Below are 57,671 nucleotides of genomic sequence, written 5' to 3'. Positions count from 1 at the left end.
GCTGACCTTTTCCGATCCGGATCACGGCGACATCATTGTTTTCGAATTTCCCGAAGACAAGTCCAAGGACTTCATCAAGCGTGTCATCGGCATTCCCGGCGATGTCATTGAAATCAAGGACAAGGTCGTTTACCGCAACGGTGAGAAACTCGACGAACCCTATACCAAGCACACCGACCCCACGGTCCGCAGCGGCCCGCGTGACAATAAACCCGCCTTTACCGTGCCAGAGGGCAAATACTTCGTCATGGGCGACAACCGTGACGAGTCCTATGATTCCCGATTCTGGGGATTTGTGGACCACAGTCTCATCAAAGGCAAGGCGTGGGTCCTCTACTGGTCCTGGAACGGCATCACCGACATTCGTTGGGACCGCATTGGCGATATAATCCACTAGACCATGCACGCTGCCATTCGCCCTTTCTTCTTCGCCCTGTTGCTGCTTTCTGCGCTCCTTGTCACCGCAAGGGGCGCTGCAGCCGATGAATGGAACGACAGCTTTACAGAGCCGCACCCGTACAAGCTGCTCCGCGGCATTGCCGTGCGCGGCGGCCCCGGCAACGACACCTCCCGGCTGGGTGCGCTCTCAGAGGGCGATGTCATCCAGGTCTCCGAAATAATCAACGGCTGGCACAAATTCGACTTCCAAGGCCAGGACGGCTGGATATTCAAACGCTATCTGCGCCCCATGGCGGCAGGTGAACCCGGCTCAGAAGCTGCCGCCCCCAAAAAGGACGACGCCGCTGCAAAGGACGCCGTGGCTGCAGCCTTAAATGAGCTGGAAGAACAGGTGGCGGAAACACCCCCCGCGGAAGAGCCTCTGGTGAGGCCAGAATCCGAGGTATCTACCGAAGAAACACCCGAGGGGTCTCCCGTCGTGGAAGAACAGCCCTCGCCTCCTGCTCAGGAAAACCCAGAAATTGCGACACCGGAGCAAGACGAGCCGCCACAGACTGCTGCGGAAGAGGATGATATTTCCGCATCAGCCAAGACGGCTCCGCAACCCGAGCCAGAAGAGCGCAAACGGGTGGCGCGCACCCCGACAGAAAGCATCACTCCGGATGATTGCCCGCGCTTTACCTCTTTGCACATCAAGCCCGATTCCAATGAGGTTGTTTTCGAAGGCAACCTGCGGGCGGACAAAAAAGCCTGCTTCCGGTTGCTGACGCTCAAGGACTGGATTCTTGAAATCACCCTGCGCTCCGAACCTGACCAGGCCCGTTTCGATGTCTTCACCCCACAAGAGGGGCGTTTGGCGCAAGCCATGTCCGCCTGGGCGCAAGCCTTGAAGATTAGCGGGGACAAGCAGATAGTTCTTTACAACACGCCTGCTTCCGGCAAGGAAGCAAACACCCGCTACAGTCTGCACGTTCTGGTGCGCCAACCATAGGGATTCCCATGTCTGCGCGGAACGAGCCCCTGTTGTCCCCAATACGAACAAGGAGGTGCTCGTGATCGCCAAAGCTGCCTGCGCCGCACTCTTGGGCATAGACGCCTACCGCGTCAATCTGGAAGTGGATTTCGCACGGCAAGGGCTGCCGGCCTTCACCATGGTGGGGTTGGCCGAAGGCGCCGTGCGCGAGAGCAAGGAGCGCGTGTTCGCGGCCCTCAAAAATTCAGGATATCGTCTGCCGCCGGCGCGCATCACCGTGAACCTGGCGCCGGCGGACATGCGCAAGGAAGGCAGCGGGTATGACCTGCCCCTCGCCGTGGGATTGCTGGCTGCAGCAGAGGTGCTGCCCGAGGACTGTCTGGACGGGTGGTTCTTTTGCGGTGAGTTGTCCCTGGATGGTCAGGTGAAAGGCGTCCCCGGCGTATTACCAGTGGCGGTGCGCGCCCGTAACGAGGGCGCTAAAGGGTTGCTCTGCTCTCCGGAAAATGCGCCCGAAGCGGCCGTGGCCGAAGGGCTGGACGTCTACCCCGTGCAGGATCTGGGGCAGGCCGTTGCTCTACTGGCTCCGGACCGTGCAGGGGATACGCCCCTTGTCTCCCCCATTGCCAGCCGGCTGGATACCATCTGGGAGGAGAGCGAAGCCTTCCCCCTGGATTTCGCCGAGGTCAAAGGGCAGGAGCACGCCAAGCGCGCCATCGAAATAGCAGCGGCCGGAGCCCATAACCTCCTTTTTATCGGTCCTCCTGGCAGTGGCAAAACCATGCTGGCGCAACGCATTCCTTCTGTGTTGCCGCCTCTTGATTTCGAGGAAGCCCTGGAAGTCACCAAAATCTACAGTGTGGCGGGGCACCTGGAATCGGGCAAAGCCCTGGTGGTGCGTCGCCCTTTCCGCTCGCCCCATCATACAATTTCTGACGCCGGGCTTGTGGGGGGCGGGCATCACCCGCGGCCGGGCGAAGTTTCCCTTGCCCACCGTGGGGTGCTGTTTCTGGACGAGCTGCCCGAATTCAAGAAACACGTGCTGGAGGTGATGCGCCAGCCCTTGGAAGACGGGTGCGTGTCCCTTTCCCGCGCGGCCGTGTCCCTGAGCTACCCGGCGGACCTGATGCTGGTTGCGGCCATGAATCCCTGCCCATGCGGGTACCAGGGGGATACGCGGCACGAGTGCACCTGCTCGCCCCAGAGCGTTGCGCGCTACCGGGGCAAAGTCTCAGGGCCGCTTCTGGACCGCATAGACCTGCATGTGGAGGTGCCGGCCGTGCCGTACAAGGATTTGCGCCAAAGCCGCCCCGGCACGGATTCGACCACCATGCGGGAGCGCATCAAACAGGCCCGCTCCATCCAGGCGGAACGTTACGCCACCCTGCCGCCAGCCACCAACAGCGACCTCTCAGGCCGCTGGCTGGAGCAGTTTTGCAAGCTGGGCGACCCTGAGCACGCCTTTCTGGAGCAGGCCGTCAAAACCCTGGGTCTCTCGGCCCGCGCCTATACCCGCATCCTGCGCATCGCGCGAACCATCGCCGACCTGGAACAGGTTGCCTCCGGCGCACCCACAGATCAATTGAATACAGGACACCTGGCCGAAGCCATCAACCTGCGCACTCTGGACAGGGAGCGGTGACACCCAAATCAAGGAGACGCCATGAGCCTTGCCGTCGTGGTCATTGATATGCAGCAGGCCCTTTTCCAGGATGCCCCCAGACCGTTTGAAGCGACTGAGGTGGTGGCGCGGATAAACGCCCTTACCGCCAGGGCCAGGAGCACCAGAGTGCCGGTGGTCATGGTGCAGCACGAGACGCAGAAGCCTCCCATGCTCCATGGCAGCGCGGGGTGGGAACTGCTTCCGGACATTGTCACCACTGCGCAAGACATCCTGATACGCAAGACCACACCTGATTCATTTCTGCGCACCGGCCTGGACGCCACCCTAAAAGACAGGGGCGTCTCGGAACTGATCGTGTGCGGCTACGCCTCGGAATTCTGCGTGGACACCACGGTGCGCAGCGCCGCGGCCCACGGCTACCCTGTCACCCTGGCGGCGGACGCCCACACCACCCACGACAAGGCGCATCTCAGGGCCGTAGGCATTCGAGAGCACGAGAACAACACCCTGCCTGACATCACGAGCTTCGGCGTTCCCATCTCGGCCATCCCTGTTGTGGCGGTCCTGCAAAAGCTGCAAGGGTGAACTATTTGCCGCCTGTCGGCGAAGGTGCCGCGCCGTCGCCCCCTGCCTTCAGGCGAATGCGTCTGGGCTTGTAGCGTTTCAGATACTGTCCGTGCTTGAGCATGAAGAGCACGCCTGTCAGCGCAGCGGCGCCGCCTGATGCCGCAGCTACCCCCATTGCCCAACGTGGGCCGAACAAATCCGCCACCCAACCGACAATGGGCCCGCCGATGGGCGTGCCGCCCATGGCCACGGCAAACAGGATGGCAATGACACGCCCCCGCATTTCCGGCGCGGTGGAAAGCTGCACCAAGCTGTTGGTGGAGGTGGTGAGAATCTGCGCAAAGATGCCGATCAACACCAGCGAAAGCCCGAACAAAAGGTAATTCGGCATGATGGCGGCCAGGGCGCAGCCCACGCCAAACAGTGCGGACGTTGTGACCAGGATGGTGATCTGCGGCCGGCCTCTGCCTGCGGTGATGAGAGCGCCGAGCACCGAACCGACCGCCATTATGGATGTCAGCATTCCGTATTCACCCGCGCCGGTGTGGAATACGCTGACCGACATGGTGGAGATGAAGAGCTGAAAATTCAGACCGAACGCGCCCACAAGAAAAAACATCACCAGGATGACTTTCAGGTCGGAACGCCCCCATACGTAGCGGAAACCTTCCACAAGACTCTTGCGCGCCTTTACGGCCCGCTTTTCGCGGAACAGCTCGCCTACGCGTATTAGGGAAAGGGCGATAAGCACAGCGCCAAAGGAGACGCCATTGATGAGAAAGACCCACCCCGTACCGATGGTGGCGATCATCACCCCCGCCACGGCCGGCCCCAGCATGCGTGCGGAGTGAAACGACATGGAATTGAGCGCCACGGCGTTGGCCAGGTCTTCTTCACCCACCATTTCCGCAACAAAGGTCTGTCTGCTTGGGATGTCAAACGCCGTGACGCAACCGAGCAAAAACGCGCAGACATAGACATGCCACAGCTGCACCAACCCAGTGATGGTGAGCAGCCCCAGAATTATGCCCAGCACCCCCAGACCGCCCTGTGTGAAGTACAGGATTTTGCGACGGTCAAAGGTATCGGCCACAAAACCGGTGAGCGGCAACAGAAACACCTGGGGTCCGAACTGCAACCCAGTGACGATGCCCACGGCGGTGGCGTTGTTATTGGTCAGATGCGTCAGCACCAGCCAGTCCTGGGCGGAGCGCTGCATCCAGGTGCCCACATTGGAAACCAGGGCCGCGCCGGCCCAGAGCTTAAAGTTATACCCTTTCAGGGAGCGGAAGACGCCTAGCATGAGACGCCCCCAAAAAGGGAATGGAATACTGCAGATTGTAAAAATGCGTTCATTTGCGACAGCTTTGGATTGGATGGTGACAGGCCCGGAAAAAGACGGGTCAGGAGTCGCACAGGCGCTTGATAAGAGCGGTGGCGGATAAAATTGTCTGCTGCTCTTCAGGGGCGAGCTTCTTCATGGCATGTGTCAGCCACTCGCGCTTGAGCAGCCTTCTGCGTTGCAACGTTTCCGTACCCTTTTGCGTGATGCCGAAAAGCACCTGCCGCCCGTCCGTGGGGTGCGGCGTTCTGGCCACAAGCCCTTCTTTCTCAAGTGCAGCCAACGTTGCCCCCATGGATTGGGGGCGTACCGACTCGAGCCGTGCAAGGTCGGCAATGCTCGTCTTGCCACCCTCGTTCAAGCGGGCAAGCGCCACAATCTGTGAAAGGGGCACTTCATCAGGATTGGACTCTGTGCGTAAACGTCGCTGCAACTGGCAGGTGGCCAGCATCAGCTCATCTACAACACCGACCGAGGCTAAAAAGGATGGGGAATCGTTGCTCATGGATGTATACTAAAACTCAACAGGCAAACTTGCAAGTTTCCCTGTCTATTTTTTTGCTTTGCAGGACATGATCCACGTGTGTGCCGCGCCCCTGCCTTGTTGTAATGTTTGCGCTTACGCCCCTCCTTGGATAGTGTTTTCCCAAAACAACTGCCCCTTGTAAAATTTGGGGGGTAAACAATACGATTATCCCAGCATGCAGACATACAAATCCATTTGCCCCTATGATTGTCCGGCCTCTTGCGGTCTATTGGTCACGGTGGAGGGGGGCAAGGTCGTCAAGGTCACGGGGGATGCTGAAGCGCCCCCTTCTTATGGGCTGATCTGCCACAAGATGCGCCGTTACGAGCAATCCATCCATGATTCCAGGCGGATTGTAACGCCGCTTAGGCGGACGGGCAGCAAAGGCGCAGGGCAATTCGCCCCCATTTCCTGGAAAGAAGCCATCGAGATCATTGTGGAGCAGTTGCAACGCACCATGGAGACTGCCGGGCCCGATGCCGTGTTTCCGCTTTTCTATTCCGGCGTCATGGGGCACATCCAGCGCAATTGCGGTGAGGCGTTTTTCAATGCACTGGGCGCTTGCGGGCTGGTGAAAACGCTCTGTTCCTCCGCCAAAGGCGCGGGCTACGCCGCCGTGATGGGCAAGACGGGCTGCCTCGACCCCAGGGAGCTGGCCCACAGCGACATGTACATTGTATGGGGCAGCAACATGAAGGCCACCCGGCTGCAGAGCATGCCCGACATCGCCCGCGCCAGAAAAGACGGCAAGCGCGTTGTGCTTATAGAGACAGACGCCCGGGACATGACACCCCACGTGGATGCGGTGGTATTGGTCCGCCCCGGCACGGACGGCGCGCTGGCCCTTGCCATGATGCATGTACTGGCAGCAGAGGGGTTGGACGATGCAGCGTTTCTGCGGCGCGAGGCCGAAGGCTTTGACGCCTTCAAGGCGACCCTGGGCGCTTACACCCCGGAATGGGGCGAGCGCATCACCGGCGTGCCCGCACAGACCATCGTCACCCTGGCCAAAGAATATGGCGCTGCCAAAGCGCCCGCCATCATCCTGGGCAGCGGCAATTCCCGCTACGGCAACGGCGGCATGACGGTGCGCTGCATCACCATTCTTTCTGCATTTACTGGCGCATGGTCCAAGCCTGGGGGCGGTTTATGCGGTTGTTCCCCCGGGGGCGGCAACTATATTGATCTGGACCGCATCATGCGGCCGGACCTGCGCCCCCGCCCGCCGCGCATGATAAACATCAACCAGGTAGCCTCGGCGCTGGAAAACCCAGGCGTAGATGAAAGCGCCCCCTATATTGAGTATCTACATGTCTGGGGGTGCAATCCCGTGGGGTCGATTGCCCGGCAGCAGGGCATCCGAAACGGACTGCAACGGGATGATCTGTTTATCGTGGTGCATGAACGCTTCATGACCGACACGGCCCGCTATGCCGACATAATCCTGCCGGCGACCTTTTCCGTGGAGCACACTGACTGCCACAGTGCCTACGGGTATTGCACCTTTGGCACGGCATACAAAATCATCCCCGCCCCTGGCGCCTGTAAAAGCAACTGGGATATTTTCAGGATGCTCGCCACGGCCACAGGATACGCCAGAGAGCATTTCGACCGCAGCGAGGAGGACATGCTGGCGGATTTACTGGCCCACCCCACGCCGGCCTTGCAAACCATCACGGACGCGCAATGGAGCACGCTGCGCAAAGGAGGGCTGCTCTCCTTTCCCTTTGCCGACCATACCTGCTGGCAAACGCCCTCAGGCAAAATACAGATTGTAAACGATGCGCTGGCCGCCCCCATGCCGCAATACCAGGAGGCGTATGGCGGCGTATATCCGCTGCGACTCGTTGCCGTGCCCAGCACGCAGACCCTGAACTCCATATTTCTGGAGCGCGATGCCCTCATCAAGAGACGCGGCGCCATGTCCCTGGCCATGCACCCGGACGACGCGCAAACCCGTGGTATTGCAGATGGCGACAGTATCATCGCCCATAATGACCAGGGAGAGGTGCCCTTCACCGCCTGTGTCACGCCTTTGGTGAGCAAAGGTGTGGTGACGGCCGCCGGCGTATATGATTCCAGGCAATCGGCCAACGAGAATCTGGCCAATACACTGCATTACGAGCGTCTGTCGGACATCGGCCAGGCCACGACCATGAATGACAACACCGTGGACGTGAAAAAAGCCTGAGAGCCGGAGTCATACCATGATAACCATTCGCCAGGCGAATGCTGCCGACGAAGCCATTGTCCGCGACATCATCCGGGACTCTTTTCTGGCCAGCTATGTGCTGTTCCTGCCGGAATCATTCACTCGCAAAAGCCTGGAGAACGATCGTTTTGCGGAAATTGCCCGCGAAGATGGCTGCAACTGCGTCTTGGCAGAAGTGGACGGCGCTCCCGCCGGGGTGATGTTGCGCAAAGAAGACTACATCGAGCAACTATGGACGCACCCCTGCTTCATGGGCAGAGGTGTTGGCAGTGCGTTGCTACGCCATGCCGCGCAGCAGGCCGCACAGGCGGGGCACAACCGCCTCACTTTGAACTGCTTTGAAAAGAACGCCAGGGCTTTGAACTTTTACCTGTCCAGAGGATTCACCGTGGACACAATATATACGGCTACAGAATACGCCCCTGGCGAACGCGTCTGCTTTCTCATCATGCAACTGTAGTCGGATTACCGCACGTTCCACACGCTGCCAGCAGCGCTCTCCTTCTGCCTTTGGCAGCTATTTTCTCCCCTGTGCATGGGCACACTCCTCGTTGCGGGCAGCGGCCCACCCTGATCATTATACTGGTGGAAAAGCCTTTGTTTCAGGCTACTTACTATTTAAGCCTACACCCTCACCCCTAATTCCTTTACCTTTCCCCCCACGCCGCCGACTACACCCCGCTACGCCACAGTCCTTCATCGCATCTCTGGACATGCATATCTGACGCTTTTATATCGAAAACACGGGGAGTTTTGTTATAATCCCCTTGCTTGGACGCCTTCAAACTAGTATTGTTGTATGTAATATTCTTTTTAGTGGAATGAGTTTTCCCTTTTTTATGTATAGTTTTTTACTTTTAGACCCGCACGAGGGCATTGATGCCAGCACATCGCCACTATCCACAAACAGCATGTGTATCACTGCATATTCTTTCTTGCTCATCATTCTTGTTAAACGCTAGGCGTAGCATCCCTTTTCCCATTATAATCCAGCCGTATTCTCGAACGCCTGCAGGCTTGTGTGACAACCCAAAAAGAAGGGGGGCCACGACGCTACGTTCCTCTTCCACGGCACCGATGGAGGGAGCGGTATGAAAATTTCGATTATGGGCAAAATCCTGATCATGACTTTTTTCATCGTGATAGCGACCTGCGCTTCCATTTACTTCACTGCGAATCACTTTTTATCCAAGGGATTTGAAGAAAATGCCGAAGAGAATATCGTCACCATGTACTCCATCGTTGACGAGTTCATAGACAACCTGCTTTCGGAATATGAAACGGAAATCACGATTTTCACGAAAGGCGAAGAACTGGGCCAGGTGCTTGCTGCTGGAGACCAAGCCAAGGTCAAGGAACTTGCCCGCACGTTTCAAAAAGAAACCGGGGTTGATTTTGTCACCATCACCGACGGGACAGGAAAGGTTATAGCACGCGGGCACTCCGAACGACTCGGTGAAGACGCTTCACAACAACCGGATATTGCCGCCGCCCTTGCTGGCGAAGTGTATGCCGGTGTCGTTTCCGGAACCGTTGTAACTTTCAGCCTGCGCGCAACAGCCCCTGTCAGAAGCAACGGCGCCGTCGTAGGAACGATTTCCCTTGGCACATCCCTGGTATCGGAAAAATTCGTCGACTCCCTTAAAGAGCTTTTGAACCTCGATGTCACCGTCTTCAAGGGCGACACCAGAGTGATGACCACCATCATGAAGGAAGGCAAACGCGCCATAGGCACCAAGCTGGCCAATCAGGAAATAGTACGCACCGTTCTGCATGAGGACAGAACCTTCCTGCAACGCAACAATATCCTGGGGACCGATTACCAGACAGCGTACTGGCCCATAAACACCAAGGGCACAACCGTTGGCATGTGGTTCATCGGCGCTCCCTTGAAACAACTGGCCCAAACGCAGAAAGCCGTGTCCAATTCAACACTTTTCGCAGCTCTTGTCATAACAGTCATCATGCTTGCGGTTGGTTACCTTCTGGCTCGTTCCTTGAGCACACCCATCCGCAAAACCACGTCTTTTGCCACAGGCGTAGCAAGCGGCAAGCTCGACTTGTCCCTGGACGTGAAGACCAAAGATGAAATCGGCACCCTGGCTGAAGCCTTGCGCACCATGGTGACTTCGCTGAAGGGCAAAATTGCGGAAGCCGAAGAGCAAAGCAAGCGCGCCGCTCAGGAAACCGAAAGGGCCAGGGAGGCCACACGGCAGGCCGAAGTAGCCCAGGCCAGGGCGGAAACAGCCAAAAAGGAAGGAATGCTCGACGCTGCGGAACAATTGCAGGACATAGTTGAAATAATTTCCTCCGCTTCAGAAGAATTGTCCGCCCAAATCGAGGAGTCCGCCAGTGGTGCGGAAAAACAAAACCAGCGCACCGAGGAAACCGCCACTGCCATGGAAGAGATGAACGCCTCGGTACTGGAGGTGGCGCAAAGCGCATCCCAGGCCGCCAGCACATCCAATGAAGCAACGGACCACGCCAAGCATGGTTCGGATGTTGTTTCCGATGTCATAACAGAAATCGGCAACGTACATACGCTTTCCGGCGAGCTGGAAAACGGCATGGGCCGTCTTGGCAAACGCGCGGAAGACATTGGCAACATTATGAACGTTATTGCGGATATTGCAGACCAGACCAACCTGCTGGCTCTTAACGCAGCCATCGAGGCTGCCCGCGCCGGAGAGGCCGGCCGTGGTTTTGCCGTGGTGGCGGATGAGGTACGCAAACTGGCGGAAAAGACCATGTCCGCCACCAAGGAGGTTGGGGACGCCATAAGCGGCATTCAGGTGGACACCCGCGCCAACATCGACCAGGTGGCGGAAACCGTAAAAGTGGTGGACATCTCCCGCGACAAGGCCCGGCAAGCCGGGGAAACCTTGCAGAGTATCCTTGAATTGACCCAGAGCACCTCGGGACAGGTGCTTTCCATTGCCACGGCCAGCGAGGAGCAGTCCGCCGCATCCGAGGAAATCAATCAGGCGGTCAGCGAGATCAACCAGATATCCGAAGAGACGAACAGCACCATGGCTGAATCCGCCAAAGCCATTATGGAACTCTCAAACCAGGCGCAACAACTCAAGAATCTCATCCAGCACATGCGCCAGGATAATTCCTGACCGCGCCCCGCACACAGCTTGATACGCCCCGCACAGCCAACGTAACCGGTTGCGCGGGGCTTTTTGTTTTTACCCTTTGGCAGTGCATGGTAAAGAATCGCCACCGTATCGGGCATTGCCAATTAATTTTGCCCATGCCATGTGCTTGGGTATGTATGCAGGCACCACAAAAGCCACATCACCAAGGGCGCACCCATGAAAATCACGGCAGCCGTTCTCCCCGATGACACTGCGGCTTTCACCTCCCGCGAACTCGACCTTGACCCGCCGCGACCGGATGAAGTGCTGGTAAAGGTTTCCGGGTGCGGCGTCTGCCACACCGATCTGTTCATGCGGCCTTCCAGTTCTGGAGTCTCCATGGTGCTGGGGCACGAAACCAGTGGCGTCGTGCTGCAGACAGGCAGTGCTGTTTCCCACGTGCAGCCTGGAGACAAGGTGGTGCAGCACTACACGTACTGCGGCAAATGCCCTCCCTGCACCAAAGGGCGCACCTGGGAGTGCGTCCATTTTTCGACATTCTTCGGAGGTCTCCGCGAGGATGGCACCACGCCGCTCTCCTACAAGGGGCGCGCGGTAGCCCCGCTACTGCGTCAGGGAGGTTTCGCCACCCACACCGTATGCCATGAAAACGGCGTGACCCGGGTGGACGCCACCACCGACATATCCCTTATGGGGCCATTGGGGTGCGGCGTCATGACCGGGGCCGGCTCTGTAATGCACTTTCTGACCCCAGAAAAAGGGCGCGCCCTTGCCGTCTTTGGTGTGGGGTGCGTAGGGCTTTCCGCCATCATGGCCGCAAAAATGGCGGGATGCGCCCCCCTCATTGCCGTGGACCGTTTGCCCCTGCGTTTGGAAATGGCGCGAAATCTGGGCGCGACCCATTGCCTGGACTCCGGAAAAGAACCCAACCTGGCGGCAGCCATCCACGAGATATCGGGAGGGCTGGATTACGCCTTTGATACCTCAGGCGCCAGGAAATTACTCGACGTTTTGCAAACCACCCTCAAGCCGGGGGCACGGGCCTGTGGCGTAGGCATTGGCGGCAGCGTCCAACTCACTATGGAGCAACGTCAGCAGGGCATATCCTGGGAATCAACCGACGCGGGATGGGCACTGCCCCAACGCTTCATTCCCGAACTTCTGCAGCACCACAAAACGGGGCGCTTTCCCTGGGACAAGCTGGTCCAACGCTACCCTTTCGAAGCCATCAACGAAGCATTTGCAGCCCATGAACAGGGAACGGCCATCAAACCCGTGCTTGTGCTGGAATAGACGCTTTTCATTTCTGCCTGCTTACCCCCAAAAAGTAAGCTTTTGAACAGTTTGCCCCTCTGTTCTTTCTGCGTCGCCATGATCTACCCTTGAGAGCTGCCAGGCAACATATTGTGATCGCAGCTAGCGAGATCCATGCCCGCAGGAGCAGAGAAGGCTCCCATGCAATGACGCCTCCAGAACAACAAGTTCCACTAATCAATAATAATACTAATCGAGAACAGACATCTTCATGGCGCCTTTAGGTGTACAGAACAGATAATTGTGTAAACGTATCAGCTCCATACCCATAAAAGTTATACAAATTACATTTTCCCGAGGTTTAAAATAAATATTCTACACGCTTCATGGATGAAAACTGCTTTTTATTATCCCCTTAAAAACGAAGCTACAAACAGATAACCGCCGCTTAGCGTGCATATTCCTTTGCAAACTATTATCCATTTAAATTTGTGCATTATTTACTACTTGACTTTACATTCACACTACGATAATCAAATATTAAAAATAGGGGACATGCATAACTTTTGGGGGAGACTAATGCATCCAAGCAAGAGAGTTTTTGTAATAACCGACTCTTTATCGCTTCCACGTCAATCCTGGGAGAATTGCGAGTGGGATGATATCTATGTTGAACTATTAAAAAATCGTTTCCCAAAAATAAATTTTATTCATCTTGCCATAGGAAAAGCCACCTCAGGGACACTCCTCGAGCAATCCATACGATACTACTGTCATTGCACACCCGACATGGTAATTTTACAGTGTGGCCTTGTTGATTGTGCGCCACGCGCGCTTAAGAGCTACGAACTATTCATTTTCAAAAAATTACGCCTCATGCGTTTTATAAAAAAGCACAAAGAGACATTAAGAAGCATCAGGAAGATACACTATACAATCCCCAAAAAATTTGAAAAAAACATTCAAAGTATGAAAGAAATCTTTCATAGTGCTGCATTTTATTCGATTGCAATATTACCACCACAAAAACAACACACTGCCATAGCGCCGGGAATTGAATCCCAAATCAATCTATATAATGATATTTTGAAAAGCGAGACCAATTTTATACAAGTAGAAGATTTTCCCAATGATGGCTATGCCGATGACAACTATCATATGAACAAAATTGGCCATGCATACATTTATAATAAATTGGAGCCAATTATCGATAGCTATTACAAATAATAACCTAAAAACATTCTACTGACCTTTTTTATCCTTTTTTGCTGCGTCTTTTGCCGCTATCCCAGATTGCAGCAGCCATTACCGCCCTTGTCATTTTCAGTAAAACGCCAGACGCTCATATAACTGTGAAACCAACAAAAAGGCCGCCTCATAGTATGAGACGGCCTTCTTCTTACTATAAAAACGTTGTCTGAGCTCAGGAATCGGATTCCGTCTTGTGCTTGTGGCTATGTGGTTGCTGATTACTGTTCTCTGCGTTGTCAGTTCTTGCATACATCCTGGCGACGCGCAGCAAATCCGTCCCTGCCCCGGTATTGATGGTGAATCGCGCATTATCGCGTGCGCCTTTGCCTAGGCTTTCGATCATGACAGTGTCGTCACCAGCGCCCGTATCCAGGGAAGCCGTGGAATTGTCCCTGTTATATGTGCCAAAATGGCTTGCATACACCGTATCGTCTCCCGTCCCGGTGCTGATTTCTACGCTGGCATTTTCTATAAGCATGGTCGCAATCCAGGAAGAGGAAAGATAATCATCTCCGGCGCCGGTGTTTATACCCACTTTGGAGTTACCCGACATGAACGTGCCTATCCAACTGGCATAGACAGAGTCATTGCCTTCGCCCGTATCCAGATTCACCTGCGCATTGCCACTAAGCGTCGTGCCGAGCCAACTGACGTTTACGTAGTCGTTGCCAGGCCCTGTTGAAATATTGAGGCTGGCATTGTCGGACATGCCGAATCCGCTCCAGGAGCTATTATACCTATCATCCCCTTCGCCCAGAGTAACGTTCACTTCCGCGTTGTCTCGCCCCATTACGCCGACCCAACTGCTGTTGAACGCATCGTCTCCGGTGCCCATGTCCACATTGACTTCTGCATTGCCCTTTGTCATGGCGCCGACCCAGGACGCGGCGAATTTGTCGTTACCGCCCCCCATTGCCAGATTCAGTTCGGCGTTCCCTTCGCCCATAGCACCGAACCAGCTTACGTTTACCCTGTCGTTTCCCCCGCCGGTATTCACATCCACCAGGGCGTTATCGGAGTTCCAGGATCCTATATGCACGCTGGAAAGCCGGTCATTACCATCGCCCATATCCAGGCGAAAAGCGGCATTACCGTATGCATGATTGGCAATTGAGTTGGCCGTCACCCTGTCATTTCCCGCCCCGGTGGAAATATCAATGGAAGCATTACCGCTCATGGCGGTCCCAATGGAGTTGGCCTTTATCTTGTCATTCCCGGCGCCGGTATCGATATGCAGGGAGGTGTCTTCGTCCAAAGCAATGCCCACATTCTCGGCAACAATGACATCGTTGCCGTCTCCAGTCTGGATATCACCACTTCGTATGTTCTTTGCTTCGATACGGTCATCGCCGCTTCCTGTGTTGACGTTGCCGCCAAACAAGCCGGAAAGGATCACCGTATCATCGCCCTCTCCTGTACTGATATTCACATCTGACACTTCGCTGGTAGCCACGACCACATCATCGCCTGCACCGCTCACGATCGTATTTTCAAAGCCGAGGGCGATGATAATATCGTCTCTGGACAGGTCACCGCTCTGCGAATACGCGCCCAGAAACAGCTCTCCAGTTTCGCTTTCATTGATGATGGTGCTGCTGTTCAGGAAGTAACGCTGCTCCTGCTCCCCTTCCTTTCCTGAAATAGAGAGCAGGTACCGGTTGGTAGTCGTTCCGTCTTCATTACCTGTTTCCACGGTATTGACGGTCACATGCCGCCCCCAGCGGGTGGTCAGGTCGGCAATGGAGCTCCCGAGTTCAAGCTCCTGATCAGGGGGCACTGCTTCCGGCCCGACCACATAGTGCTCCCCGTCCAGGTCACCGGTCTCGGGCAATGGAGAAGGGGCAGGCGTTGCGGCGCTCCCATCTATAGTGGGTTGTGCGATCACGGCCAGCGCTTCGGCAGAAATATCCACAGTATCCTGAGGCGCCAGCCCCTCATATGGCGTCTGCTGCGGTGCGATGCTTCCTGCGCCTTTCGATATCAATGAATGCGCGCCCGTTTGCAGGGCGCCTTGAGTGACATCAGAAACGCCATCCATAGTGGGCCTCCGGTCAATTGTTCATGCCACGTTGCTTATCTTATCGACCGGCGAATATCCCTTCTTTAATGGATCCAATTCAATATTCTGCCTTCGCCGCATCATGGGGCAGCCCCCAAGACACAAAAATAAACTCTTTAACGTCAGTAATATATAAAAACATTACCATCTGTTAATGCGCTTTCCATTGTCGGTTTGCCGACAGACGACCGCACACCCCGGCAGTAGGCTCCGGCCATGACAAAGAAGATCACACCTGCAATCTGGCAACGATCCCTCCAGACACTATACGCTGTCACCTGTCTCTACATTGGCTGGCTCTTTTACGAATTCTGTATCTGGGCCATGAGTGGCGATGGGGCGCCAGTCACCAGACCCGCCGGAGTGGAAGGCTTTTTACCCATCAGCGCCTTTATGGGGTTGAAGTATTTTCTGACAACGGGGAACTGGGACCCTGCGCACCCTGCCGGCCTGGCCATTCTTTGCTTTGCCCTGCTCAGCGCGATCTTTTTGCGCAAAGGCTTTTGTGGATATGTCTGCCCTGTGGGGTTGGTTTCCAACCTGCTTTCCTCTTTGGGACGCACTTTAAAGCTGGAACGCACGCCGCCGCGGCTCCTTGGCAAAATTATGCTGGCGCCTAAATATCTGGCCCTCGCCTTCTTTGTCTTCACCATCTGGTTCGGCATGAGCGGCCGCGCCCTGGCTTCGTTTCTTTTCGGTCAATACAACATGACGGCGGATGCGCATCTGATGCGCTTTTTTCTTTCGCCCTCTTCTGTAGCGCTTATGGTCCTCGGCGCACTGGCCATCCTGACGCTCTTTTTTCGCAACGCCTGGTGCCGCTGGCTTTGTCCCCTGGGGGCCCTGCTGGGTATGCTTTCCTGGATTGGCATCACTCGTGTGCACCGTTCAGAAGCCTGTGTGCACTGCGGAAGCTGCGAACGGGCCTGCCCTGCCCGGATAAGCATCCAGGAAAAAAAGAATGTCCGCACTGCCGAATGCGTAGGGTGCACCCGTTGCATTCAGGCATGTGGCAAAAACAGCGCGCTGCAGATCCAAGTATTTGGACGCCCGGTGAACTGGATGTTTATTGGTGCGGCAACGGTGGCGACCTTCACCTGCATCTGGTTGTTGGCCAGGGCCACAGGACACTGGCACTCCCAGGTCCCCCTCGAGATGCTGAAGACAATGTATGCCCGAGCACTGCAATAGGCGTGAAGAACATTTTTTGACACCAGACGCATGCGGCTGCACATTTCCTCGTCCCACGGAATGAAACAGACACATTCGTTGCATTTATGCAATGTTTATGACGTTTTGAATACTTTTTTAAGTTTTAATTCAGTTTTACTTGCCCCCCGGAGACCTCTTGCGTAAAGTTCCCCAGCTCGATGTTGCAGTTCTTTCCTCTCCATCGCATCTCCACATAAGCATACACACCTTTGCCGTATACAAATTCAAGTAAAAAATACCAGACTATATAAAGTGAGGGCACATACCTTGAATAACTTATCTATTCGTTACAAACTTCTTATGCTTTTCTTCATAGCCATGTTTTCAGCAGTGGCAATAATAGCCATAAACATTTATTACTCTTATAAATTGACAGATATTGAAGTTGCCCAGGCGCAAGAGCTCATGCTTCAGGGCCAACGCGAGAAGATCAAAGTAGCCACTGACTCCATAGCTGAAACGCTTTCAAAGGCAGTTGCCTCTACAGAAAATGAACAGGAAAAGATAGAAATTATCCGCAATACGATCAAGGACGCCTTTTTTGAAGAAGACCGCTCCGGGTATTATTACGTTTATCAGGACACCACCAACGTGGCACATCCTGTCAAGCCCGCGTTGCATGGCAAGGACCTGAACAACCTCAAAGGCGATGACGGAGTATACTCCGTGCGTGATCTTGCCAAAGCCGCCAAAAACGGGGGCGGTTTTGTCCAATTCACCTGGGACAAACCCGGCAAAGACGCCCCTGTCGCCAAACTCGGGTACGCAACCATGATTCCCGGCACAAAATACTGGATCGGCACCGGCGTGTACGTCGACAATATCGATGAAAAAGCCGCCGAAATACGCCAGGAAATGATGTCCCACACCAATCGGACCATCTTGTACCAAGGAGCGGCAGCCGGAATTTTGATCCTGCTTTTCCTGCTTCCCATCAGCATGCTGGTCTCTCGCAACATCATAGCCCCCTTGAAGAAAATCAAGGAAGCCGCCCAAAAAATCGCTTCCGGCGACATGAACGTGGAGCTTGAGGCGACCCATCACGATGAACTTGGCGAACTGCAGGAGTCGCTTTCCGCCATGGCGGTGGCCCTGCGCGAAAACATCGCCGGCATGGCCCAAAAGGAACAGGAAGCCGCATACAAGGCCCAGGAAGCGGAACGCGCCAGCAAGGAAGCCAACACAGCCAAGGAAAGCGCAGCGGCCAAGACCGCGGAGCTTGTTCAGGCAGCAGAGCAACTGGACAAGGTGGTGGAATCGGTGACTGCCGCTTCCGAGCACCTGACCGTTCAAATCGAACAATCAAACACTGGCGCCCATGAACAATCCAAGCGCGTGGATGAAACCGCCACTGCCATGGAAGAGATGAGCGCAACCGTTTTGGAAGTGGCAAGAAACGCGGGCAACGCGGCGGAAGCCGTGGACAAGGCCCGGAACATGGCCAAAGAAGGCGCCGATGTCGTCAACCGCGCCGTGTCCGGCATCTCTGAGGTTTCCACGCAATCCACCACCCTGATGGAAGACATGAAGCAACTGGGGCAGCAGGCCGAAAACATCGACGCCATCATGAACGTCATCAATGAAATAGCAGACCAGACCAACCTGCTGGCCCTTAACGCTGCCATTGAGGCTGCCCGGGCAGGCGAAGCAGGACGCGGCTTTGCCGTGGTTGCCGACGAAGTGCGCAAACTGGCGGAAAAGACCATGTCCGCCACCAGCGATGTGGCCAACGCAATCAAGGCCATTCAGGAAGGCGCCCGCAAAAATATCGACAACACGGTCAAGTCGGTGGAGACCACCAACCGGGTTACAGAGCTTGCCAATGCATCGGGCGATGCACTCAGAGAAATCGTGACCCTTGTCAGCGAAGCCACAGGCCAGGTGCAGTCCATTGCCACCGCGGCAGAGCAGCAATCCGCCACCAGCGAGGAAATCAGCCGGAGCATCATCGACATCAACGAGATTTCCAATGAGACCTCAAAAGCCATGGAATACTCGCAGCGTGTTGTGAGCGATCTGACGGGCCAGATAAGGACCCTGAGCGAAATGACAGAGCGGATGAAAGGCTGATCTAAAAGGCCATACAAACAGTACGGCTCCCGTGCGCCTGGTTCAAAGCAGCGCGCGGGAGCCTTTTTTTACTCTTCCCTGTTTCAAGCATCGCACCCTTCTTTCGGCTAGACCCCCTTTGCCGCAACCGTGTCGCCATCGTGCAAATTCTTTGGAGGGGAGACAATGACCTGCTCGCCCGAACGCACTCCATTGGTGATCTGCACCTGATCGTCGTTCATCAGCCCCACATTCACCTGTCTGAGCGCCGCCTTGCCCGCTTGCACCACAAAAAGCTGCCACTGGCCGCTGGTATCCCGAAAAATAGCCAGCCGCGGCACAACGGTGGCATCCTTTACAGCGCCCGTGTAGATACGCACCCGCAGCCGATAGCCAAGCCCCAACGATCTGGCGCGCGCCTTGTTGGCGTCAAATGATACAATGACCGGAACGCGCTGCTGCTCCACACCCAGGGACGAAACCTTGGTGAAGGCCTCGGGTTTGACCTGCTTCACCTTTCCCGCCACAGGCGCGCTGCCCGCTTTCAACCCCAGGATGTCCACCTCCTGGCCTGCACGAATAGGCGCAGCGCTCTGCGTCAGGATATCGGCTGTAATCTGCAACGCATCAAGGTTGCCTATGTCCAGAAGGGGCGCGCCAGCAGGAAGGGCCGTCTCGTTTTCCACATGACGCGCCAACACCACACCATCTATCGGCGCACGCAGTTCGGCACGTTGCAGATCGCTTTCCGCCTTGGCCAGCGCCTGTCGCAGGGCATCGGTTTGCAGGCTTTTGCGCTTGAGCCACTCGTCCACGTACTTTGGCCCCAATTCGGAGGCGATGCGGATCGTATTCATGGCTTCCGCCACCAGCCTGTTCACCGCGGCGTTTACCTTATACTGGGCATTGTCGGCTTCGGCGCGCAGAATGCGCTCCTTGGGGGATGCCCCGCTCTTGACCAGATCTTCAACTGATTTTGTATACCAGTCCGAAAACTTTAGCTGGGCGTCGCTGGCCTTGGTCATGGTTTCTGCTGCCTGGGCGGTCTGGCTCACGGCTTCTATCCAGCGCTGGAATTCTATGGCGGCCGTCTGCTCCAGTTCATTGAACTGATTGATCTCCAACGCAGCCTTTGCCTTGGCTTTGGCGGCCAGAAGCGGCGTGGTGTCCAGAGAGGCGACAAGCTGCCCCTTCTTGACCATTTCTCCAGCTTCTATCTCTATGGGGAATACGCGCCCGTCAATGGGCATGGTCATCTTATACACCCGGGGCAGTGAAGTACGCGCGCGCTCCTCCACCCAGGTGCGGATTTCTGCTGTTGTTGCCTCTTCCGTCAGCACTGGCGCGCCCTTTTCCATATATTGCATCGCCAGAACTGCCCCCCCAGTGATACCCAAGGCGACAATCAGCCATTTCACCCACGCTTTTGCGCCCTTGGCCATGACTTCCTCCTCTGTAAAAAATCAATATCCTCCGCGGACATGCCGCGTTTATTCTTTCATGCTCAAGGCTTCATTCCACTGCAGTTTGTTAATGATGCGCTGAATCACCAGCTGGCACAGCAACACGAACAGCAAGGCGAGTCCCACGGAAAAGGCCCACCCTGCATTGCTGATAACAGCCGGCATGGCGTATATGTCGTTTCTGTATTCCATGGCCATACCCTCCAGCATCCACGCGCCCAGAGGCAACCCCAGAGCGATGCCCACAAGATTCACCACGAGATTTTCCCGGAGCAGCAGGTTGCCTACTTCCAGGGGAGTGTACCCCAGCACCCGATATGTGGCGATTTCTCGCTTGCGCTCAATGATGCTGATGAGGCTTGCATTGAGTATGGCGCCGAAAAAAATGATGGCGCCGAACAGAATGAGTGGAAACGCCATGGCGCCCAGCTTGTCCACAAAGGATACCTGCATCAGCCGGCGTTGCAGGGTCCTGTCCCCGATGCCGGTCAACCCGGGGTATGTCTTGCACTGGCGCAGAAAGGCCTCGCGCTGGCGGGGGGTCATCCGCGTACGCAGCAACAGGGACGAAACCGCCTGCGCCTCGTGTATCTGCGTGTTCAAAAAGCTGTAGTCCGCATAGGCTTCCATGCCGAACATGGTGTCGATCACCTGAACGACACGCACCTTTCGCGGCTCCTGCAACCCTTTGGTGGGTATCATCACCACGCTGTCCCCGGGATTCAGGTCCAGGCTTTCGGCCAGCCGCCGGGAAAGCAAAAGTCCGGCGGTTGGCACGCTCGCATACGCACCGGACGCATCGCGGGGGCGCAATAATTGCGCATCAGGCGTTACCCCCTTGATCACCGCCTTTTTGCGTCGAAAACCATTTGCAAGGTCGCACGTCACTTCCAGCACGGGCTCCACCCGCTCCACACCGGGGGTGGCGTGCATCTCATACACAGCCCCGTAATCCAACTCGTCGTGAAAACTGAGCGTATAGTCGGCCAGAATCACTTTTTCGAACTGGAAATCCACCATGTATTGCAGCGAATCCACCATGCCAAAGGTGGAGACAAGCAGAGCCGTACCCATGGCCGCGGCAAACACGCCCACCAGGGTACGCACCCGATTGCGAAAAATATTACGCAGGCTGAGCTGCCAGCGGAATCCCAGACGCCTCCAGAACCATGGCAGTCGCTCCAGGGGAACGCTTCCCCCTTCCATGGGCGCTGCCGGCCGCATGGCCGCAGCAGGCGCGAGCCGTGTCACATTGCGCACCCCCCTGATGGTGCCAAGCACGCCGAAGAGCAACGCCGTGAGCACAGACACGGCCATAAGTTCAGGGTAGAGGCGGTTCTCCAAGGCAGGAAACGTAAAAAAACCGCGATAGGTTTCGGTGAGTCCCGCCGCAAGCAGCCACCCCAAAACACACCCCAGCACCCCGCCGGCAAAGCCGACAAATCCCCCAACATAGAGAAAATGGACCATGATCCGCCAGTTGTCATACCCCAGGGCCTTGAGCGTCCCCACTATGGAGCGCTGCTGCTCCGCCAGACGCGTCATCAGCACATTGAGCACCAGTGCCGCAACGGAAAGAAAGACCAGGGGCAACATCACCGCCATGGTGGACAGGCCCGAAAGTTCGGATTCCAGCGCCAGGTTTGAGCTTTGCAACGCAAGCGGCGTGGTGGCGAACACCCCATAAGGCTCCAGCTGACGTTGCAGCCTGTCCAGTACGAACTGGGGCTGTTCGCGCGCTTCGGGGGTCAGCACCCCCACCAGGCTGTTGCACGCGCCCTCAAACCCCATGGCGTCCTCGGCCAGGTTGCGCGGCACATAAAAGACGCCGTAATTTGCTGGCTGTGGCGCAAGGCTGCCCGGCGGCATCAGGTACACGTATTCCGAAGAAATGGCCGTGCCCACAATGCGCAAAGAGCGTCGCTCCCCCTGGATGACGAGATTGACCACATCACCCGGCATCAGCCCCCGGGCAGTGGCAAAGCCGGCGTCCACCAGTACCTCGTCCTTGCCCCCCGGCGTAAACCAGGCGCCGCTGGTCAGCAGCAAGTTGTTGATCACGTCCTGCCGTCTTTCCGGCATCGAAAGCAGCATACCCGACAAAGGGCGCGCCAGGTCCGGCATATCCACGGTCACAGACGCCATAAGCCGGTTGCGGACACTGGCCACCCCCGGCACAGACGCAAGGCGCATGGCTTCCGAAACGGGCGCTTTTTTCAGGTCCACCCAAAAATCCGCCAAAAAGGTGCGCTGATAATAGTCACGCTTGGCCAGTTGCAGATTCTGGGACGTGGTCAAGAAGCCGACCAGACACCCCACCCCGACCATGACGATGGCCACCACGGCGGCCAGCATGCTCCTGTTGTGCCACAGGTCGCGCCGCAGTTTGACGTGCAGCACGCTCACCAGGAAATATCCCCGGCGCGGGCGCGTTTTTCATTTGTCTGGGAGGTTGCGCCTTCCATGGTCAAACGCACAATCCGCGTTGCCAAAGACGCAATAGGCGCCGCGTGGGTGATGATCACAATCGTCGTGCCCAACCGGTCGTTCAAACCGGTGAGCAGCTCCAGCACCATGCGCCCTGTTTCTGCGTCCAGCGCGCCTGTGGGCTCGTCGCAAAACATCACCCGCGGGTTCTTTGCCAGTGCGCGGGCAATGGACACGCGCTGCTGCTGCCCCCCGGAGAGCTGTGACGGAAAATGGTTCTTGCGATCAGCCAGCCCCACCAGTTCCAGGGCTTTTTCCGGGTCCATTGGCGCGTCCGCCACCTCTGTGGACACAAGCACGTTCTCCAGCGCTGTCAGCGTGGGCACTAGGTTGTAGAACTGGAACACGAACCCCACATTTTTGCGGCGATGTTCGGTCAGCTCCCGGTCGCTCATCTGCGCTATGTCGCGCCCGGAAAAAAGCACCTTCCCCGAAGTGGGGTGGTCAATACCGCCGATGATGTTCAGAAGCGTGGTCTTGCCGGAACCAGAAGCGCCCAGCACCACGGACAATTCGCCCCCGTATATATCTACGTCAATGCCCCGCAATACGGGCACTTCCACTTCCCCCATGACGTAGGTTTTGTGCAAATCCCGACACTGTATCGCGGCGTCTGGCTTTTCCATTGATAGGCTCGCTGCTGACAGGGGTGATATCCAATCTTCCTCTCTATACATCTTCTGGCAGCACCCTGGCGAGACGTCAAGCACACCCCCTTGAGGTTTTTTTCAAGAGAGCAATTTTGTCCAAGCGCTGTCCGATGCCTTCTGCTAGGGTATTTCCATGGCACTCAGTTGGAGAAAGACCATGCAGCAGCCCAACAATTTCATATATACACCCAGCAGGCACCTGCCCGGAGTCACCGCCCTGCATGCGGCAATGTCCGACTTTGCCTATGACAAACACGCCCATGAGGAGATGGCCATAGGCGTCACCCTTGCGGGGAGGCAGGATTTCTCCTGCAAAGGCAGCTACATCCGCAGTTACCCCGGACATCTCATTCTGCTGAACCCCCATGACGTGCACAATGGCAATCCCGGTGACGAGCAGGCCCTTGAATACACAATGCTGTACCTGCCGGCCGTGGACTTTTACCACCTGGCAAATTGCGCCAGCGCCAAAAAAATCCTGGAATGGCGCATTCCGGAACACCATTTTCTGGATGATTTGCTGCAATCACAGGTAATGACACTCACCCGCCATATCGCCCTCGATTGGGGAACGGCGCTGGACCACGAGTTGCAACTCCTGGAAATAGTGAAAACCCTGACCAGAAGATTCGGCCGGTTTCAACCCGCCCGCCGGCAGGAAAGAAAAGACGCCCTGCTTTTGCGGGTACGGGATTTCATCCACGACAATATTGCGGAAGAAATAAGCATCAATGATCTTGCAGATGTGGCGCACATGTCCAAGTACCATTTGATACGCATGTTCCGCGCACAATTCGGCCTGACCCCGCACAAATATATTCTGAATTGCCGCGTCAACAAGGTGAAAAACGCCCTTGAGCAAGGCGCTGCGCCCATCGATGCAGCGCAGGACTACTGCTTTTTCGATGTCAGCCACATGAACCGCCACTTCAAGCGCGTGTACGGCCTGACGCCCAGACAATACCAACTTCAATCCGCCAAGTAGCTTTCCATGTTAGGTATCATCCTCTTTTCCATCAGCATCATGTATACCCCTGGTCCGGTGAACGTGCTCAGCCTGAACAACGGGCTGCAAAACAGATTCCGCAACCATGTCCCGTTCTCATGCGGCGTAGCCAGCGGCATGCTGGCCTGGATACTGCTGGTGGGCTACACCGGCAGCTCCGTCATTGACCAGAGCATGCTGCCCTATGTCGCCATAGTGGGGTGCGGCTTCATACTCTACCTTGCGTACAAGATCATCACCGCCAAGGTGGATGTGACACAAAATGCCGGCGCCCCTGCCTTGCTCGACTACAAAGACGGTCTGCTCATGCAGCTCACCAATCCCAAAACCTTCCTGGTTGTGCTGCCTGTCGCCACCGTACAGTTCCCTGCTGCGGGCATATACGGGGTGCGCATTGCCCTGTGGTCCGCCTTCCTCTCCTGCCTCGCATTCGGCGCCCCCATGAGCTACGCCGCGCTGGGTGCATTGCTGGGGCGCAGAGTGAAAGGCCTGGCCATCTTCAAGGTGCTGAACATCATCATGGGGGTGTTGTTGCTGGCGATTGCCGGGGAAATGCTGTGGGAACAGGTGCTGCCGGCCTGGGTGTAAGGTATACTGGGCAGGCATCCAGATTGTAGCGACGACAAGCCGCAACAATCCAGCAGCTACGAGCATGGCGCCCGCAACTGTCGTAAAAACGCCGGACTTAGCCCAACAGCTTGCGCAGGGTGTGCGGAAAATCGGTGATAATGGAATAACACCCCGCGTCCAAAAGCTCCCGGGCGCGGTCCATATCATTCACAGTATAGGGTGAAACCTTGATGCCCCTGCCTGTCAGGTCACGCACCAGCTCCAGGCTGGTTATCTCGTAATCCGGATGGTAGCAGCACACGCCCAGTTCATCGAGATACCTCTCCAGATCTTCGGGGTGGCTGTCCTCCACAAGGGCGCCGAGGGGCAAAGCAGGGTCCACCCGGCGCAGTTCGCGAAGATAGTCATGGTTGAAGGATGAAACCAGGGCCATATCCCTGACGCCCGCTTCCACCAGTGCGGCATGTACTTCCGATACTATACGCAAATCACCGGGCGTATTGAGCTGGTCCTTGATCTCCAAATTGAAGGGCAGCCCACATGCGCGGCTGTACTCCAAGGCTTCCTGCAATGTGGGTATGCGCTGCCCCTGCATCTGCTTCTGATTCTCGGGGGGGACATCCCCTTTTGCTATGCTGCCGTGGGGGTCTTTGCGCATAAACCAGGCGCCCGCGTCCAGTGAGCGCAGTTCTTCCAGAGTAAAATCGTAAATAGACCAAGGAGAGCGCTCGGGAAAACGTTCTGCCGCATCGGTCGTGCGCTCCAAAAAATCATCATGAAACACGACCAGCGCGCCATCCGTGGTCTTTTGCACATCCAGTTCCCAGAAGTCCGCGCCGGATTCAAAGGCAAGACGCACAGCCAGCATGGTATTTTCAGGCGCAAGGGCGCGCGCACCGCGATGGGCGCAAACATAGCCCGCCCCTGGCAGTAGATCGAAAAACATTTAGTCCACTTTTTTGGTGAAATAGAGATTGACCAGCGCCAGGACCGAGGTGCCCACTATCAGCGCCAGGGAAACGGCGTTAATGACTGGGGTGCTCCCGTCCCTGACCTGCAGGTACAGGTTGATAGGCAGGGTCGGCTCAGAGCCCACGAGAAACAATGTGGTGTTGAAGTTCTCGAAGCTCATGAGAAAGGCAACGGCCCCCGCGCCTATAATGGCAGGGCGCAGAAATTTCAGGGTAACGTGCCAGATGACCCCGAAGTGCGTTGCTCCAAGGTTGAGGGCGGCTTCTTCCAGCGACGTGTCGAATTTGCGCAGCCTGGCCGAAACCACCAGCGTCACAAAGGTGGTGATGAACGAAAACTGCCCCACCACCACAAGCCAGAAGCTGGGGCGAAAAAGCGGCACATCAACTCCCAGATGCACATCAACATACGTGCCGGCCGTATTGGACGCGAGCAACAGCGAGATGCCCAGGATGACTCCCGGAATGACCAGAGGGGCCAGCATCAGAAAATACAAAGCGTTTTTGAACCGGAAATTTTCCTTTTCGAACAGAAAACTGGCGCACGTGCCCACCACCACGCTGAGGAGAGCGACGCAGATGGCCGTCTCAAAGCTCGTCACGATGGAGCGCAAAATCTGATCGTTGTGGAACAGCCCTACCCGATCTGGCCCGCTTGCCAAAAACCAATCCAGAGAGAATCCTTCCCACGGCAAAGCCGGAAAGTTGGAATCATTGAAGGCCAGGACGCAGGTGACCACCAGCGGCGAGAACAGAAAGGTAAAATAGAGCAAGATGAACAGGTTGAAGGACCAGTTATACGGTTTGCTTCTGGGCAACGAACGGATCATGAGGCCACCTCCCCAAGCTTCTGGCGTGAAATCTTGAGCCCTACCCAGATGATCAGAGAGCTGAGGCAAAGAAGCAGAAAGCCGAAAGCTGCACCCTGGTTCCAGTTGAAGCTGGCAATGAACTGATTGTAGATTTGCTCCGTGAACCAGAGGGAATTTTTGCCGCCCATGAGATTCGGGGTCAGGTAATTGCCCAGGGCGAGCATGAAGACCACTATGGAGCCGGACGTGATGCCTGGCTTGCAGTGCGGAATGACAATGGTGCGCCAGATGGTGAATTTGCTGGCGCCCAGATCATGGGCCGCCTCGATGAGGCTGTCGTCCAGGCTTTCCATCACGGAAACCAGCGGCACCACCATGAACAGCATGGATGTATACACCAGTCCCATTATCATTGTGGCGTCGTTGTAGAGCATCTCGATGGGCTTATCGAGTATGCCCAGCTTGAGCAGAAAAAAGTTGATGACGCCGGATTCGCGCAGCAAAATCATCCATCCGTATACCCGTACCAACTCGCTGACCCAGAACGGCAGCAATAGAAAAATCAGCAGCGCGCCCTGCAGGCGTTTGCGGGCCAGCTTCGCAATGTAAAAGGAGACCGGCAGGCCAATGATGATGGTGATGAACGTGGTGATGATGGCGTAGGTGGCGGTGCGCACAAATGTGAGCCAGTAAACGGGCTCGGTAAAGAAATTCATGTAGTTGCGCAGTGTCCAGGCCATTTCGCCATAGTCGTTTTCCCCCCGCAGGCTCATCACCAGCAGGTCTATCTGCGGCAACACGATGAGCAGCACCAGCCAACACAGGACCGGCGCCAGAAATACCCACAAAGTCAGCCTGGTGCCTTTCATGATCAGGCTTCCTTCTTGAAAACGATGCCGGATTCCGGGTGCCACCCCAGGCTTATCTTATCGCCACGGGTAATGTGGTCAAACTCGCGATTCTGCGGCAGCGCCACCAAAAGTTCATGCCCCTGATCTGTTGCGGTCAGCAGCCGGCTGTTGGCGCCATCGAAAAGAATGTTTTTTACTGTTACGCCAAAGTTGTTCAGTTCTTCCTTGTTGCGGGGCTCTATGCGCATGGCTTCCGGACGGAGGAACAAGGTCACGTCCGTTCCCACAGCGTGCTCCCCTGCACTGCGGACGGTAAACGCATAGCCCTCGTGCGTGGTGATCTGCACATCGCCCCCTTCCGCCTTGGTCACCTTGCCTTCCCAGGTATTGTTGTCTCCCACAAACTGGGCGACAAATGGTGTGGCGGGTTCGCTGTACAGTTCCTTGGGCGTGCCGACTTGTTCAAATTTTCCACAATTCATAACGGCCACGCGGTCGGACATGACCAGCGCTTCGGACTGGTCATGGGTGATGTAGACAAACGTCGTGCCCACCTCGCCCTGCAATTTTTTCAGCTCCACCTTCATCTGTTCCCGCAGTTTCAAATCCAGCGCGCCCAAGGGTTCGTCCAGCAAAAGCACGGAGGGCTCCAGCACCAGGCAGCGGGCAATCGCCACACGCTGCTTCTGCCCCCCGGAAAGTTGGTGGATCTTTTTCTCACCGTATCCGGGCAACCCCACGCGCTCCAGAATGGAAGTCACCTTCTGCCTGGCGTCCTTTGCACTGCAGCCACGTCGCTTGAGGCCGAACGCTATGTTTTCGGCCACGTCCATCATGGGAAACAACGCCAGGTGCTGAAAAACCAGATTTACGGGGCGGCGGTTCGGCGGCACGCCCAGCATGTTTTTGCCACGAATTTCAATGACCCCGGACGTGGGTTCATCAAAACCGGCAATCATGCGTAAAAGCGTTGTCTTGCCACAGCCGGAAGGACCGAGAATGGAGAAAAAAGTGCCTTCGGGAACATCGAAGGAGACATCGTTCACGGCGGTAAAGCTGCCGAATCGTTTCACAACATTACGGGCGGAAAGATCGTTAGGCATGGTGCTCTTTTACTGGGTGTGGTGGAAAGCAGGCGGTGGGCATCACACCCACCACCTGCATTACCGGTCTGGTTACGAAACTAGTTGGCGGCCTTGATCTTGTCGAGCACCTTGCCTTCCATGCTCTCCAGCTGGGCAGGAACAGGCGGGTACCACTTGATGTTGTCGATGGCAGCCTGGGGGAAGGTGCGCTCAAAGTTGGCGCTCACTTCCTTGTCGGTGAACTTCATGGCGCCCTGGGAAGCAGTGGCGTACTTCTCCTGGCTGGTGAAGTAGCCGGCGTTTTCGGGCTTCATGATGAAGTTGATCCACTTGTAGGCGGCGTCCACGTTTTCGGCCTTGGCGGGAATGGCAAAGGTGTCGATCCAGCCCAGAGCACCCTCTTTGGGAGCCTTCAGGTCGATGGCGGGATTGTCGGCATGCAGCTTCCATCCGCCTGCATCCCAAGCCATGGCAACCCATACTTCGCCAGAGCGCATGGACTCGAGCAGGGAGTCGCCGTTGGCCCAGTAGTTCTTCACAACGGGCTTTGCTTCGATCAGCTTGGCCTCGATGGCGTCAAGCATTTCCTTGTACTTCTCAGGCTGGCTGTAAAGAGCAAAAGGATCGTACCCCAGAGCAAACCCCATGGCGATCAGGGTGGGGCGCTTCAGACGGTAGCTTACGCGACCTTTGTACTTGGTATCGAGCAACGCCAGGTAGGAATCGGCTTCCGGAGCCTTTTCGCTGTTGACGATCAGTGCGGAAGTTCCCCAGCAGAAGGGCACGGCGTAAGAGGCGTCGCCAACCTTGGTGTTCTTTTTCACGGCTTCCAGCATCGAGGGGATGAACAGCGAACTGTCGATTTTGGAGTAGTCCATGGCCTGGTACAGGTTGTACTTTTCCTGAACCGAGGCGATACGATCCTGGGAAGGCTGGGCCAGATCGAAACCGGCGCCGCGAGTGGCGCGCAACTTGGCGATCATCTCTTCGTTGTTGGAAAAGGTGATCTCGACCTTGATGCCGGTTTCCTTTTCAAAATCAGCTACCACCTTCTCAGGGGCGTACCCTTTCCACGTCAACAACTTCAACGTTTCGGCCTGGGCAGTGCTGGCAACTGCAAACATCGCCAACAGCGCAAATACGAGGATCTTTTTCATGGCATGACTCCATCTTTAGGTGATTTGGTGCGGAACGTAAAAATTATATATCTTCCAATTCTATACGTTCAGAGCAACTGCCGTGCGTTACATTCCAGTTACAACTTGATTGCAGAGTGAATAGTCCGCCTGCCACAAGCCATAAGCGGGGTATTCGCTGGCCATGCCCTGTAGATTTTGCACGCACCCAACACTTCCTGGTGGGCAAAAAAGCACACGAAGCTGCGGCAACATGCGGCGCCTGCTCAACCGCCCATTCAAACCAAACGACAAACCGAAAACATTCCGCTAGAATGTAAACGCTTTCATTCCAAAACGGTCTATTTTCGCAAAACGGCTCGGAACCTAAGCAAAATATCCCAACAAAGCAACTGGTTACAATTTTGTCGCCAGATGGAACAATACACCAGACAACTGGTTTAATCCAGCACAGACTAATTCGTAATATCAGCATGTTATAAAATTATAATCCAAAAGTGGAACAACAGGAGGGCACAAAACTCCATACGGGTAAAAAACACAAGCTTATCGTACATACAATTTAGTGCACCCCCAACAGCCCGCAGATTATTGCCGCTTTTTAAGCTGCAAACTTCCGCACTCGCCCAGATAGCGCCTTTTCAATAGTAACCAGGATGTGGACAAGCATTTTGCGTCTTGAAAATAAAAACCCCCTGAACCGCCGTGGGCTCAGGGGGGTGAATGTCAAATATACTGTTAGCGTCGCCTTATTTATCGGCCTCGCTTGCTGCCCAAAGCATGAAGGCGTGGGCCGCAGGCTGGTTTTTCACGGAAAAGGAAGCGTCCTTGCGCAGAGCCTTGGCGCGTTCGGAAAGGTCCTGACGCGAAGCCAGCTTGCCCAAGCGTTCCAGCACCAGGGCGGCCACGGAGTTACCGGAGGGCAGCGCCCCATCGTATAGTTCCTTCGGACGGCAGATGAGTTGCTCGCCAGCGATTGGCGAGGTCATGAAAAGCCCGCCGCGCGCTTCATCCCAGAACAAGGCAAGCATGGCGTCGCATAGTGCGACAGCTTCCTTGAGCCACTCGTCGCCCCCGCCTGCCTGGTACAGTTCAATCAACCCCCAGCAGAGAAAAGCGTAGTCATTCACATGCGCAGGCAGGCCGGCTTCACCGTCACGGTAGCGGTGCAGCAACAGCCGCACGCCATTGGTTTCCGGCACTGGGTCTGTGCGCAGATGCAAAAGCAGCCATTCCGCCGTGCGCCTGGAATCGCGCAACCACCGCTCACCGCCGGGCAAGGTCGACCCTTTTGCAAGGGCGGCAAGCATCAGGCCATTCCAATCAGTCAGTATCTTATCATCCAGCAAGGGGCGGACTCTGCGCTCCCGCAGGCTGAAAAGCGTCTTCCTGGCCGCTTCCAATCGTTGCGCCAGTTTTTCGGGGTCCTGCTCCAGTCGCGCAGCCACATCCGCCAACGGTTCGCTCAGGTGCAATATATTCGTTCCCGTAGGCTTGCCGGTGGCTTCTTCGGCAAAGTTGCCGCCAGGCGCGCAATTAAGCACTTCTGTGGCCAGTTCCGCGTCCTCACCAAGGGCGCTCTGCACTTCCTCCAGCGAAAACACATAGAATTTGCCCTCCTCGCCTTCGCTGTCCGCATCCTCTGCGGAAAAGAAGGCGCCTTCCGGAGAAAGCAAATCGCGCATCACATAGGTCAGCACTTCACGCGCGGTGGTGGCGAAAGCGTCGCGCCCTGTGGCCTGATAGGCCGTTGCGTAGGTATAGGCCAGCATGGCCTGGTCGTAGAGCATTTTTTCAAAGTGGGGCAGCAGCCAGGACGCATCCGTTGCATAGCGATGGAATCCCCACCCCACGTGATCGAAAATCCCTCCCAGACGCATGGCCGTAAGGGTTTTGGAAGCCATTTCCAAGGCTTTGGGGCCATGTTGCGTATCCTTGAGAGAAAGCAGGAACAACAACACATGGGGGGTGGGAAATTTCGGCGCGTTGCCGAAGCCGCCATGTACCGCATCAAACCGCTCTTCCAACTCCTTGAAGCCGCGCTCCATTATGCGGGGGTCGGCATGCGGCGTTATGTCCCCGGCAGGGGCGCCCGTATCTTCACCATCCTCCCGGCAGGCAAGACGCAGGGTGTGGGTGACGGACGCAGCGGAATCCAAAAGATCCTTTCTACTGGTTGCCCACAACTCGTTGACGCGCTGGCAAAGGTCCTTCAGTCCCAGCCGGCCAAACCCGGAATCGGGGGGCAAATAGGTGGCGCTGAAAAAAGGCTGGCCCTCCGGCGTAAGCAGCACGTTGAGCGGCCACCCCCCGTGCCCGTTCATAAGCTGGCAAGCCGTCATGTACACGGTATCGATATCGGGCCGCTCTTCACGGTCCACCTTCACGTTGATGAAGGCCTCGTTCATGGCTGCAGCAGTGGCAGCATCCTCGAAGGATTCGCGCTCCATCACGTGGCACCAGTGGCAGGTGGCGTAACCTATGGAGACAAAGAGCGGCTTGTCCTGCGCTCTCGCCGCTGCAAAGGCCTCCTCCCCCCAGGGGCGCCAATCCACTGGATTGTGCGCATGTTGTTGCAGGTAGGGGCTTTTCTCGTGGATCAGACGATTGGCCGTGCTCATGGTGTCTCCTGGCTCTCTTCAGCCGGGGGCGGTGTGGAAACAAAGCGCCCTCCGAATAAAAAGTATAAATATTTAGCGGATTCCAGCACCAGCGCCCTGGCGCTTTCACGATCGTTCCACCAGTCGCTGGCAAATGGTTCATAGGGCGAACCTACAACCAGATGCTCACAACAGGGCATGTATTCATCCAGAATAAGCCCCGTACGGCGCACGTGATAGGTGGAGGTGACAACAAGCAGGCTGACCGATTGCCCTGCAAAGCGTTTTTGCAGTTCCATGGCCTCCTGGGCGGTGCTCATGTTCCGGTTGCCGAACTGGCTTATGGCGTTTTGGGGCACGCCCTTGGCCCGCAGAATGGCGGTATCCAGTTCCTCGCCTGGGCAATATTCCACGCCCAGCTTGTCCAGCTCCTGCATCATAGGCGCGCGCCACTGGTTGCTCACCAGCACCTGGGGCGCCATATCCCGTTTATACAGGTCTGCCGCGTAAAGCGCCCTGCTTGGGGAACCGCCCATTACCACTATATAGTCGGCAGGCTGCGGGATACCCTCCACTGGAAGCCATCTGCCGCCAAAAAAAAGCAACACGGCCGCGAAAATGGCCAACAGTACGGTGAAAAAGCCAACCAGCTTGAAGAAAAAAGAGAGGAACCTGCGCATGGGTTTGCCGTCCCGGTTAGAGCTGAAGGTATCGGGCTCCAGTCATTTCCCCATTTGTAGTGCCGTCTGCATGCGTCTGCGCCATTTTCAGGCGTTCCTTTTCCCTTGAATTGCAGAACCACCCGAAATCTCTGCTTGCCTCTTAACACACTTCGCGCAGCTTGTGAAAGCGCCCTATTGTCGAGAGCGCCTCCCCACTGGATCCGCCCGTGTCGCATCCTCAAAAAAAGCCGACAACTGCGGCACTGGGCGCCCCCCCGATGCGAGTGCGCTGTAACCATACTACTCGTCGAACATATCCTTATACCTGGCCTTGAGTGCGGCAAAGCGCCCTTCCTGGATGGCCGCGCGGGTCTTGCGCATCATATCCAGGTAGAATGCCAGGTTGTGGATGGTATTCAGTCTGTAGGCCAGCAGTTCCTTGGCAACATAGAGGTGGCGCAGATACGCCCTGGAAAAGGTGCGGCAGGTGTAGCAATCGCACGCAGGATCAAGGGGGGACGGGTCCTCGCGAAATTCCGCGCGCTTGATGTTGATCTTGCCCTGGGAGGTGTACAACGTACCATTGCGGGCGTTTCGCGAAGGCAGCACGCAGTCGAACATATCAAGCCCTGTTTCCACACCCTCCAGAATATCCATGGGCTTACCCACTCCCATCAGGTACCGGGGGTGGTCCGCGGGCATAAGCGAGGTGCAGGAGTGCAGGAACTCATACATCACGTCCATGCGCTCCCCGACGCTGAAGCCGCCCAGCGCAAAACCGTCAAAAGGGATGGAGCATATCTGCTCGATGCTTTTTTCGCGCAGGTCCTGGTAAAACCCGCCCTGTATTATGCCAAAAAGCAGGTTGGGGCCGCTTCCTTTTGGATAATGATTACGGGAGCGTTGGGCCCAGTCCGTGGTCAGGGCCAGGGACTGGTCCGTGTAGTCGCGGTCCGCGCCATAGGGCACGCACTCGTCAAGCACCATCATGATGTCAGACCCCAGTTGGCGCTGGACCCGAACCACCTTCTCCGGTGCAAAGAAATGTTTTGACCCGTCAATATGCGAGCGAAATTCCACGCCTTCTTCCGTAATCCGCCTGAGCCCGCTCAGGCTGTAAACCTGAAAGCCCCCCGAATCCGTCAGGATGGGGCGCCGCCAGTTGGAAAAGCCGTGCAACCCCCCGAAGCGCTCCACCAGTTCCGAACCGGGGCGCAAATAAAGATGATAGGTGTTGCCCAGAATAATCTGGGCGCCGATTGCTTCAAGGTCGTCGGGGCTCAGGGCCTTTACACTGCCCTGGGTGCCTACGGGCATGAAGACGGGAGTCTTGATCACGCCATGGGCGGTTACCAGCTCGCCAACGCGGGCTTCGCCATCGCGCGCCTGAACTTCAAAATGCCCTATGGGGCGGTTGTCGCCTGCTTCATTCGCTACGGAGTTGGGTGCTTGCTCATTCATGGAGCGGAGATTGGCTCAAGGTTGCCCGTTTGTCCAGTTCCAGACTTACGGTAAGGCCCCTGCCCCCAGGGAATCACCAGGGGATTGACGCCGCACATGGCGTGCAGCCAACAGGCAGCACTGGCCGCAATCTTCACAGTCGCCATCACACCGGGACAGGCGGGACAAAAAATCGTCGGGCAATTCCTCGTTCGCCACATACAGCGCCGGCGCAAGGCACTCCTGGGTGTCCAGCAGCCAGAGCAGGTTGCCGGCATAGCGCTCTTCCAGATAACTGCGGGCGATGCGCTCCATGACCTGCGCCCCGCGCGTGCGACCACATACCTTGAAGGCGTTTGCCACATGGGCGTACGCGCCTTGATCTTCCGGACGGATGAACGGTGCGCCGAACAGCAACTCGGGGCGCTCCGCAAAAAGACGGCTGCACCCTATGTTTCTGTTGGCCCCGATATGCGCTGGTGAAAGCCCGCGGATATGCCCCAGGGCCATGTGCCCCCCGTGGGCTGTCTTGAAAGGGCATTGGGGCAGGCAGCCCTCGTTTGCCAGCAGTATTATCTGCAAGTCAGGAAACTTGCCCCGCACAGCGGCGACCAGGGCTTCCAGCTCCGGGAGGCGACGGTTCAGCTCCCTGTCCGGCACTATCTGCCCCGGGGGGCGAAATCCCGCCGCCCGTGCATACCGTACGTGCCAAAGCACACGCGGTAACGAGTCCAGCCTGCAATTGACGCTGGGAATGGCCTCCAGCTCCGCGCACAGATCAGGGGCGAAATCCGCAAGGGCGCGCAGCAGATAGTGATCATCATATATGATGCCATGCAACTGCCCCGCCTCCAGCAAGATTTGCAACCGTGCGGCAAGGCCCTGCAGAAAAGATTTGTCCACATAGGCTTCAGGCGCGTGAAAACGCCCATTCAGCAGGGCGTGCTTACGGGGGCCGGGAGATGACGGCACAAGGCCAAGCAGTTCCACCAGGTGGTCTGTGTCCACTTCCTGACCGGGAGGACGCGCGTCCGCCACCTCTGGCAAATGCATGGGCACGTGCATTGAATGCACCCTGGCGCCCTGGGCGGCCACAAAGCGCAGGTATCCGGCATCAGGAATGAACGGCAGGTCCAAGACTGGGGGGGCAGGCGAAACCATGGTGCCCTCCTGCCTACTCGGGCGCTGCTACGCAACGCCAAAACAGTTCGTCCAGGATCTCCAGCATGGTGCCGTAGGGCCCTGCGTATTCCATGGGCGCACCAAAAAGAGCTGCGCGCTGGCGCTTGAGCGCATCCTGGGAAACGGCCTCGGGAAAGGTCTTGGCCAGGGTCATGGCCAGACGCTCGGCCAGCAGGTAGCCGCTGACGCCTTCACGAAAATCCATCACGGCATGAGCGAATTCCTTGTCGCGACTCTTCAGATAGCTTTCCGCCGCGGGTGTGGGCTCCTGGGCCAGGGTCTGGCGCAAAAGGGAGTTCACGTTGTTCAGTGCGGCGCCGGGTATGCCAGCGCGCCACCCCATGAGCCAGGGATTGCGCTCGAACAATAGAAAGTGGTCGCGCCCCAGCCCGAGTATGGTGTCCAGGGCGTGCGCCGCTTCCAGCAGCAAGGGCGTGTGCCAGCGCACAGGCTGGTTGCTCAGGTCCCATGCCGGAACGCCGTCGTGAGCGCTGGCGTCATCATTACCCAAAAATTCTCGCAGGATATGGGCCAACCATTTGTTGGCATGCGGCGACCCCGGGGTTTCCAGGTGTGCGTAGCTCAACAGGTAGCGCCCCTTGCCGTATTCCCCGGTGACAACGCATGGCTGCCCCTTGAGCGTGCTGGGTTTCAGCCGCACATCGTAGAGTGCTTCCCAGTCGGCTAGCGTGCCTTCGGGAAGTGCGCTCACAGGCAAATCCGCCACCCAGAAATCATCGCCCGGCGTATCATAGGTAGCCAGCACACTGACGGGAGAGTTTTGTTCCTGGGCGAACCGCGCCGGCCACCATACGGGCAGCAGGGGTTGTTCCGGCAGACCCAGGGATTCCGGAGGCGCAAGAGGGTGCGGCCGGGCGACAGCCGCGCGGATATGCCCGCTGACAAGATGCAGCATGCGGTCTTTAAGCGCAGCACGTTGCCACGGGCAGATGCGCAGGCCAAAGGTTCCCGTGAGCCCCAGCCCGGAGCCGCCGCAAAACCCCACGTAGGCGCCGCCCCCCGCGATATAGTCGCGTACGGCGGTCATTCCGGCTTCGCCCAGCACAGTGGCTTTACGCCTGGCGACGCCCCCCGGCACAACAAGCACGCTTGGCGGCTTGCGGGAAAGGAGGCCTTGCGCTATTTCTTGCCCCCGCACGAGGCGGTAGTCGAACCCCATGGCGCTGATGGCCCGCCAGGCCAACAGTCCCCAGATGTGGGATTCGTCCCAAAGTATGTAAAGGCTTGACATGATCTTGGCACCCGCTAGTCTGCCGAAATTCGCTCCATGCATTTTCCCCGGCAGCTCAGGCGGCATACGCTATCAGGCAGCCCCCTGGCGCGCAAGCATCCGCCGGGAACAACTCTACGCAAAGGAATTGATTCATGTCGCAGAACGATCTGCCCAAGGGCTATGAGCCACAGGACGTTGAAGAACGCTGGCGCGATTTTTGGGACCAGCACCAGTCCTTTACCCCGGACCTGGACGCCACAGGCGATGCCTACTCCATCGTCATCCCCCCGCCCAACGTCACGGGCTCACTGCACATAGGGCACGCCCTGAATATCACGCTGCAGGATATTCTTTGCCGCTATCAGCGCCAGAAAGGCAAACGCGTTCTTTGGGTGCCTGGCATGGACCATGCCGGCATCGCCACCCAAAACGTGGTGGAACGCCAGTTGGCCAAAGAAGGCAAGTCCCGCCACGATCTGGGGCGCGAAGCCTTTATCGAGCGCGTGTGGCAATGGAAGGAAGAATACGGGGGGCGTATTCTGAAGCAGATCAGAGGCATGGGCGCCTCCGTGGACTGGAGCCGCCAACGCTTCACCCTGGATGAAGGCCTTTCCCAGGCCGTTCGGGAAGTTTTTGTCTCCCTTTACGAGCAAAACCTTGTCTACAAGGGCGAATACATCATCAACTGGTGCAACCGCTGCCACACAGCGCTTGCCGACGATGAAGTGGAACACGCCAACCGCAAGGGGCATATCTGGCACATCCGCTATCCGCTGGAAAAGCCGGTAAATGGCATAGACAGCGTGATTGTCGCCACTACCCGCCCCGAAACCATGCTCGGCGACTCAGCCGTTGCCGTGCACCCCGAAGACGAACGCTACACAGCCATCATCGGCGCCACGGTGGTGCTGCCGCTTCTGGGGCGCAAAATCCCCGTTATCGGCGACACCTATGTAGAGCGCGAATTCGGCACGGGCTGCCTGAAGGTGACCCCGGCCCACGATATGAACGACTGGGAATTGGGGCGCACTCACCAGCTCGATGTCATTCAGGTCATAGACGAAGACGGCAAGATGAACGAACTGGCCGGCTCCCAATACCAGGGACTGACCAAGGAAGAATGCCGCAAACGCGTGCTGGAGGACCTGGAAAAGCTGGGCCTGCTGGTGGAGGCCAAGGATTACGAGCACAGCGTGGGGCATTGCTACCGCTGCAAAAGCGTGATCGAGCCCCATGTTTCCACGCAGTGGTTCGTTTCCATGAAGCCCCTGGCCGAGAAGGCCCGCGCCGCCGTCCCAGACCAAACGCGCATCCTGCCCGAAAGCTGGGCCAAGACATACTACCACTGGCTGGACAACATACGCGACTGGTGCATCTCCCGCCAACTCTGGTGGGGGCATCGCATCCCGGCCTGGACCTGTGAAGAGTGCGGCGAACTCACCGTGACCCGCGAGGACCCAGAAACCTGTTGCAAATGCGGCAGCTCCAAGCTGGTGCAGGACGAGGACGTTCTGGACACATGGTTTTCCTCGGCGCTCTGGCCCTTTTCCACCCTGGGCTGGCCAAATGAAACCCGCGAGCTGGAGATATTCTACCCCACGTCGGTGCTCGTCACGGCATTTGACATCCTGTTCTTCTGGGTCGCCAGAATGATGATGATGGGGCTGCAGTTCCGCGGCGAGATTCCTTTCCATGACGTTTATATCCACGCCCTGGTGCGCGATGCAGAGGGCAAGAAGATGAGCAAGTCCACGGGCAACGTCATCGACCCCATGGACATGGTGGCCAAATACGGCACCGACTCCCTGCGCTTCACCCTGGCGGCCTTTGCTGCCATGGGCCGGGACATCAAGCTCTCCGAAGACCGCATTGAAGGCTACCGCCACTTTGTGAACAAGATATGGAACGCATCGCGTTTCGCGCTGATGCACCTGCCCGGCAAGGACGAAGCTGCGCCTGTGGCTCCCGAAGTTGGGCCGGCCGAACAGGGGCTGCACCACGCATGGATTTGCCATCGCCTGGATGAACTGGCCGAGGAGCTGGACGCATCCTTGACGGCCTACCGTTTCAATGACGCGGCCCAGGCCTTGTACCGTTTCATCTGGATGGAATTCTGCGACTGGTATCTGGAGATGCTCAAGCCTGAACTCTCCGGCGACGACGCCAAGGTCAAAAACGACGCCCAGTACAGGATGTTGTTCGTCCTCAAGCGGCTTCTGGTGCTGCTGCACCCGTACATGCCGTTTGTCAGCTCGGAGATATGGAGCTACCTGCCGGGCATCGAGCAGGAAGACTTGTCCAAGATGCCCTACCCCGAATCCGTGCCCGGACATCACAACCCAGAAGCGGCGCAGAAGATGGAGCTTTTGCAGCAGACCATCGTCAGCGTGCGCAACATCCGCGGCGAGTTGAACATCGCCCCGTCGGTACAGCTGACGGCGCTCATCCGCACCAACGACGCCACAGAGCAGGCTTTCTTCCTGGAGCATCAGGGAATGATAAAGCTGCTGGCCCGTGTGGGAACGTTTGAAGCCGCCCCTGAGGTGAGCGCGCCCAAGGCGTCCGCCAGTGCGGTTGTTGGTTCCAGCGAACTGTTCGTACCCCTTGCCGGGGCGGTGGACTTTGACGCCGAGCTTGCCCGCCTGGACAAGGAACTGACCAAGATCGCCAAGGAACTGACCGCCGTGAACAAAAAGCTGGCCAACGAAGGCTTTACCAGCAAGGCGCCGGCTGAGGTCGTGCAGAAGGAACGCGACAAGGCCGAAACCCTGGATGAAAAGCAGACAACCCTGACCAGGCTGCAGGAGCGGCTGAAGCAGGCCATGCAGGATATCTAATGCCGGGGCCTCCCCTTGCCGGGGAGGCCTTACAACGCAACCACGCATACAAAAGCCCCAGGAGGCTTATGTGACCGTCTACCTCATAGGCGCCGGCCCGGGCGATCCCGGCCTGCTGACCATCAAGGCCAAGGAAATTCTCGAGCGCGCCGACGTAGTCGTTTACGACTACCTGGCAAACCCCGGTTTTCTCGACTATTGCCGCGCTGATGCCGAAATCATCTACGTTGGCAAAAAAGGGGGCGACCACACCCTGCCCCAGGATCAGATCAACGCCCTGCTTGTTGAAAAAGCCAAGGAAGGCAAGATAATCGCCCGCTTGAAAGGCGGCGATCCGTATGTCTTTGGCCGGGGCGCAGAAGAGGCCGAGGAACTTTTGGAAGCGGGCGCCACATTCGAGGTCGTGCCCGGCGTAACCAGCGCCGTGGCGGCCCCTGCCTATGCCGGCATCCCGCTGACCCACCGTCAATATGCTTCCAGCGTCAGCTTCATCACCGGGCACGAGGACCCCACCAAGGAAGAAAGCGCCCATAACTGGGAGGCTCTGGCCAAGAGCGCCAGCACCCTGGTCTTTTTCATGGGTGTGAAGAACCTGCCCATGATCGCCCAGAATCTGATCAAGAACGGCCGCCCCGCAGATACGCCTGTTGCGCTGGTGCGCTGGGGAACCACCTGCCGGCAGCGGACCATGACCGCCACCCTGGAGACCGTGGCCGATGAAGCCAAGCGTCTCGGCTTCAAGGCGCCCTCGTTGATCGTGGTGGGCGATGTGGTCAAGCTGCGCCCCACGCTGATGTATTTTGAAAACAAGCCCCTCATGGGCAAGGGCGTTGTTGTGACGCGCGCCCGGGAGCAGGCAAGCGGCCTGGCCTCCATTCTGGAAGAAATGGGCGCCTGCGTTATCCAGTTCCCCACCATTGAAATCAAGCAGCTGGTGGACGACTCCCCCGTGGAATCCGCCATCCTGGGGTTGGCGCAGTACGACTGGCTGATCTTCACCTCGGTGAACGGGGTCAAGCATTTCTGGCGCGTACTGGAAAGCGTGGGCCTGGATTCACGGATTCTGGCAGGCTGCGAGATCGCGGCTATCGGCCCTGCCACAGCCGAGGCCTTGCAGGCCAAAGGCATCCGCCCCGACTTCGTACCCGACAAATACGTGGCTGAAGGCGTTGTGGCCGGGCTGTTGGAGCGTGGCGTTGCCGGCAAAAAGGTGCTGATCCCCCGCGCCAAGGAAGCCAGGGAAGTGCTGCCTGAAGAATTGCGCAAGGCCGGGGCCCAGGTGGAAATCCTGCCCGTCTACGAAACAGTGCCCGCCAAGGGCAAGGTGCAGGACTTCGAGGCCATGCTCGAAATGGGCGAGGTGCAGTGCATCACCTTTGCCAGCACCTCCACGGTGGACAACTTCTTTGCCATGGTCTCTCCCGAGACCCTGAAAAAACTTGCGCCGGAAGTAACCTTGGCCAGCATCGGCCCCGTAACAGCCAAAACCCTTGCCGGTTATGGCTTTACGCCCCATATCCAACCAGAGGAATTCACCATCCCGGCTCTGGCCCAGGCCATAGCCGCGGGACTTGAGAAATAGGAGCTTGCGTTGACGCACCCTCGCGGCAAAAAGAGCGATCCACCCCGGGAAGCCGGAACAAACGCCAAAGAAGCCGACAACAAGACGTTGCACGGTAAAGGCATCTGGGTGCAGCAGGTGTTGCTCACCGTTGGGGCCGTTTTTTTCGTACTTGTGATTCTGGAACTTGGGCTGCGGTTGAAACATTACCGCCCCAATGATGGATCAGGCCATTTCCATAGCGAGCAATGGGCCACCCCGGACCAGGAACTGGGGTGGCGCATGACCCCTGGTATCTGGAACGTCGACATACTCTCCAAGCCCATGACTGTGCAGGCCGATGGTTCACGCCTGGTGCCGATCTCCGCCGCCGTAGGTAAAACCCTGGAGGAAGCGCCCGTTGTGCTTCTGCTCGGTGGGTCCTACATGCTTGGTTATGGTGTGGAGGATGACGAAACGATTGCCGCGGTGTTGCAGGGAGAGCTTGTGTCCAGGAATGAACAACTGCGCGTAGTGAATAGGGCCGTACCGGGGTATGGCACCTGGCAATCTTACTTGATGCTCAAACGCTACCTGGAAGAAAACGAAACGCCCCCTGCGATTGTCGTATACGGGTATGCCGTACACCACAGAAACAGGAACATTTGCAACACCCCCTGGATCAGGTCCCTCGCCAGTTACAAAGGGGTGCACATCATCCCCCCGCATCTTGCCAAAGACAGCGAGGGAAAATGGATTCAGGTCCCTTACTCCGAACTCAACCTTTTGGGCCTGGCTGACAACCTGGACCTGGTGTATTTTATCCAGGACAGATTGCTCGATCGGTTCATTGACGATAACAGCCAGGAGGCGACCGCCGCCACGTGCTATAGTATAGAGCGCATGAACACCCTGTGCCGGCAACATGGCATTGAATTCATGGCAGTGAATATTTTTGGCGAGGATCCCAAATGCGAAGCAACGGCCACCCTGCCTTTGACCTCCTGCGCATTACCCATACAATTTCAGGATCCCAAGTGGTTCTTGAAAAAAGACGATATAATTTCCGGGCACCCCAATGCCGCCCAGCATGCGGCGCTTGCACGCTGCATTGCCAACAGGGTATCCACCCACGAAATAGCAGAATGCACCCGGCAATGAGCCGGCACCACGATTTCAATTTCCTTCATTCAGGACTACGTCATGTCACTTTCACTAGCGGTACTTGTTTCAGGGAGTGGTTCAAACCTGCAATCCATCATCGACCGGATCGAAGACGGGGCGCTTGACGCCACCATCAATCTGGTCATCTCCAACAAGCCGGATGCATACGGCCTGACGCGCGCAGAAAAGCACGGCCTGCCCTGCCTGGCGTTGAACCACCACAACTTTGCCTCCCGCGAAGCCTTTGACCAGCACATGGTTGAAGCCATCCGTGATGCAGGCGCCGATACAGTGGCCATGGCGGGGTTCATGCGCCTGCTTACCCCGGGCTTTTTGCAGGCCTTTCCAGGCAGGGTGCTGAACATCCACCCTGCGCTGCTGCCGAGTTTCCCCGGCATCCATGGGCAAGGGGACGCCAACGCCTACGGTGTCAAACTTTCCGGGTGCACCGTGCACTTTGCCGATGAGCACATGGACAACGGCCCCGTCATCATCCAGGCCGCTGTACCCGCCCTGGCAGGAGAAGATGCAGACGCGCTGGGCAAGCGTATCCTTGCTCTGGAGCACCGTATTTACCCACAGGCTTTGCAGTGGCTCAGCAAGGGGCGCTTGCGCATACAGGGGAGGCATGTTTACCTTGTAGATGAGGAAACTTCGCCCAAGGCCCCGGTCACAGGCGCATACTTGGTAAATCCGCCTCTGGAACCTGGTTTCTGAATCGGCCGGGCCGCAACGCATCCAATTACAAGGAGGCCCCCATGGCAGCCATAGAACGTTCTTTTGAATTCAGCCTCAGTGATGAAGAAAAACGCTACCTGCACGAACTCGTGCGCCTTTCCATCCTGCAAGGACTCAAGCAACGCGCAGGAGGAAAAGACGCAGCGCAACTGCCGCCTCCCATAAGCAAAACCCTGGAAGAAAAACTGGGGGCATTTGTCACCCTGAAGATCGATGGCAACCTGCGTGGGTGCATCGGCAATGTGGTTGGCAACGCGCCGCTGCACAAGACCATAGCCAACATGGCCCAGAGCGCCGCCTTTGAAGACCCGCGTTTTCCCCCTCTTTCCCTGGATGAGTTCGAACGCATTGAAACCGAAATTTCCGTGCTAAGCCCTTTGGAACCGTGCCCTGATTCGGAACGTATCGAAGTGGGGCGGCACGGGCTTTTGATTCGCAAAGGCCCCTCCTCTGGTTTGCTCTTGCCCCAGGTTCCCGTTGAATGGGGGTGGGACAGGGACACCTTTTTGCGCCATACCTGCCGTAAGGCCGGCATGGGCGCCGATTGCTGGACAGACCCTGAAACACAGATTTTCTGGTTTGAAGCAGAGGTATTCTGATTGCGCATTCCATTCATAGCACTTCGGCGCCTTGGAAAAGGCGCTGGCCAGTCCATAGACACCCTGCATGCGGGCAATGCCCGCATGTTTCTTTTTTTGTTGCTGCTTACAGTGGCCTCCACAGGCGGGTTGCAAGGCTGGCGCACCCTTATAAACAATTTTTCCGTGGAAGTCGCAGGTATGAACGGCTTCCAGATGGGCGTGGTGCAGGGCATCAGAGAGGTGCCCGGACTCCTTTCCCTGCTGGCCGTGTACCTGTTGCTGTTCATCAGCGAACACCGGCTGGCGACGTTGTCGGTCCTTGTGCTCGGCGCTGGTGTAGCAGCCACGGGACTGTTTCCGACCATGGGCGGGCTCATATGCACCACCCTGCTGTTGTCTTTCGGATTCCACTATTTCGAGACAATGAACCAGTCCCTGACCTTGCAGTATTTTGACCTGAGCGCCGCCCCCGTTGTTTCCGGCAGGCTCAAAGCCGCTGCTTCAGCCGCCAATCTGGCTGCTGGCGGCGCCATTTTCCTGCTCGCAGGCTACATGGACTACACAGGCCTTTTTCTGCTTTTCGGTATTGCCATCGCCCTTGTCGCTGTGGGCTGCATGTTCATGCACCCGCAAGATACAGCACTGGAACCGCAAGCCAAGAAGATGATTCTGCGCAAACGCTACTGGCTCTTCTACGCACTCACCTGCATGTCCGGTGCACGACGCCAGATATTTGTTGCCTTTGCCGTGTTTCTTCTTGTGGAACATTTCAACTATTCCGTGCAGCAAATCACCATTCTTTTTGTCATCAACAACCTGATAAACATGTTTTTGAGCCCCATGATAGGGCGCGGGATAAATCGCTTTGGCGAGCGTGCGATTTTGACCATCGAATATGGCAGTTTGTTGTTCGTTTTCATTGCATACGCCCTTACGGATAGTGCCGTTGTTGCAGGCGCATTGTATGTTTTGGACCACATATTCTTCAATTTTTCCATCGCCATACGCACCTATTTTCAGAAAATAGCCGCCCGGGAGGACATCGCCCCCAGCATGGCAATGGGCTTTACAATCAATCACATAGCAGCAGTCATCATACCCGTGGCAGGTGGCGCGCTTTGGCTGTTTGATTACAGAGTCGTCTTCTTTGCCGGTGCGGCCATGAGCCTGCTTTCACTTGTTCTTGCCCAGTGTATTCGTCTGCCAAATAATGACCAACCTCCCCTCTCCTCTTGATTTAGAAGCGCTGGCTGCATATGCTATTCACACTATCACCAAGACCCTTTCCCCAGGAGAAAATGCTCATGCGCACGCTTCTATTCTCTCTTGCCGCCATTCTCATTTTTGGTCTGCCGCTTGCCGCCTTTGCCCAGGAAACAGCCGGTGCGGGCGGCGCCCTGGCGGCTCCCAAAAAAGACTTGCCCGACAAGCCGACGCCTTCCTCTCAAAATGAGCACAAAATCCTTGTCAGCGTCGAACATTCCGGGACCGACAATGTGGGCAGCCGCCTTGCCTACCATCTCAAGGAACTTTTCGACCGCTCCAGCCTGTTCACCCTTTCCACCAAGGATGAACGCAAATTGAAGCTGATCCTGCGCACTGTGGAGGAGTTTCCTGGACGCCCCAACATGAGTTCGGCCTACTCCGCCATTTTTGTCTACTCCGAAACCGAGGGCACGCTTAAGTATCTGCTTTCCAACGAAGTCGGTTTTGTGCACTCCGCTTCTGTAAAGGAAGACGCCGAAGCCCTGGCTGGTAAAACCCACGAAGTATACTCTAAGTACTCTTACCTTTTTGAATAATCGCCAGATAAGGCCAATTTTGGCGCCAGATGCGGAATAATAATTCCGTATCGCCTCTTATTGGTGCATTACGTTGCATAACGTTAATTCTTTTTCGGCGATGTTGTTCAGCTGGCCAGGGGGAGCTTGCTCGATATGCCGTATATTCTCGTAGTGGATGACGAGGACAGCATTTGTTTTTCCATGGGCACCATCCTGGAGATGGAAGGTCACCGTGTGGATACGGTCATGGACTACGCCAGCGCAGTCCAGCTGATGGACAAATGCACCCCTGACGTCATCTTTGCAGACATTCTCCTCGGCGGCAAAAGCGGCATACAGCTGCTTAAGTACGTAAAGGACCGGGGCTTGCTGGTACCGGTGGTCATGATTACCGGCGACCCGAACGTTGAGACCGCCGCAGAAGCGCTGCGGCTGGGCGCTTTTGATTATGTATCCAAGCCAGTGAACAAGGATACGCTTTTGCGCATGTCCCGGGTTGCCCTACGGCATAAGCGCCTGGAAGACGACCGTCGCAACTTGCTGATCGAAAAAGAGAATCTCAGACTTCACCTTGAAGCCGTTTTCCGGAGCGTGCCGGACGCCATTGTCACAATCGGCAAAAGCAGAAACATCATACAAACAAACCAGGCCGCCCATGAGATGCTGGGCCCCTGGCATGAAAGCCTTGAGGGGTTGGACTACCGCGAAGCCTTCCGCAACGGTTTGGAAACCGTGGCCGAGGTGGTAACCCAGACCCTGCGCTCCAAGCAGCCTGTCCGTGAATTCCGTGTGGAGTGCGACAACAAGGAAGGCGATCTGACCTTGGTGCTCAATTGCTCGCCCCTGGTTGATGATACGGGACAGTTCCTCGGTGTTGTACTGCTGCTGCGAGACATTTCACGGCTTGTGGGCCTGGAGCGTGAGCTTACCGAACGCCGGGAGTTCCAGCGGATCATCGGGAAAAGCCAGCGCATGCAGCACATCTACACCCTGGTGGAGGATTTGAGCGAAACCGATACCACGGTTTTGATTACCGGGCCCAGCGGTACCGGCAAGGAACTGGTTGCCCAGGCCCTGCACAATGCAGGAAACCGCGCCAACAACCCCCTGGTCAAGGTCAATTGCTCCGCGCTCTCCGAAAACCTGCTTGAAAGCGAACTTTTTGGGCACGTCAGGGGCGCTTTCACCGGCGCCATCCGCGACAAGGCAGGCCGATTTACCCTCGCCCACCACGGCACCATTTTCCTGGACGAAATCGGCGACATCTCACCGCGTATCCAGCTTAAACTGTTGCGGGTGCTCCAGGAAAAGGAGTTCGAGGCTGTTGGTGACACAAAAACACGGAAAGTGGACGTCAGGGTTATAGCCGCAACAAACCAGAATCTGCGCGAGAGGGTCATAAACGGAGATTTCCGAGAGGATCTTTACTACCGGCTCAAGGTTGTAGAAATCATCATTCCCTCCCTAAAAGAGCGGCGAGAAGACATCCCCCTGCTCATCGATCATTTCATCCGGCTCTTCAACAGCCAGTTCAACAAGAACATCCAGAGCGTAAGCGACGAAGTGAAGTCTGCGTTCATGCGTTACTCCTGGCCGGGCAACATCCGCGAACTTAAGCACGCAATGGAGCACGCATTCATTCTTTGCCGCGGCGCAACCATAGAGATGCCCCACATACCTTTGGAGTTGCGCAATGATTGCGAGATGGAGCTGGGATCTGAAGCCGGCTTCGCCAGCATTACCCCAAAAGAGTTGGAGCGCGCCCTGAAAGAAGCCGGCGGCAACAAGGCAAAAGCCGCCCGTGTTCTTGGCGTAAGCCGGCAGACCATCTACCGCAAAATTCGCGAATTTGAAAGATGATCGCAAAGCAGAGTGACACAGCGTGTAACATGTTGCAACACTGTAACATGTTACATATGTCAAATTGCCACCCTTCACTTTCTCCTATAAAAGATAATTTATATTAGCTATTTACATAATATCTCATATTATGAGACAGCTGGCACGTATGATGCAGAGCTGCAACCCATGAACTACGCCACCTTGCCGCCAGACCCTGACGACCTATGTGAGCTTCCTCTCTTTTCAGAAGACCTCCTTGATTCTGATACGCCGCTTCTTATCGCCTGCCTGCGGCGCAGCAAGGAATCCATGGTCTTGGAACAAGATCTGTGCGCAGTTGCCAAGCAGTTCCACCCCATGCTTCACGTTTGCATAGCCGAAGCCTGCGAAGACAATCGCCTCCGTAATCGTTTCTACATATTGGGAACGCCAACCTATCTGCTTATTGAAAACGGTCATGAACGAGAGCGCTTGCTCGGCAAGGCGGATGCGAGGATTCTGACAAAATTCATTCACGATATCTTCGACTTAGACTAAAAAAACCAAGCCTGAATCCCTTTTAAAAAATTTTACCACTTGCTATCTGGGAACCTCGCGTGTAAGGTTATTCTCACAGGTTGACGCTCCCATTGACCAAAAATTTCCGCCCTACTTATGTGGCGGGTTATATTGAGCGGCCCACATTTCCTTTGGATTGCCCCCCATTTGCCAGGGATCTCGTGAGGCCGCTCTTTTTTTTATTTTCTCTCTACTATCAGTGCGCCCAAGCCACATACGCAGGAGGGCGTCAGCGTTCTCCCGCCCGCGCCAATGCCTCCTTGGCCTCCTGCTCCCTGCCCTGAATCTCGTAGGCACGGGCCAGCTCCAGCCAGAACCCTCTATTTTCCGGCCTAAGCGACACACTCTGCCTTGCCAGCGACTCCGCAATGCTCGGATCCTCGCCATTATCCAGGTACAGTTTGGCCAGCAGGTACATGGACCAGGCGTCCTTGGGGTCATGCAACAGCGCCTGGTGCAGCCTTTCTCTCGCCTCTTCTATGCGCCCCTGCCTGAGACAAAGCCGCGCCAAGTAGCGCTGCGTCAACCCGCTTCCTTCTTCTGAGGATTCTGCACGGTTATAGTAGTTACGGGCCTGCGCCAGGCGATTTTGCTGTTCGCTCAACTGCCCCAGACGAATGAGGGCGTAAACGTGCCCAGGCTCCAGTTCCAGGCAGCGCTTGTAGGCCTTGCGGGCCTGGTTGGCCTCGCCCATGCGCTGACAGACGTGCCCCAGATTATACAGCGCCATGACGTCCTTCTTGTCCCGTGAAAGCACTTCTTCAAAATGCTGGCGGGCCTGGGGCAGCCGTCCAAGCCTGGCCAGACAGATACCCAGGGAGTTGCGGGCCAGATTGTTGTCCTCGTCTGCAAGCAGAGACAGCTTGTATTCCTCCACGGCGCCATAGAGATCGCCCTGGCTGAATTGCTTGTCTGCGCTGATGTTCAGCGCCAGGGAATCCACTACCCCCACATGGGGCGCAGGCAGCAGCATGGCATATTCCAAGGCCTTGCGAGCATTGTCCAAGGCATCTGCCTTGCGAAAGTTCAGAAAGGGGTGGCAGGCCAGCCCCACAGCGACTGAAATGCCCATGCGTTCAAGGCGGGAGGCCAGCTCTTCATAGTTTTCCTTGGCGCTTGCCGCATCCATTTCCGGATGGAAAAGCAGCAAGGAATTGAGACTGTAGCGGCCTCCCAGAAGCGCTGCGCCATCGTCCTGCGAAAAAATCTCCCTGGCCAGTGTCGCCGCCTGTGCGGCCTGCTGTTCTGCCTGGGTGTGGTCCAGCTCCCCGCTTCCCAGCCGAACAAGGGCCAGCACAAATGTCTTGCAGCGCTCCCGCTCCCGTGTGAGTTGCAGCAAAAAATCCCTGTACAACAACAGCCCTGTCAAAACATCGCGCTGTTCGGAGGCTTCTTTTTCCTTAGCGCCTGTGGCTTGCCCCGGCTGCGCCGATGCACCCAGGCTTTCCTTGAGCAGTGTCAGACAATCCCCCGGCTCCATATCCCAGGAAGGATCGTTCTGATGCATGACCTCGGCGAGAGAACTGTGCTCAAGCACTTCCATGACGGCCACCTCGCCCTTATAAACCGGAGGATGTTGCTCGTCCTTCACATCCCCATTGCCCGGGGACCAGACCAGAAACCGCTGGCCGTCCTTTGCGCCTGCATCACGCCCCAAGCTGAGCAGCAGACGGTTTGCAGGCAGCGTATCCTTGACGCGCCCCCCGTCTTCTAAAATGCGCGCATAGGGAAATACGGCGCCATGGCTGTGCTCTTTGGCCACAGCCGCGGCCTTTTGCGCTTTGTGCAACAGCAGTCGCGCCTGTTCTGCAATGGGCAATTCAAAAAGACGCCCTTCCATATCTTGTGGATAATTGGCCAGGCCTACGGAAAAGGCCGAACGGACGCGTTCGTCCGTCAATTCATTGCGATAGCGCACCTGATCAAGTTCGCGCACCAGAGCCTCGCCAAGTTTGCGGCTCGCATTGGGCATGGCTTCTGGCATGAACAGGGCGAATCTTCCGTCCCCTAGGTGGGCAGCGTGGGCTTGCTTGGGGCGTGCGCGCTCCACAGCTTCGCCGTAAAGCCCCACCAGCCGTTCCGCAACCAGAAATCCGTATTGCCGCTGCACCTGGGGCAATCCATCCAGGTTAATGGCCAGCACTCCCAACCCGGCGCGGTAGACACTCATGGAAAAATCCGCGCAGGATGCGCCTGGCCGCATGCAGTTGCGAACAACGTCTATCTCGCGCTCTATGGCGTCGAAGAACGACTGGCGTGATTGCAAGCCGCTCATCGGTTCCGTGACGGAACGCTTGTACATTGCAAGTTTGTCCAGACAGAGCGAGGCCATGCGCACAAGAAAGGGGCGCATGGATTTGGGCGCAGCCAGAGTAACGCCGCGCGCCTGGAATACGCCGAGGAAACGCCCTTCCTCCACCAGGGGCAAAAGCAGCTTGCGTTCCTTTGGCAGATGAATGGCAAGGGCCCCCAGCTCGCCAGGCACGGCGTCCGGATCGCGCATTTCATAGGGCATTTCCTGCGGAAAATAGAGACTGTACGACGAGAAAGGAATGAATCCGGCGATCTCGTCTTTAAGCGCATGCTCGAAACGGATCAGATCCTGACTGGTGAGAATAACCCTTTTGGCTCCCATGACGGCACCTCCATGCACCGCGGGTAGCAAAGTCTAGAGTTTTTCTCAAGCTCAGACTTGCCATGATCCCCAAAAATCCCTTGAAATCTGACAGAATTCGTCTTCCCGCTATGAGCCCGACATAAAGCTGCAACCTGACATGAACCATTATCACGTTCATGATCCAGGTTCGTTTATTTCCAGCCTGTGAGAATCGCCACTGTTACAGATTCTCCACGTTCAAAGGCGCGATTCGCTTGTATTAAAAGCCAGGAGAAACCAGCATGCCCGATGCCAATGCTTTTCAAGACAGAAGGACATTCATCCGCGTTGCCCTTCCTGTACATGACACCAACAATTGGTGCACCCTGCGCACTGGAACAGGCGATTCCGCAACTGCCTTGATCATGGACATCAATATTGAAGGATGCCGTCTGGCCGTCAATAAAGGGGCAGAGAGCAATTGCCTTTGCACGCTGACTGCCGGGGATCATCTGGAATTTTGCGATTGCGGGCTGGAGCGATGGGGAAAAGGGCTTTGCGGCATGCAGGCCCAGGTCGTATGGGTCGATGGGGGCGAAATCGGCTGCCGCTTTGACAAAACCCTGGAAGGCAGGATGTTCGCACAGTCCTCCACTGCATAAAAACTCATTTCACCGCGCAAGGCATGTACGCAGGCGGACAAACCGTCGACTTGCACCGGGCTCTGTGGCAAATAACTGGCTTGTATCAGAACATTTGCCCATAAAGGAGATCGGCATGCGTCCTGTCATTTCAAAAATCTTTTGTGCCCTCGCTCTCTTCTCACTGCCCGTGCTGCTGTGGGTGAGTGCTCCCCCCGCCTTTGCCGGTGATGGCGTCACCTGGAACGTTTATCACAACCCACGCTACAATTACGCCATCAAGTACCCGGCGTCCCTGCTCCCCCAAGATGAATCCGAAAACGGCGACGGCCAGGTCTTCACCAGGGCCGACAACAATGCCGAACTCATTGTCTACGCCTCGCACAACGCCTTGGACACGCCCCTGAAAGAGGAATTCCAAAATACCATGAACGAACCCGGCCGCGAAGTGACCTATAAAAAGCTGGAGTGGGACTGGTTCGTTGTTTCCGGATACGAAGGGGGGCGCATTTTCTACCGCAGAACCATCCTTAGAAACAAGACATTCTACACCTTCATGCTGCGGTATGAGGCCGGACTCAAAAATGAGTTCGACCCCCTGGTGAAGGAAATCGCCAAGTCGTTCACTTTGCCGTAAAGCATCGGAGCCGTCAGACAACGGTCATGTAAAACATGCTGCCAATCCAGCAGCAGTGCGGCTACCCTTCGCTCATAAGCGCTTTTCAGAGCAAGTACGCGTTAGCGTTCTGCAGTGGCGTCCGGCCCATCCTGGGCCGTTTGCCTGCGTCTGCGGCGGGGCATCAGCACATATGTGTAGATGGGGCCGGAGATCATGTAGGCCAGCAGAAATACAAACCCCAGCACCCGCGGCTGCGACGCCACCAGCACAAACAACAGAATGGCCGTGACCATTGAGCTGAAGGGATGCGTACGCAACAGGCCGTACTCCTTGAAGGAAGCATACCGCACGCGGCTGACCATCAAAAAGGACAGCAGGTAAGCCAGGATCAGACAGACAACTGGCAACACGGATTCAGTCATGCCTGTCGGCAGGTAGGGCGTTGCCAGCACCAGGGTGGAGATAATGCAGGCCGCGGCCGGTATGGGCAGGCCGATGAAGAATTTCTTGGAGGTGTTAGCACTTTGGACATTGAAACGCGCCAGCCGCAAAGCGCCACAGGCAGCAAACAAAAAGCAGGCCATGAGCCCAAGGCGACCGAAACCGCCAAGCTGCCAGTGATAGAGCAACAGCGCCGGGTTCAGCCCAAAGGCAACCAGGTCGCACAAAGAGTCGTATTGTACACCGAATTCGCTGGTCGTGTTCGTAAGCCGGGCAACCTTGCCATCCAGCCCGTCAAAAAGCGCGCTGACCAATATAGCCAGGGCACAGGATTCATAGCGGCCGCTCACAGCCCACAATATGCCCAGAAAACCTGCGAACAGGCTGGCCGTGGTAAACAGGTTCGGCAGCAGAAAAACACCCTTTCTAAAGGAAACCGAACGGTCCATTGAATATCCTTGTCATCTGGCGAACAGCGAGGGACATGGGGCACGAGAACTGCGACACTGCCCCCGCTTGCGCCTGTGGAAATGGATGCGTGGCCTGCGCCACATCATCTGCGACAGGCAACCACGCTCTGGCCGGCAACAACTTTGTCACCGATTTGTAAACTTGGAGAGTAGTCACCTGGAAGATAGAGGTCAACCCTTGACCCAAAGCGTATAACGCCAAAACGCTGCCCGCGTGCAAGCGCATCGCCAGCTTCCGTGCGGCACACAATGCGCCGGGCAATCAGCCCTGCTATCTGCACCATGCCCCAGGTGCGGCCATCCGCATCCTCCACGCCCAGCACACAGCGCTCGTTGTGTTCACTCGCCTTGTCCAAAGAAGCGTTGAAGAACTTGCCCGGTATATATTCAATGGAGCGGATGCTCCCCGCAACGGGCATGCGGTTCACATGCACATTGAAGACGCTCATGAAGATGCTGACGCAGGTGCATTCGTTGCCATCCACGGGATTCTTGGCCGGACCAATGCGCACAACGCGACCGTCTGCAGGGCTGACGGCCGCCCCGGCTACCTGGGGCACCACCCTTTCAGGATCGCGAAAAAAATACAGCGTGAAAAGCGTCAACACCAGGAGCACGAGGCACAGAATCTCGTACCCCAGAATCGCTGCCAGCAGCGTAAGAAAAACTCCCAGACCAATAAAAGGGACGCCCTCTGGCGCCACTCCGGTAGACGGCTTATGCATATCGGTTCCTTCAGGAAAGCATGGGGCGCAAAGACGGGATCAAGGTCAGTAATTCTTCCTCGAAATCCTCCTGGTTCCTGAACCACAGCCCATAAAGGCCGGTTTCCATGGCCAGATCGGTGTTGCGCCTGGTGTCATCAATGAACAGAGCCTCTTCGGCCTGCACTCCCATCTCACGCACGGCATACCTGAAAGATTCAGGGTCCCGCTTGTGCAACCCAGTGTAATATGAGTTGAATACCTTTTCAAACGGCTTGGAATAGCTGAGCGCCGCGTCCAGTTCGTCCAGCCAGTTGGTCTGGTCGCTCAGCACGGCGGCCCGCATGCCGGCGGCTTTTACGGCGTCCACCACAGCATACATTCTCGGCCGCAACACAAAACGCTCCAGCAGTTCTTTGCGGAGCACCGCATCATCACCATGGATGCCTGTACGCTGGCGCAAATCTTCCCACCATTGGGCTTCCGTGGCGCGCCCCACCAGATAGCCGGTCTCGAAGATGCTGTCCACGGCTGTTTGAAAGAATGCCTCAGGGTCCTTTCCCTGGGTGCGGCCAATGTGCCGCAATCCCTGATGAAACCCTTCCTCGGCAAGAATACCGCCAAAATCGAACAAAACGACCTTGAATTCGCGTTGCATTCAAATTCCCGTAAATTATTTATTCACACTGTCAAAGGCCTCATCCAGAGCCTTGAGAAAACCATCCACGCCCTTCTTTACTATGCTTTGCGCGCGCCAGGCGATGAAATCGCTATAGCTGCCAAAGCCCAGAAAGCGCATCTCTTCATTCGCCGGGGCGTCCTCTTCCGGAAAGGTCTGACAAACAAGCCGATCCTTACCCGTGTCCTCCCTCTCTATGTAGAAGACCGTTATCCTGTCCAGTCGTTCAGCCTGTTCCTTGTCCAGGCAAAGCTCAAGATAAGGGCGGTTCTTCTCATCCACATCCTGGGCCTTTACTTCGCCTATGGTTACACCTTCCAAAACCACAGGAGCGGGCAAATGCATGGTGGCGTCACCCTCGATAAGCACAGTGGCGCTGGTTTGAGAAAAGGGATTGCAAAAATTCCCCAGCGAATCGCAGCCCCCAAGGGCCAGCAAAATGGAAAAGGCGATTACAAGCATTTTCATCCGGTCACATCTCATTTTTCTTTCCTCCATATATAGGACCCTACAGCATACTGCCGGACATGACACCACGCTACCCAATTTTGGGCGGCCTTGCCAGCTTTGGCCGCCCCATGCGGCATTATAATCCTGTTGTCATGTTTCAATAAAGCCTATACTAGCAATACAATGGCAGCTTTTACTATGTACCCGCAGCGTACCATGCAAGGGAGAGGTTTTTATGGGCAAAAGCGAGATACTGCTCGAATCTGGAACCAACGAGCTTGAGATCATCGAATTTTACATCGATGAACGCATTGAGGACGCCGCGGACAACACCCCTGCAAAGCGCGGCTTTTTCGGCATCAATGTCGCCAAGGTGCTGGAAGTCATAGAAAGCCCTCCCCTTACTGCGTCCGAGGCTGCCAGCCATCCCTGTTTCAGGGGCACCATACCCCTGCGCGACATTATCCTCCCCGTTCTCGACCTGAGCACCTGGCTAGGCATAGACAAGGCGCCAAACGCCTATGAAGTCATCCTTGTAACGGAGTTCAACCGGACCATCACCGGCTTTCTGGTTTCCGGGGTCACCCAGATTCACCGGGTCAGTTGGACTGATGTTCGCCCCCCAAGCCAATACCTGACGCGCATGGAAAGCAACTGCATCACCTCCATGGTGGATTTGGAGGATCATTTCGTATTGCTGCTGGACCTGGAAAACATACTGTACGAGCTTGATCCTGAAAGCAGGGAAAGCGGCAATGTGGAGCGCGCGGCCCATGACGTTCGGGCCCTGATCGTTGACGATTCAACCTCCCTGCGCTCCATGATCCACCAAAAACTGCTGGAAGCGAATTTCAAGGTGGAGACATGCAACGACGGGCAGCATGCCTGGGACTTTCTGCAATCATTGCAAGCCAGGGCGCAGGAAGAAGGAAAACGCGTCATCGACTATCTGGACATCGTCATCTCGGACATAGAAATGCCGCGTATGGACGGCTACGCCCTGACCCGCCACATCAAACAGGATTCCGCTTTCAAGGACCTGCCGGTGGTGCTTTTTTCCTCCATGATCACCAAAGAACTGCGTCACAAAGGTGAAAGCGTCGGCGCTGACGACCAGGTCTCCAAGCCGGAGTTCGTAACACTGGCCAGCCGGGCCCTGACGTTGATCAGAAGCAACAGGGAAGACATCCAGCATCCAGCTATCGCTTCCTGAAGCAGACAGAACCCGTCTCAGAGCACTTTTGCGACAAGATAGTATACTGCCAGCCCCGTGCCCACGGAGCCGTACATAAGAATTCAGGGCACGCAGTATTTACGCAGCTTCCAGATTGCCAGACCGGCAAACCCGAGTGCCGCCAGCACTCCCGCCACTATCGCCATCACATTGGTCATGCTCCCTCCTGCCCCTCTCTCTCAGAATACAAGGGCATATCCAAATGTAATAACCCTTCAAACGCTTCTGTCCAGTCGCCCAAAATAGTTTCCCCCTTCTTTTCCTCCTCCCCTTGTCACAAACAAGAGGCTCCCGTATAACTATTCCAAAACCGGAGGATAACCATGCAGTATTTTAATAAAAAAACTGGGCACTTAAAAACAACTGCCCTGGTCAAAGGCAACGCCCCCGGCATGAACCGCCGTCAATTTTTAAAACACCAACTCGGCGCTGCCGCCCTGCTTGCCGGTGGCAGCCTGGGATTGCTTGCACCGGAGGATATTCTGGCCGCACCCGCGCCGGACCTGGCCATGGCAAAGGGCGCGCCTGCCGCCGCCACGCGGGCTGCTGTGGAGATGCTGGGCGGTATGCAGGAATTTGTGCGACCGGGACAACGCGTGGTCGTCAAACCGAACATGAGCTTTGCCAATCCGCCCGAGTGGGCCACCACCACCCACCCGGAAGTGGTGCGGGAAATTGTGGCCATGTGCCTTGAAGCCGACGCTGCGGATGTCCGCGTGCTGGACAACCCCTTGCGCTCAGGCGAAATCTGCCTGGAACGCTCGGGCATCGCAGCCGCCTGCCAAGGGCTGGGGAAGGGCGACATCGCGCACGCCATCGAAGCACCCTCTTTTTACCGTGATGCATCCATACCAAAGGCAAAGGCCATGCGCGAAAATACCTTCATGAAGGATGTTCTCGCAGCGGATGTCATCATCGCGGCTCCGGTGGCGAAATCCCACGGGTCCACCGGCGTGAGCCTTAGCATGAAAGGCATGATGGGGCTGATCTGGAACCGCGGCGTCATGCACTCGCGCTATGATCTTTCGGAGTCCATTGTGGACCTGAATACCCGGCTCGGCGCAAACCTGGCCGTGGTGGACGCCACCAGAGTGCTGACCACCAATGGCCCCTATGGCCCGGGCAAGGTCATCACACCCGGCGCAGTCATTGCCTCCCGCGACTTTGTGGCGGCGGACGCCTACACAGTGGCGACCTTTGAATGGTGGGGGCGCAAAATGAACCCTAATCAGGTAAAGCACATACGACTGGCCCATGAACGCGGTCTGGGGCGCATGGACATTGAAAATCTGAACGTGAAGGAACTTGTGTTGTAGTGTCTCGCTCCACAGGTTCTCTCAAGAAAAGGCAAAAGCGCCCGCCCCGGCTGCAACGCTGGGTGCAGGGCGCAACCCTGCTGCTATTCGTCCTTCTTATCTGGCAGACAATGTGGCCCTTTGCGGGGTGGCTAGTGCGCTGGCTGCCTCCGGACAGCTTTCTGCGGCTGGACCCTGCCGGCATGCTCATTTCCGGGCTGAGCACCCGTGCCTGGATAACCGGTGGCATAGCCATGCTGCTGGCATTGCTCGCCACGGCCATAATAGGGCGATTTTTCTGCGGCATGCTCTGCCCCATGGGCACCACCATCGACGCTGTCGAGCGCCTGCTTTACGGCCCTACCACAACCCGCAAGTACCGTCTGCAAGCAGGCTCCAGCGCATCTCCCCGGCTGTCACGGCTCAAGTACTACCTGCTCATCTTCCTGCTTGCCGCTGCGACCATGGGAGTATCCTTCGTCTTTTTGCTGGCGCCGATTCCCCTTGTCACCCGCCTCTACGCCCTGCTGTTGCATCCGGTGCTGCTGGCCCTTGGCGATCATGTACTGAACATGACGCGCCCTGCCCTCGATGCCCTGGGAATGACATCCCTTTACTATACGCAGCTGCAGACACCGCGCTTTGCAACCCAGCTTTTCACCATAGCTTTCTTTGCGGGTATTTTTGCCTGTGGTCTGCTGGCACCCCGCTTCTGGTGCCGCAACCTATGCCCAGCAGGGGCCTTGTTCGCCCTTTTTTCACGGCGCCCCCTGCTGCGTA

The 57,671-nt window shown here is 56.6% G+C and carries 48 protein-coding genes (2 of these 48 only partly in view); 27 read left to right on the top strand and 21 right to left on the bottom strand.

The features are described 5' to 3' along the window. The 4 genes from lepB to ACZ5EH_RS09710 form a co-directional block, all read left to right on the top strand. Positions 1 to 397 carry the 3' portion of a signal peptidase I gene (gene lepB, locus ACZ5EH_RS09725; protein ID WP_464277930.1) on the top strand. It extends 206 nt beyond the left edge of the window, so only the last 397 of its 603 coding nucleotides appear in the window; the start codon falls outside the window, past its left edge; its stop codon occupies positions 395 to 397. A gap of 3 nt (positions 398 to 400) precedes the next feature. Beyond that, positions 401 to 1,390 carry an SH3 domain-containing protein gene (locus tag ACZ5EH_RS09720; RefSeq protein WP_464277929.1) on the top strand — a complete coding sequence of 330 codons (990 nt, stop codon included), beginning with the start codon at positions 401 to 403 and terminating at the stop codon, positions 1,388 to 1,390. A gap of 61 nt (positions 1,391 to 1,451) precedes the next feature. Beyond that, a complete protein-coding gene (locus ACZ5EH_RS09715; protein WP_464277928.1) occupies positions 1,452 to 3,014 on the top strand; it encodes a YifB family Mg chelatase-like AAA ATPase in 1,563 nt (520 codons plus the stop codon). A gap of 21 nt (positions 3,015 to 3,035) precedes the next feature. Continuing rightward, entirely contained in the window at positions 3,036 to 3,581 is a 546-nt protein-coding gene (locus ACZ5EH_RS09710; RefSeq protein WP_464277927.1) for a cysteine hydrolase family protein, read from the top strand. 1 nt (position 3,582) lies between these two features. On the opposite strand, the gene ACZ5EH_RS09705 is transcribed toward ACZ5EH_RS09710, so the two are convergent. After that, positions 3,583 to 4,866 carry an MFS transporter gene (locus ACZ5EH_RS09705; RefSeq protein WP_464277926.1) on the bottom strand — a complete coding sequence of 428 codons (1,284 nt, stop codon included), beginning with the start codon at positions 4,864 to 4,866 and terminating at the stop codon, positions 3,583 to 3,585. A gap of 100 nt (positions 4,867 to 4,966) precedes the next feature. Next, on the bottom strand, positions 4,967 to 5,410 hold the full coding sequence (locus ACZ5EH_RS09700) for a MarR family winged helix-turn-helix transcriptional regulator (RefSeq protein WP_464277925.1): 444 nt from the start codon (positions 5,408 to 5,410) through the stop codon (positions 4,967 to 4,969). Between the two features lie 196 nt (positions 5,411 to 5,606). Between ACZ5EH_RS09700 and ACZ5EH_RS09695 the strand changes: the two genes are divergently transcribed. The 5 genes from ACZ5EH_RS09695 (at position 5,607) to ACZ5EH_RS09675 (ending at position 13,225) form a co-directional block, all read left to right on the top strand. Continuing rightward, the gene (locus ACZ5EH_RS09695) at positions 5,607 to 7,622 is read left to right on the top strand and encodes a molybdopterin-containing oxidoreductase family protein (protein WP_464277924.1); all 2,016 of its coding nucleotides are present in this window, start codon (positions 5,607 to 5,609) and stop codon (positions 7,620 to 7,622) included. A 16-nt stretch (positions 7,623 to 7,638) separates the two neighbouring features. Next, positions 7,639 to 8,103, top strand: coding sequence for an N-acetyltransferase family protein (locus ACZ5EH_RS09690; protein WP_464277923.1), 465 nt, complete (start codon positions 7,639 to 7,641; stop codon positions 8,101 to 8,103). Between the two features lie 631 nt (positions 8,104 to 8,734). Further along, the gene (locus tag ACZ5EH_RS09685; protein ID WP_464277922.1) at positions 8,735 to 10,765 is read left to right on the top strand and encodes a methyl-accepting chemotaxis protein; all 2,031 of its coding nucleotides are present in this window, start codon (positions 8,735 to 8,737) and stop codon (positions 10,763 to 10,765) included. 195 nt (positions 10,766 to 10,960) lie between these two features. Beyond that, positions 10,961 to 12,037, top strand: a complete 1,077-nt coding sequence (locus ACZ5EH_RS09680) for an alcohol dehydrogenase catalytic domain-containing protein (protein ID WP_464277921.1) — start codon at positions 10,961 to 10,963, stop codon at positions 12,035 to 12,037. 540 nt (positions 12,038 to 12,577) lie between these two features. Further along, entirely contained in the window at positions 12,578 to 13,225 is a 648-nt protein-coding gene (locus tag ACZ5EH_RS09675) for an SGNH/GDSL hydrolase family protein (protein WP_464277920.1), read from the top strand. A gap of 196 nt (positions 13,226 to 13,421) precedes the next feature. On the opposite strand, the gene ACZ5EH_RS09670 is transcribed toward ACZ5EH_RS09675, so the two are convergent. Further along, positions 13,422 to 15,287, bottom strand: a complete 1,866-nt coding sequence (locus ACZ5EH_RS09670) for an autotransporter outer membrane beta-barrel domain-containing protein (protein WP_464277919.1) — start codon at positions 15,285 to 15,287, stop codon at positions 13,422 to 13,424. A 237-nt stretch (positions 15,288 to 15,524) separates the two neighbouring features. Here ACZ5EH_RS09670 and ACZ5EH_RS09665 point away from each other — a divergent pair, with 237 nt between their 5' ends. After that, positions 15,525 to 16,499: a 4Fe-4S binding protein gene (locus tag ACZ5EH_RS09665; protein ID WP_464277918.1), complete on the top strand. Its 975-nt coding sequence runs from the start codon at positions 15,525 to 15,527 to the stop codon at positions 16,497 to 16,499. Between the two features lie 426 nt (positions 16,500 to 16,925). Beyond that, a complete protein-coding gene (locus ACZ5EH_RS09660; protein WP_464277917.1) occupies positions 16,926 to 18,590 on the top strand; it encodes a methyl-accepting chemotaxis protein in 1,665 nt (554 codons plus the stop codon). Between the two features lie 107 nt (positions 18,591 to 18,697). On the opposite strand, the gene ACZ5EH_RS09655 is transcribed toward ACZ5EH_RS09660, so the two are convergent. From ACZ5EH_RS09655 to ACZ5EH_RS09645, 3 genes are read right to left on the bottom strand one after another with little or no spacing between them, the layout of a single operon-like run. Further along, a complete protein-coding gene (locus ACZ5EH_RS09655; RefSeq protein WP_464277916.1) occupies positions 18,698 to 20,011 on the bottom strand; it encodes an efflux RND transporter periplasmic adaptor subunit in 1,314 nt (437 codons plus the stop codon). 48 nt (positions 20,012 to 20,059) lie between these two features. Then, positions 20,060 to 22,438, bottom strand: a complete 2,379-nt coding sequence (locus ACZ5EH_RS09650; protein WP_464277915.1) for an ABC transporter permease — start codon at positions 22,436 to 22,438, stop codon at positions 20,060 to 20,062. Next, positions 22,435 to 23,145, bottom strand: coding sequence for an ABC transporter ATP-binding protein (locus tag ACZ5EH_RS09645; protein ID WP_464277914.1), 711 nt, complete (start codon positions 23,143 to 23,145; stop codon positions 22,435 to 22,437). Before ACZ5EH_RS09645 ends, ACZ5EH_RS09650 begins: the two co-directional genes overlap by 4 nt. 181 nt (positions 23,146 to 23,326) lie before the next feature. Between ACZ5EH_RS09645 and ACZ5EH_RS09640 the strand changes: the two genes are divergently transcribed. Together ACZ5EH_RS09640 and ACZ5EH_RS09635 are read left to right on the top strand one after the other, a co-directional pair. Then, on the top strand, positions 23,327 to 24,154 hold the full coding sequence (locus tag ACZ5EH_RS09640; protein WP_464277913.1) for an AraC family ligand binding domain-containing protein: 828 nt from the start codon (positions 23,327 to 23,329) through the stop codon (positions 24,152 to 24,154). 6 nt (positions 24,155 to 24,160) lie between these two features. Next, entirely contained in the window at positions 24,161 to 24,763 is a 603-nt protein-coding gene (locus ACZ5EH_RS09635; RefSeq protein ID WP_464277912.1) for a LysE family translocator, read from the top strand. 97 nt (positions 24,764 to 24,860) lie between these two features. On the opposite strand, the gene ACZ5EH_RS09630 is transcribed toward ACZ5EH_RS09635, so the two are convergent. The 10 genes from ACZ5EH_RS09630 to ACZ5EH_RS09585 form a co-directional block, all read right to left on the bottom strand. After that, positions 24,861 to 25,691, bottom strand: a complete 831-nt coding sequence (locus tag ACZ5EH_RS09630; RefSeq protein ID WP_464277911.1) for a glycerophosphodiester phosphodiesterase — start codon at positions 25,689 to 25,691, stop codon at positions 24,861 to 24,863. Continuing rightward, entirely contained in the window at positions 25,692 to 26,546 is an 855-nt protein-coding gene (locus tag ACZ5EH_RS09625) for an ABC transporter permease (RefSeq protein WP_464277910.1), read from the bottom strand. After that, positions 26,543 to 27,397, bottom strand: coding sequence for an ABC transporter permease (locus tag ACZ5EH_RS09620; protein WP_464277909.1), 855 nt, complete (start codon positions 27,395 to 27,397; stop codon positions 26,543 to 26,545). The genes ACZ5EH_RS09625 and ACZ5EH_RS09620 overlap by 4 nt, the downstream gene beginning before the upstream one ends. 2 nt (positions 27,398 to 27,399) lie before the next feature. Next, positions 27,400 to 28,482 (bottom strand): ABC transporter ATP-binding protein, encoded by a 1,083-nt coding sequence (locus tag ACZ5EH_RS09615; RefSeq protein ID WP_464277908.1) that lies wholly within the window; start codon positions 28,480 to 28,482, stop codon positions 27,400 to 27,402. An 80-nt stretch (positions 28,483 to 28,562) separates the two neighbouring features. After that, positions 28,563 to 29,621 (bottom strand): extracellular solute-binding protein, encoded by a 1,059-nt coding sequence (locus tag ACZ5EH_RS09610; protein WP_464277907.1) that lies wholly within the window; start codon positions 29,619 to 29,621, stop codon positions 28,563 to 28,565. Positions 29,622 to 30,349: 728 nt separating this feature from the next. Continuing rightward, positions 30,350 to 32,221 carry a thioredoxin domain-containing protein gene (locus ACZ5EH_RS09605; protein ID WP_464277906.1) on the bottom strand — a complete coding sequence of 624 codons (1,872 nt, stop codon included), beginning with the start codon at positions 32,219 to 32,221 and terminating at the stop codon, positions 30,350 to 30,352. Then, positions 32,218 to 32,880 carry a YdcF family protein gene (locus tag ACZ5EH_RS09600; RefSeq protein WP_464277905.1) on the bottom strand — a complete coding sequence of 221 codons (663 nt, stop codon included), beginning with the start codon at positions 32,878 to 32,880 and terminating at the stop codon, positions 32,218 to 32,220. The genes ACZ5EH_RS09605 and ACZ5EH_RS09600 overlap by 4 nt, the downstream gene beginning before the upstream one ends. A gap of 282 nt (positions 32,881 to 33,162) precedes the next feature. Continuing rightward, on the bottom strand, positions 33,163 to 34,323 hold the full coding sequence (gene tgt / locus ACZ5EH_RS09595) for a tRNA guanosine(34) transglycosylase Tgt (protein WP_464277904.1): 1,161 nt from the start codon (positions 34,321 to 34,323) through the stop codon (positions 33,163 to 33,165). A gap of 45 nt (positions 34,324 to 34,368) precedes the next feature. Then, positions 34,369 to 35,463: a hypothetical protein gene (locus ACZ5EH_RS09590; protein ID WP_464277903.1), complete on the bottom strand. Its 1,095-nt coding sequence runs from the start codon at positions 35,461 to 35,463 to the stop codon at positions 34,369 to 34,371. Positions 35,464 to 35,476: 13 nt separating this feature from the next. After that, entirely contained in the window at positions 35,477 to 36,736 is a 1,260-nt protein-coding gene (locus ACZ5EH_RS09585; protein ID WP_464277902.1) for a BPL-N domain-containing protein, read from the bottom strand. A 134-nt stretch (positions 36,737 to 36,870) separates the two neighbouring features. Here ACZ5EH_RS09585 and ACZ5EH_RS09580 point away from each other — a divergent pair, with 134 nt between their 5' ends. The 9 genes from ACZ5EH_RS09580 to ACZ5EH_RS09540 all read left to right on the top strand — a co-directional run bounded on the left by ACZ5EH_RS09580 (position 36,871) and on the right by ACZ5EH_RS09540 (position 47,741). Continuing rightward, positions 36,871 to 39,555 carry a valine--tRNA ligase gene (locus tag ACZ5EH_RS09580; protein ID WP_464277901.1) on the top strand — a complete coding sequence of 895 codons (2,685 nt, stop codon included), beginning with the start codon at positions 36,871 to 36,873 and terminating at the stop codon, positions 39,553 to 39,555. 70 nt (positions 39,556 to 39,625) lie between these two features. Beyond that, positions 39,626 to 41,137: a uroporphyrinogen-III C-methyltransferase gene (gene cobA / locus ACZ5EH_RS09575; protein ID WP_464277900.1), complete on the top strand. Its 1,512-nt coding sequence runs from the start codon at positions 39,626 to 39,628 to the stop codon at positions 41,135 to 41,137. A gap of 9 nt (positions 41,138 to 41,146) precedes the next feature. After that, the gene (locus ACZ5EH_RS09570; RefSeq protein ID WP_464277899.1) at positions 41,147 to 42,256 is read left to right on the top strand and encodes a hypothetical protein; all 1,110 of its coding nucleotides are present in this window, start codon (positions 41,147 to 41,149) and stop codon (positions 42,254 to 42,256) included. A 42-nt stretch (positions 42,257 to 42,298) separates the two neighbouring features. Further along, positions 42,299 to 42,976 carry a phosphoribosylglycinamide formyltransferase gene (gene purN / locus ACZ5EH_RS09565; RefSeq protein WP_464277898.1) on the top strand — a complete coding sequence of 226 codons (678 nt, stop codon included), beginning with the start codon at positions 42,299 to 42,301 and terminating at the stop codon, positions 42,974 to 42,976. A 41-nt stretch (positions 42,977 to 43,017) separates the two neighbouring features. Next, positions 43,018 to 43,596 (top strand): AmmeMemoRadiSam system protein A, encoded by a 579-nt coding sequence (gene amrA, locus ACZ5EH_RS09560; protein WP_464277897.1) that lies wholly within the window; start codon positions 43,018 to 43,020, stop codon positions 43,594 to 43,596. After that, positions 43,597 to 44,814, top strand: coding sequence for an MFS transporter (locus ACZ5EH_RS09555; protein ID WP_464277896.1), 1,218 nt, complete (start codon positions 43,597 to 43,599; stop codon positions 44,812 to 44,814). Between the two features lie 68 nt (positions 44,815 to 44,882). Beyond that, entirely contained in the window at positions 44,883 to 45,380 is a 498-nt protein-coding gene (locus ACZ5EH_RS09550; RefSeq protein ID WP_464277895.1) for a hypothetical protein, read from the top strand. A 135-nt stretch (positions 45,381 to 45,515) separates the two neighbouring features. After that, a complete protein-coding gene (locus tag ACZ5EH_RS09545) occupies positions 45,516 to 47,222 on the top strand; it encodes a sigma-54 dependent transcriptional regulator (protein WP_464277894.1) in 1,707 nt (568 codons plus the stop codon). Positions 47,223 to 47,390: 168 nt separating this feature from the next. Beyond that, complete coding sequence (locus ACZ5EH_RS09540) at positions 47,391 to 47,741, top strand: hypothetical protein (protein WP_464277893.1); 351 nt, start codon at positions 47,391 to 47,393, stop codon at positions 47,739 to 47,741. 250 nt (positions 47,742 to 47,991) lie between these two features. Here ACZ5EH_RS09540 and ACZ5EH_RS09535 read toward each other — a convergent pair whose 3' ends face one another. Beyond that, complete coding sequence (locus ACZ5EH_RS09535) at positions 47,992 to 50,397, bottom strand: tetratricopeptide repeat-containing diguanylate cyclase (RefSeq protein ID WP_464277892.1); 2,406 nt, start codon at positions 50,395 to 50,397, stop codon at positions 47,992 to 47,994. Positions 50,398 to 50,660: 263 nt separating this feature from the next. Between ACZ5EH_RS09535 and ACZ5EH_RS09530 the strand changes: the two genes are divergently transcribed. Together ACZ5EH_RS09530 and ACZ5EH_RS09525 are read left to right on the top strand one after the other, a co-directional pair. Beyond that, positions 50,661 to 51,020 carry a hypothetical protein gene (locus ACZ5EH_RS09530; protein ID WP_464277891.1) on the top strand — a complete coding sequence of 120 codons (360 nt, stop codon included), beginning with the start codon at positions 50,661 to 50,663 and terminating at the stop codon, positions 51,018 to 51,020. A 115-nt stretch (positions 51,021 to 51,135) separates the two neighbouring features. Continuing rightward, positions 51,136 to 51,636 carry a hypothetical protein gene (locus tag ACZ5EH_RS09525; RefSeq protein WP_464277890.1) on the top strand — a complete coding sequence of 167 codons (501 nt, stop codon included), beginning with the start codon at positions 51,136 to 51,138 and terminating at the stop codon, positions 51,634 to 51,636. 101 nt (positions 51,637 to 51,737) lie between these two features. On the opposite strand, the gene pssA is transcribed toward ACZ5EH_RS09525, so the two are convergent. From pssA to ACZ5EH_RS09505, 4 genes are all read right to left on the bottom strand, one after another. After that, complete coding sequence (pssA, locus tag ACZ5EH_RS09520; protein ID WP_464277889.1) at positions 51,738 to 52,508, bottom strand: CDP-diacylglycerol--serine O-phosphatidyltransferase; 771 nt, start codon at positions 52,506 to 52,508, stop codon at positions 51,738 to 51,740. Positions 52,509 to 52,612: 104 nt separating this feature from the next. After that, positions 52,613 to 53,254: a phosphatidylserine decarboxylase family protein gene (locus ACZ5EH_RS09515; protein WP_464277888.1), complete on the bottom strand. Its 642-nt coding sequence runs from the start codon at positions 53,252 to 53,254 to the stop codon at positions 52,613 to 52,615. Positions 53,255 to 53,264: 10 nt separating this feature from the next. Continuing rightward, positions 53,265 to 53,891 carry an HAD family hydrolase gene (locus ACZ5EH_RS09510; protein ID WP_464277887.1) on the bottom strand — a complete coding sequence of 209 codons (627 nt, stop codon included), beginning with the start codon at positions 53,889 to 53,891 and terminating at the stop codon, positions 53,265 to 53,267. Between the two features lie 15 nt (positions 53,892 to 53,906). After that, complete coding sequence (locus ACZ5EH_RS09505) at positions 53,907 to 54,380, bottom strand: hypothetical protein (protein ID WP_464277886.1); 474 nt, start codon at positions 54,378 to 54,380, stop codon at positions 53,907 to 53,909. 217 nt (positions 54,381 to 54,597) lie between these two features. Between ACZ5EH_RS09505 and ACZ5EH_RS09500 the strand changes: the two genes are divergently transcribed. From ACZ5EH_RS09500 to ACZ5EH_RS09490, 3 genes are all read left to right on the top strand, one after another. After that, complete coding sequence (locus ACZ5EH_RS09500) at positions 54,598 to 55,575, top strand: chemotaxis protein (RefSeq protein WP_464277885.1); 978 nt, start codon at positions 54,598 to 54,600, stop codon at positions 55,573 to 55,575. A gap of 344 nt (positions 55,576 to 55,919) precedes the next feature. After that, entirely contained in the window at positions 55,920 to 56,912 is a 993-nt protein-coding gene (locus ACZ5EH_RS09495; RefSeq protein WP_464277884.1) for a DUF362 domain-containing protein, read from the top strand. Further along, positions 56,912 to 57,671 carry the start of a 4Fe-4S binding protein gene (locus ACZ5EH_RS09490; RefSeq protein ID WP_464277883.1) on the top strand. It continues 1,109 nt past the right edge of the window, so 760 of the gene's 1,869 nt are visible here — the first part of the coding sequence; it begins with the start codon at positions 56,912 to 56,914; its stop codon lies off the right edge, out of view. The genes ACZ5EH_RS09495 and ACZ5EH_RS09490 overlap by 1 nt, the downstream gene beginning before the upstream one ends.

This window comes from Desulfovibrio biadhensis (genome assembly GCF_055388615.1).
The sequence above is the reverse complement of the archived record's forward strand: the minus strand, read 5'-3'. Positions and strand labels throughout refer to the sequence as shown.

Bases quoted from the DNA above. Each gene is read 5' to 3' on its own strand.
- ACZ5EH_RS09545 (WP_464277894.1), top strand. From the start codon at position 45,516: ATGCCGTATATTCTCGTAGTGGATGACGAGGACAGCATTTGTTTTTCC.
- ACZ5EH_RS09525 (WP_464277890.1), top strand. From the start codon at position 51,136: ATGCGTCCTGTCATTTCAAAAATCTTTTGTGCCCTCGCTCTCTTCTCA.
- ACZ5EH_RS09495 (WP_464277884.1), top strand. From the start codon at position 55,920: ATGCAGTATTTTAATAAAAAAACTGGGCACTTAAAAACAACTGCCCTG.
- ACZ5EH_RS09610 (WP_464277907.1), bottom strand. From the start codon at position 29,621: ATGAAAAAGATCCTCGTATTTGCGCTGTTGGCGATGTTTGCAGTTGCC.
- ACZ5EH_RS09690 (WP_464277923.1), top strand. From the start codon at position 7,639: ATGATAACCATTCGCCAGGCGAATGCTGCCGACGAAGCCATTGTCCGC.
- ACZ5EH_RS09500 (WP_464277885.1), top strand. From the start codon at position 54,598: ATGGGCAAAAGCGAGATACTGCTCGAATCTGGAACCAACGAGCTTGAG.
- ACZ5EH_RS09665 (WP_464277918.1), top strand. From the start codon at position 15,525: ATGACAAAGAAGATCACACCTGCAATCTGGCAACGATCCCTCCAGACA.
- ACZ5EH_RS09660 (WP_464277917.1), top strand. From the start codon at position 16,926: ATGCTTCAGGGCCAACGCGAGAAGATCAAAGTAGCCACTGACTCCATA.
- ACZ5EH_RS09510 (WP_464277887.1), bottom strand. From the start codon at position 53,891: ATGCAACGCGAATTCAAGGTCGTTTTGTTCGATTTTGGCGGTATTCTT.
- ACZ5EH_RS09635 (WP_464277912.1), top strand. From the start codon at position 24,161: ATGTTAGGTATCATCCTCTTTTCCATCAGCATCATGTATACCCCTGGT.
- ACZ5EH_RS09720 (WP_464277929.1), top strand. From the start codon at position 401: ATGCACGCTGCCATTCGCCCTTTCTTCTTCGCCCTGTTGCTGCTTTCT.
- ACZ5EH_RS09580 (WP_464277901.1), top strand. From the start codon at position 36,871: ATGTCGCAGAACGATCTGCCCAAGGGCTATGAGCCACAGGACGTTGAA.
- ACZ5EH_RS09605 (WP_464277906.1), bottom strand. From the start codon at position 32,221: ATGAGCACGGCCAATCGTCTGATCCACGAGAAAAGCCCCTACCTGCAA.
- ACZ5EH_RS09515 (WP_464277888.1), bottom strand. From the start codon at position 53,254: ATGCATAAGCCGTCTACCGGAGTGGCGCCAGAGGGCGTCCCTTTTATT.
- ACZ5EH_RS09530 (WP_464277891.1), top strand. From the start codon at position 50,661: ATGCCCGATGCCAATGCTTTTCAAGACAGAAGGACATTCATCCGCGTT.
- purN (WP_464277898.1), top strand. From the start codon at position 42,299: ATGTCACTTTCACTAGCGGTACTTGTTTCAGGGAGTGGTTCAAACCTG.
- ACZ5EH_RS09625 (WP_464277910.1), bottom strand. From the start codon at position 26,546: ATGATCCGTTCGTTGCCCAGAAGCAAACCGTATAACTGGTCCTTCAAC.
- ACZ5EH_RS09705 (WP_464277926.1), bottom strand. From the start codon at position 4,866: ATGCTAGGCGTCTTCCGCTCCCTGAAAGGGTATAACTTTAAGCTCTGG.
- ACZ5EH_RS09615 (WP_464277908.1), bottom strand. From the start codon at position 28,482: ATGCCTAACGATCTTTCCGCCCGTAATGTTGTGAAACGATTCGGCAGC.
- tgt (WP_464277904.1), bottom strand. From the start codon at position 34,323: ATGAATGAGCAAGCACCCAACTCCGTAGCGAATGAAGCAGGCGACAAC.
- ACZ5EH_RS09680 (WP_464277921.1), top strand. From the start codon at position 10,961: ATGAAAATCACGGCAGCCGTTCTCCCCGATGACACTGCGGCTTTCACC.
- ACZ5EH_RS09645 (WP_464277914.1), bottom strand. From the start codon at position 23,145: ATGGAAAAGCCAGACGCCGCGATACAGTGTCGGGATTTGCACAAAACC.
- ACZ5EH_RS09505 (WP_464277886.1), bottom strand. From the start codon at position 54,380: ATGAAAATGCTTGTAATCGCCTTTTCCATTTTGCTGGCCCTTGGGGGC.
- ACZ5EH_RS09600 (WP_464277905.1), bottom strand. From the start codon at position 32,880: ATGCGCAGGTTCCTCTCTTTTTTCTTCAAGCTGGTTGGCTTTTTCACC.
- ACZ5EH_RS09620 (WP_464277909.1), bottom strand. From the start codon at position 27,397: ATGAAAGGCACCAGGCTGACTTTGTGGGTATTTCTGGCGCCGGTCCTG.
- ACZ5EH_RS09710 (WP_464277927.1), top strand. From the start codon at position 3,036: ATGAGCCTTGCCGTCGTGGTCATTGATATGCAGCAGGCCCTTTTCCAG.
- amrA (WP_464277897.1), top strand. From the start codon at position 43,018: ATGGCAGCCATAGAACGTTCTTTTGAATTCAGCCTCAGTGATGAAGAA.
- ACZ5EH_RS09700 (WP_464277925.1), bottom strand. From the start codon at position 5,410: ATGAGCAACGATTCCCCATCCTTTTTAGCCTCGGTCGGTGTTGTAGAT.
- ACZ5EH_RS09655 (WP_464277916.1), bottom strand. From the start codon at position 20,011: ATGGCCAAGGGCGCAAAAGCGTGGGTGAAATGGCTGATTGTCGCCTTG.
- ACZ5EH_RS09540 (WP_464277893.1), top strand. From the start codon at position 47,391: ATGAACTACGCCACCTTGCCGCCAGACCCTGACGACCTATGTGAGCTT.
- ACZ5EH_RS09535 (WP_464277892.1), bottom strand. From the start codon at position 50,397: ATGGGAGCCAAAAGGGTTATTCTCACCAGTCAGGATCTGATCCGTTTC.
- ACZ5EH_RS09550 (WP_464277895.1), top strand. From the start codon at position 44,883: ATGCGCACGCTTCTATTCTCTCTTGCCGCCATTCTCATTTTTGGTCTG.
- ACZ5EH_RS09675 (WP_464277920.1), top strand. From the start codon at position 12,578: ATGCATCCAAGCAAGAGAGTTTTTGTAATAACCGACTCTTTATCGCTT.
- ACZ5EH_RS09685 (WP_464277922.1), top strand. From the start codon at position 8,735: ATGAAAATTTCGATTATGGGCAAAATCCTGATCATGACTTTTTTCATC.
- ACZ5EH_RS09640 (WP_464277913.1), top strand. From the start codon at position 23,327: ATGCAGCAGCCCAACAATTTCATATATACACCCAGCAGGCACCTGCCC.
- ACZ5EH_RS09585 (WP_464277902.1), bottom strand. From the start codon at position 36,736: ATGTCAAGCCTTTACATACTTTGGGACGAATCCCACATCTGGGGACTG.
- ACZ5EH_RS09590 (WP_464277903.1), bottom strand. From the start codon at position 35,463: ATGGTTTCGCCTGCCCCCCCAGTCTTGGACCTGCCGTTCATTCCTGAT.
- ACZ5EH_RS09695 (WP_464277924.1), top strand. From the start codon at position 5,607: ATGCAGACATACAAATCCATTTGCCCCTATGATTGTCCGGCCTCTTGC.
- ACZ5EH_RS09630 (WP_464277911.1), bottom strand. From the start codon at position 25,691: ATGTTTTTCGATCTACTGCCAGGGGCGGGCTATGTTTGCGCCCATCGC.
- pssA (WP_464277889.1), bottom strand. From the start codon at position 52,508: ATGGACCGTTCGGTTTCCTTTAGAAAGGGTGTTTTTCTGCTGCCGAAC.
- ACZ5EH_RS09670 (WP_464277919.1), bottom strand. From the start codon at position 15,287: ATGGATGGCGTTTCTGATGTCACTCAAGGCGCCCTGCAAACGGGCGCG.